The 57,671-nt window shown below is 30.2% G+C and carries 51 protein-coding genes and 1 tRNA gene (1 of these 52 running past the window's edge); 19 read left to right on the top strand and 33 right to left on the bottom strand.

All coding sequences use genetic code 11. The features are described 5' to 3' along the window. Together ABIN17_03280 and ABIN17_03275 are read left to right on the top strand one after the other, a co-directional pair. Positions 1-796, top strand: partial view of a citrate (Si)-synthase, eukaryotic gene (locus tag ABIN17_03280; GenBank protein MEO0284079.1) — the 3' portion only. The gene continues 503 nt to the left of window position 1, outside the view; 796 of the gene's 1,299 nt are visible here — the last part of the coding sequence; the start codon falls outside the window, past its left edge; the stop codon is at positions 794-796. Positions 797-805: 9 nt separating this feature from the next. Then, positions 806-881 (top strand) — tRNA-Arg (locus ABIN17_03275). 8 nt (positions 882-889) lie between these two features. Here ABIN17_03275 and ABIN17_03270 read toward each other — a convergent pair. Together ABIN17_03270 and ABIN17_03265 are read right to left on the bottom strand one after the other, a co-directional pair. Then, the gene (locus ABIN17_03270; protein MEO0284078.1) at positions 890-2,128 is read right to left on the bottom strand and encodes a pitrilysin family protein; all 1,239 of its coding nucleotides are present in this window, start codon (positions 2,126-2,128) and stop codon (positions 890-892) included. Position 2,129: 1 nt separating this feature from the next. Next, a complete protein-coding gene (locus ABIN17_03265; GenBank protein MEO0284077.1) occupies positions 2,130-3,410 on the bottom strand; it encodes a pitrilysin family protein in 1,281 nt (426 codons plus the stop codon). 111 nt (positions 3,411-3,521) lie between these two features. Here ABIN17_03265 and ABIN17_03260 point away from each other — a divergent pair, with 111 nt between their 5' ends. The 6 genes from ABIN17_03260 (at position 3,522) to rpe (ending at position 14,604) form a co-directional block, all read left to right on the top strand. Beyond that, the gene (locus tag ABIN17_03260) at positions 3,522-6,107 is read left to right on the top strand and encodes a S8 family serine peptidase (protein MEO0284076.1); all 2,586 of its coding nucleotides are present in this window, start codon (positions 3,522-3,524) and stop codon (positions 6,105-6,107) included. Positions 6,108-6,241: 134 nt separating this feature from the next. After that, the gene (locus ABIN17_03255; protein ID MEO0284075.1) at positions 6,242-8,794 is read left to right on the top strand and encodes a S8 family peptidase; all 2,553 of its coding nucleotides are present in this window, start codon (positions 6,242-6,244) and stop codon (positions 8,792-8,794) included. Positions 8,795-8,805: 11 nt separating this feature from the next. Further along, complete coding sequence (locus ABIN17_03250) at positions 8,806-11,409, top strand: hypothetical protein (GenBank protein MEO0284074.1); 2,604 nt, start codon at positions 8,806-8,808, stop codon at positions 11,407-11,409. A gap of 190 nt (positions 11,410-11,599) precedes the next feature. Further along, positions 11,600-12,568, top strand: coding sequence for a D-alanine--D-alanine ligase (locus ABIN17_03245; protein MEO0284073.1), 969 nt, complete (start codon positions 11,600-11,602; stop codon positions 12,566-12,568). A 3-nt stretch (positions 12,569-12,571) separates the two neighbouring features. Beyond that, entirely contained in the window at positions 12,572-13,957 is a 1,386-nt protein-coding gene (locus tag ABIN17_03240; protein ID MEO0284072.1) for an SLC13 family permease, read from the top strand. Then, a complete protein-coding gene (gene rpe / locus ABIN17_03235; protein MEO0284071.1) occupies positions 13,954-14,604 on the top strand; it encodes a ribulose-phosphate 3-epimerase in 651 nt (216 codons plus the stop codon). The genes ABIN17_03240 and rpe overlap by 4 nt, the downstream gene beginning before the upstream one ends. 25 nt (positions 14,605-14,629) lie before the next feature. Here rpe and ABIN17_03230 read toward each other — a convergent pair whose 3' ends face one another. The 4 genes from ABIN17_03230 to ABIN17_03215 form a co-directional block, all read right to left on the bottom strand. After that, positions 14,630-14,872 (bottom strand): hypothetical protein, encoded by a 243-nt coding sequence (locus ABIN17_03230; protein ID MEO0284070.1) that lies wholly within the window; start codon positions 14,870-14,872, stop codon positions 14,630-14,632. 21 nt (positions 14,873-14,893) lie between these two features. Next, positions 14,894-15,229 (bottom strand): DUF3782 domain-containing protein, encoded by a 336-nt coding sequence (locus ABIN17_03225; protein MEO0284069.1) that lies wholly within the window; start codon positions 15,227-15,229, stop codon positions 14,894-14,896. Positions 15,230-15,392: 163 nt separating this feature from the next. Then, the gene (locus tag ABIN17_03220; GenBank protein MEO0284068.1) at positions 15,393-15,800 is read right to left on the bottom strand and encodes a VOC family protein; all 408 of its coding nucleotides are present in this window, start codon (positions 15,798-15,800) and stop codon (positions 15,393-15,395) included. Then, positions 15,790-16,260 (bottom strand): hypothetical protein, encoded by a 471-nt coding sequence (locus tag ABIN17_03215; GenBank protein MEO0284067.1) that lies wholly within the window; start codon positions 16,258-16,260, stop codon positions 15,790-15,792. Before ABIN17_03215 ends, ABIN17_03220 begins: the two co-directional genes overlap by 11 nt. A 60-nt stretch (positions 16,261-16,320) precedes the next feature. Here ABIN17_03215 and ABIN17_03210 point away from each other — a divergent pair, with 60 nt between their 5' ends. From ABIN17_03210 to ABIN17_03200, 3 genes are read left to right on the top strand one after another with little or no spacing between them, the layout of a single operon-like run. After that, positions 16,321-17,565: a cysteine desulfurase gene (locus ABIN17_03210; protein MEO0284066.1), complete on the top strand. Its 1,245-nt coding sequence runs from the start codon at positions 16,321-16,323 to the stop codon at positions 17,563-17,565. Further along, complete coding sequence (locus ABIN17_03205; GenBank protein MEO0284065.1) at positions 17,562-18,227, top strand: zf-TFIIB domain-containing protein; 666 nt, start codon at positions 17,562-17,564, stop codon at positions 18,225-18,227. The genes ABIN17_03210 and ABIN17_03205 overlap by 4 nt, the downstream gene beginning before the upstream one ends. After that, the gene (locus tag ABIN17_03200) at positions 18,211-19,707 is read left to right on the top strand and encodes an FAD-binding oxidoreductase (protein MEO0284064.1); all 1,497 of its coding nucleotides are present in this window, start codon (positions 18,211-18,213) and stop codon (positions 19,705-19,707) included. Before ABIN17_03205 ends, ABIN17_03200 begins: the two co-directional genes overlap by 17 nt. On the opposite strand, the gene ABIN17_03195 is transcribed toward ABIN17_03200, so the two are convergent. From ABIN17_03195 to ABIN17_03155, 9 genes are all read right to left on the bottom strand, one after another. Then, positions 19,704-21,362 carry a long-chain fatty acid--CoA ligase gene (locus tag ABIN17_03195; GenBank protein MEO0284063.1) on the bottom strand — a complete coding sequence of 553 codons (1,659 nt, stop codon included), beginning with the start codon at positions 21,360-21,362 and terminating at the stop codon, positions 19,704-19,706. The two genes, ABIN17_03200 and ABIN17_03195, sit on opposite strands and share 4 nt — an antisense overlap. A gap of 24 nt (positions 21,363-21,386) precedes the next feature. Next, positions 21,387-24,374, bottom strand: coding sequence for a hypothetical protein (locus ABIN17_03190; protein MEO0284062.1), 2,988 nt, complete (start codon positions 24,372-24,374; stop codon positions 21,387-21,389). After that, complete coding sequence (locus tag ABIN17_03185) at positions 24,356-24,997, bottom strand: hypothetical protein (protein MEO0284061.1); 642 nt, start codon at positions 24,995-24,997, stop codon at positions 24,356-24,358. The genes ABIN17_03190 and ABIN17_03185 overlap by 19 nt, the downstream gene beginning before the upstream one ends. After that, positions 24,994-26,319, bottom strand: coding sequence for an NFACT RNA binding domain-containing protein (locus ABIN17_03180; GenBank protein MEO0284060.1), 1,326 nt, complete (start codon positions 26,317-26,319; stop codon positions 24,994-24,996). Before ABIN17_03180 ends, ABIN17_03185 begins: the two co-directional genes overlap by 4 nt. Beyond that, positions 26,319-26,714, bottom strand: coding sequence for a nucleoside-diphosphate kinase (ndk, locus tag ABIN17_03175; GenBank protein MEO0284059.1), 396 nt, complete (start codon positions 26,712-26,714; stop codon positions 26,319-26,321). Before ndk ends, ABIN17_03180 begins: the two co-directional genes overlap by 1 nt. 68 nt (positions 26,715-26,782) lie before the next feature. After that, positions 26,783-29,614, bottom strand: a complete 2,832-nt coding sequence (locus ABIN17_03170; GenBank protein MEO0284058.1) for a kelch repeat-containing protein — start codon at positions 29,612-29,614, stop codon at positions 26,783-26,785. Between the two features lie 68 nt (positions 29,615-29,682). Next, the gene (locus ABIN17_03165; protein ID MEO0284057.1) at positions 29,683-30,309 is read right to left on the bottom strand and encodes an endonuclease V; all 627 of its coding nucleotides are present in this window, start codon (positions 30,307-30,309) and stop codon (positions 29,683-29,685) included. A gap of 41 nt (positions 30,310-30,350) precedes the next feature. Continuing rightward, entirely contained in the window at positions 30,351-31,199 is an 849-nt protein-coding gene (locus ABIN17_03160; GenBank protein MEO0284056.1) for a 3-hydroxybutyryl-CoA dehydrogenase, read from the bottom strand. 34 nt (positions 31,200-31,233) lie between these two features. After that, positions 31,234-32,073, bottom strand: coding sequence for a hypothetical protein (locus ABIN17_03155; protein ID MEO0284055.1), 840 nt, complete (start codon positions 32,071-32,073; stop codon positions 31,234-31,236). A 57-nt stretch (positions 32,074-32,130) separates the two neighbouring features. Between ABIN17_03155 and hisS the strand changes: the two genes are divergently transcribed. After that, the gene (gene hisS, locus ABIN17_03150) at positions 32,131-33,390 is read left to right on the top strand and encodes a histidine--tRNA ligase (protein ID MEO0284054.1); all 1,260 of its coding nucleotides are present in this window, start codon (positions 32,131-32,133) and stop codon (positions 33,388-33,390) included. On the opposite strand, the gene ABIN17_03145 is transcribed toward hisS, so the two are convergent. Genes ABIN17_03145 through ABIN17_03125 form a run of 5 tightly spaced genes read right to left on the bottom strand, consistent with a single transcriptional unit; the run spans position 33,365 to position 40,172 of the window. Then, positions 33,365-34,321: an OmpH family outer membrane protein gene (locus ABIN17_03145; protein MEO0284053.1), complete on the bottom strand. Its 957-nt coding sequence runs from the start codon at positions 34,319-34,321 to the stop codon at positions 33,365-33,367. The genes hisS and ABIN17_03145 overlap by 26 nt on opposite strands. Continuing rightward, positions 34,315-36,588 carry an outer membrane protein assembly factor BamA gene (bamA, locus tag ABIN17_03140; GenBank protein ID MEO0284052.1) on the bottom strand — a complete coding sequence of 758 codons (2,274 nt, stop codon included), beginning with the start codon at positions 36,586-36,588 and terminating at the stop codon, positions 34,315-34,317. Before bamA ends, ABIN17_03145 begins: the two co-directional genes overlap by 7 nt. Positions 36,589-36,611: 23 nt before the next feature. Next, a complete protein-coding gene (locus ABIN17_03135) occupies positions 36,612-39,083 on the bottom strand; it encodes an ATP-dependent Clp protease ATP-binding subunit (protein MEO0284051.1) in 2,472 nt (823 codons plus the stop codon). Positions 39,084-39,096: 13 nt separating this feature from the next. Then, positions 39,097-39,474 carry a hypothetical protein gene (locus ABIN17_03130; protein MEO0284050.1) on the bottom strand — a complete coding sequence of 126 codons (378 nt, stop codon included), beginning with the start codon at positions 39,472-39,474 and terminating at the stop codon, positions 39,097-39,099. Between the two features lie 11 nt (positions 39,475-39,485). Beyond that, entirely contained in the window at positions 39,486-40,172 is a 687-nt protein-coding gene (locus tag ABIN17_03125) for a tetratricopeptide repeat protein (protein ID MEO0284049.1), read from the bottom strand. A gap of 57 nt (positions 40,173-40,229) precedes the next feature. Here ABIN17_03125 and acnA point away from each other — a divergent pair, with 57 nt between their 5' ends. Both acnA and ABIN17_03115 read left to right on the top strand, forming a co-directional pair. Continuing rightward, positions 40,230-42,971, top strand: coding sequence for an aconitate hydratase AcnA (acnA, locus tag ABIN17_03120; GenBank protein MEO0284048.1), 2,742 nt, complete (start codon positions 40,230-40,232; stop codon positions 42,969-42,971). A gap of 13 nt (positions 42,972-42,984) precedes the next feature. Then, positions 42,985-43,329, top strand: coding sequence for an NADH-quinone oxidoreductase subunit A (locus ABIN17_03115; protein MEO0284047.1), 345 nt, complete (start codon positions 42,985-42,987; stop codon positions 43,327-43,329). Between the two features lie 190 nt (positions 43,330-43,519). On the opposite strand, the gene ABIN17_03110 is transcribed toward ABIN17_03115, so the two are convergent. The 10 genes from ABIN17_03110 to ABIN17_03065 all read right to left on the bottom strand — a co-directional run bounded on the left by ABIN17_03110 (position 43,520) and on the right by ABIN17_03065 (position 52,582). Next, the gene (locus ABIN17_03110; GenBank protein MEO0284046.1) at positions 43,520-44,575 is read right to left on the bottom strand and encodes an Mrp/NBP35 family ATP-binding protein; all 1,056 of its coding nucleotides are present in this window, start codon (positions 44,573-44,575) and stop codon (positions 43,520-43,522) included. Between the two features lie 135 nt (positions 44,576-44,710). After that, on the bottom strand, positions 44,711-45,040 hold the full coding sequence (locus tag ABIN17_03105; protein MEO0284045.1) for a nucleotidyltransferase domain-containing protein: 330 nt from the start codon (positions 45,038-45,040) through the stop codon (positions 44,711-44,713). Further along, positions 45,024-45,437: a HEPN domain-containing protein gene (locus tag ABIN17_03100; protein ID MEO0284044.1), complete on the bottom strand. Its 414-nt coding sequence runs from the start codon at positions 45,435-45,437 to the stop codon at positions 45,024-45,026. The genes ABIN17_03105 and ABIN17_03100 overlap by 17 nt, the downstream gene beginning before the upstream one ends. Before the next feature lie 18 nt (positions 45,438-45,455). Next, positions 45,456-46,238: an arginase family protein gene (locus ABIN17_03095; GenBank protein MEO0284043.1), complete on the bottom strand. Its 783-nt coding sequence runs from the start codon at positions 46,236-46,238 to the stop codon at positions 45,456-45,458. Then, positions 46,235-46,534: an antibiotic biosynthesis monooxygenase gene (locus ABIN17_03090; protein MEO0284042.1), complete on the bottom strand. Its 300-nt coding sequence runs from the start codon at positions 46,532-46,534 to the stop codon at positions 46,235-46,237. Before ABIN17_03090 ends, ABIN17_03095 begins: the two co-directional genes overlap by 4 nt. Before the next feature lie 23 nt (positions 46,535-46,557). Continuing rightward, on the bottom strand, positions 46,558-47,022 hold the full coding sequence (locus ABIN17_03085) for a hypothetical protein (GenBank protein ID MEO0284041.1): 465 nt from the start codon (positions 47,020-47,022) through the stop codon (positions 46,558-46,560). Between the two features lie 132 nt (positions 47,023-47,154). Further along, the gene (locus ABIN17_03080; GenBank protein ID MEO0284040.1) at positions 47,155-48,831 is read right to left on the bottom strand and encodes a methylmalonyl-CoA mutase family protein; all 1,677 of its coding nucleotides are present in this window, start codon (positions 48,829-48,831) and stop codon (positions 47,155-47,157) included. Positions 48,832-48,847: 16 nt separating this feature from the next. Next, positions 48,848-49,771 carry a methylmalonyl Co-A mutase-associated GTPase MeaB gene (gene meaB / locus ABIN17_03075; GenBank protein MEO0284039.1) on the bottom strand — a complete coding sequence of 308 codons (924 nt, stop codon included), beginning with the start codon at positions 49,769-49,771 and terminating at the stop codon, positions 48,848-48,850. Continuing rightward, positions 49,768-50,730: a DUF4388 domain-containing protein gene (locus ABIN17_03070; GenBank protein MEO0284038.1), complete on the bottom strand. Its 963-nt coding sequence runs from the start codon at positions 50,728-50,730 to the stop codon at positions 49,768-49,770. Before ABIN17_03070 ends, meaB begins: the two co-directional genes overlap by 4 nt. Beyond that, a complete protein-coding gene (locus ABIN17_03065) occupies positions 50,717-52,582 on the bottom strand; it encodes a tetratricopeptide repeat protein (protein MEO0284037.1) in 1,866 nt (621 codons plus the stop codon). Before ABIN17_03065 ends, ABIN17_03070 begins: the two co-directional genes overlap by 14 nt. Before the next feature lie 65 nt (positions 52,583-52,647). Between ABIN17_03065 and ABIN17_03060 the strand changes: the two genes are divergently transcribed. Beyond that, positions 52,648-53,334, top strand: coding sequence for an HAD family hydrolase (locus tag ABIN17_03060; GenBank protein ID MEO0284036.1), 687 nt, complete (start codon positions 52,648-52,650; stop codon positions 53,332-53,334). Here ABIN17_03060 and panB read toward each other — a convergent pair. Together panB and ABIN17_03050 are read right to left on the bottom strand one after the other, a co-directional pair. Continuing rightward, entirely contained in the window at positions 53,331-54,122 is a 792-nt protein-coding gene (gene panB, locus ABIN17_03055; protein ID MEO0284035.1) for a 3-methyl-2-oxobutanoate hydroxymethyltransferase, read from the bottom strand. The genes ABIN17_03060 and panB overlap by 4 nt on opposite strands. 86 nt (positions 54,123-54,208) lie before the next feature. Further along, positions 54,209-54,832 (bottom strand): superoxide dismutase, encoded by a 624-nt coding sequence (locus tag ABIN17_03050; protein ID MEO0284034.1) that lies wholly within the window; start codon positions 54,830-54,832, stop codon positions 54,209-54,211. A 110-nt stretch (positions 54,833-54,942) separates the two neighbouring features. Here ABIN17_03050 and rsmA point away from each other — a divergent pair, with 110 nt between their 5' ends. Continuing rightward, positions 54,943-55,695, top strand: coding sequence for a 16S rRNA (adenine(1518)-N(6)/adenine(1519)-N(6))-dimethyltransferase RsmA (gene rsmA / locus ABIN17_03045; protein MEO0284033.1), 753 nt, complete (start codon positions 54,943-54,945; stop codon positions 55,693-55,695). Beyond that, entirely contained in the window at positions 55,692-56,453 is a 762-nt protein-coding gene (locus ABIN17_03040) for a tRNA (adenine-N1)-methyltransferase (GenBank protein ID MEO0284032.1), read from the top strand. The genes rsmA and ABIN17_03040 overlap by 4 nt, the downstream gene beginning before the upstream one ends. On the opposite strand, the gene ABIN17_03035 is transcribed toward ABIN17_03040, so the two are convergent. Continuing rightward, a complete protein-coding gene (locus tag ABIN17_03035) occupies positions 56,446-56,820 on the bottom strand; it encodes a hypothetical protein (protein MEO0284031.1) in 375 nt (124 codons plus the stop codon). The two genes, ABIN17_03040 and ABIN17_03035, sit on opposite strands and share 8 nt — an antisense overlap. 132 nt (positions 56,821-56,952) lie before the next feature. On the opposite strand from ABIN17_03035, the gene nikR reads away from it, so the two are divergent. Further along, positions 56,953-57,366, top strand: coding sequence for a nickel-responsive transcriptional regulator NikR (nikR, locus tag ABIN17_03030; GenBank protein ID MEO0284030.1), 414 nt, complete (start codon positions 56,953-56,955; stop codon positions 57,364-57,366). 113 nt (positions 57,367-57,479) lie between these two features. Next, positions 57,480-57,671: hypothetical protein (locus tag ABIN17_03025; GenBank protein ID MEO0284029.1), on the top strand; the 192-nt coding region annotated here is incomplete at its 3' end.

The following is a 57,671-nucleotide window of genomic DNA, read 5'->3' as shown; positions in this document are numbered from 1 at the left end:
TGAAGATACCCTTGATTTACTTGCAAGAATTCCGGTTCTTGCTGCTTATGTGTATAGATATTTGTATAAGAAAGGTAAATTTATTGAACCTGATTCCAAACTTGACTGGGCTGCTAATTTTGCTCATATGATGGGTTATGATAATCCTGAGGTATACGAACTAATGAGGCTTTATATGGTTTTACACTGCGACCATGAAGGTGGAAATGTTTCAGCCCATACAGGACATCTCGTTGCCTCTGCTCTATCTGATGTTTATTATTCAATATCAGCTGCCATAAATGGACTTGCAGGACCCTTACATGGACTTGCAAATCAGGAAGTGTTAAGATGGATTTTAAATCTTCAGGAAAAATTCAAGGGTCAAGAGATTACAAAGGAAATTCTTGAAAAATATTGCTGGGATACAATAAATTCAGGACAGGTAATCCCTGGATATGGACACGCTGTTTTAAGAAAAACTGATCCAAGATATATTGCTTTTAGAGAATTTGCATTGAAATATATGCCGGATGATCCGATTTTTAAAATAGTCTCAATGCTTTATGAGGTTGTTCCTCCGATTTTACAGCAGTTACAGAAAATAAAGGATCCTTGGCCTAATGTAGATGCCCACTCTGGTTGTGTTCTTTATCATTATGGAATTACAGAATTCCCCTTTTATACTGTTTTGTTTGGTGTTTCAAGGGCAATAGGTATTTCAGTTCAATTAATATGGGATAGAGCTCTTGGTCTTCCTATTGAAAGACCAAAGAGTGTGACTCTTGAATGGTTGAAAGAAAATATAAAAGAATAAAATATTTCTGCGCCCGTAGCTCAACTCCGGATAGAGCGTCTCCCTCCGGAGGAGAAGGTTGCGGGTTCAATTCCCGCCGGGCGCTAATATTATTTAAGGTCCAATTCTTATAGTTATAAAATTCTTAAAGTATAAATTAGCACATCTTTTAATATCTTCAGGTTTAACTTCATTTATTTTATTGAGCATTGAATCTAAGAATTCAGGATCTTCTGCAATTACAAAAGACCTAAAAAGAGAAATAAGAACACCATCGGTGGAGGCATTCTGTAAAAATCTATAAGTTTTAAAAAGATTGAGAGACTCTTTAATTTCCTTTTCTTTAACACCTTTTTCCTTTATTTCATTAACTTCTTTAATCATCAATTTCCAGGCTGAATCAGGGAAAGAGGAAGAAACATAAAAGTAACCATAATTCTTTTTTTTCATTGAAGCACCAGCCCAAACTGCATAGGAAATACCTGCTTTTGTTCTCACCTTTTCTTCAAATCTCTGGGATAAAATCTCTGATAAGGCTAAAATTGCAGGGTAATCTCTATCTTTTATATCAGGAAATGGAAATTTTGTTGCTATATAACTTGTCTCGTAATCATCTTTTTTGATATAAAAAAATGTATCTTTTTTTGAAAAATCAGGAATTTCGGGGGTTATATTTTCTCTTTTTTCAATTTTTCCGAATAGTTCATCAAAGAGATTTAAAAATTCTTCTTTTTCGAGGGGTCCAACAAAACCAAGAACAATACCTCCTGAATGAAAATTATTTTCAAGAAAATTTCTTATATCCTCTATTTTAAAGTTCTTAAGAGTTTCTATTTTTCCTTCAGGTTCTATTTTATAAGGATGATTTTTATAAAAAACTTCATTTAGCAAAATAAATAATTTCTGGTCTGGGTCCTCTTCTTTTCTTTTTGCTCTTAAAATTAAGTTATTTCTAACAACTTCAATCCTTTGAGGATTTAATTCAGGTTCATTCAGAATTTTAAATAAAATTTCAATTACCCTTTTATAATTTTTTGTAGGAGATTTTAAAATTAAAGCAGAATAATCATGGTCAGCTATGACTCTTGTGAGAATCCCTTCCTTAACAAAAATTTTTTGAAGCTCCGGGAAGGGGTATTCCCTTGTTCCTTCAAGAAGGGAGTTTAAAGCAAAAAACTCTATTCCATCCATCCCTTCTTTATATTTAGCTACACCTCCCTTAAATAAAACACCTGCACTTATTACATCAATCCCTTCAACTTTCCGGTATATAAGGGGAATTTCATTTTTTAAAAATAAAACTTCTGAAAATAAAAGATTAAAAAGAATAGAACTAATTATTAATTTTTTCATTTTAGTCCCCCTCAGGTTCAATTATTCCCATAACAAAATTTTTATTTTTTATGTATTTATTAAAGAAATTTTTAATATCTTCCTTATTTATTTTTTTGATTTCATTAATGTAATTTACAAAGTAATCAAGGTCTGCGGTTGTAACCCAGAAAGCAAGTTCATGGGCAAATCCTTCAGGATTTTCTGTTTTCAGAGAAAATTCATTTTCAATTGATATTTTAGCATCTTCAATTATTTCCTCGGGAAACCATCTTTCATCATCAATAGAATTTAAAAGTTCATCTATTTTCTTCTTCACTTCCTCAATTTTTTCCTTTTCAAGTTCAAAGGAAAAGTAAATTTCACCTGTTGCAGATTTTGTGTAATAGGATAGTGTGGCACTACTTGAAAGTCCTGTATTCACAAATTCTTTCTGAAATGGTGAATAGGGTAGAGAAAAAATTTTTGCTACAAGGTCTCCTATATATGTATCTTTTCTTTCATAAAGGGTTCCGGGTCCTCTAAAGATTATTTCAATTCTTGCAGACCTAACTTGGGATGATTTGATATTTAAAAGTTTTTTTGTTTTTAATTCAGGTAATTTTTCAGGTTTCTGATAAAAGACTTTTTTATTCCATCTTTCAAAAATCTTTCTTACAATTTTTTCAGTTTTTTCAAAATCAATATCTCCTGATATAATAAGAAAACAGTTTTCAGGACCATAAAATTTATCATACTGATTAAGCATTATTTTTTTATCTGCCTTTAAAATGTTATATTTTGGTCCGAGAAGGTCTGTTTTATAATATAGTTCTTCATAAAATAACCTTGAAATATCCATATAGAAATTTTCTAAAGGGTCAGAATAGTCCCTGTTATATTCATCAAGAACAACCGTTCTTTCCTTTTCCAGTTCTTTTTCATCAAAAAGTATCCCTGTTATAGCATTATAGGAGAATTCAAGAACTTTCTTTAAATTTTCCTTTGTAGATGTATAGTAATAAATCACATAGTTTAAAGATGTAGCACCATTGTATAAAATTCCCAGTTCCCTTATTTTTTCCATAAATTCTTCCTGGGTTTTATATTTTTTATTACCCTTAAAGAACATATGTTCAACAAGATGAAAGAGGCCGGCATCATGAGGAGACTGGTATTCCCCTCCTGCTCTGAAAGCAAGAAGGACAGTTACAATTGGTGAGATTTCATTTTTAACAAGATATACATTAAGTTTATTTTTTAACACAAAACTATTTATAGGTGGGTTAAAATTTCCAAAAATTAAAAAGATTAATATTTTCATATGTTAATTTTAAATAAAAATTTATTAAATTTACTACTTGATTTTAGAAAAATTAACTTTTAAAATTACATTATAGAGGTTCGAATCCTTAATAAAAAAATTTTAAAAAGTATGAGTTTAAAAATAGTATTATTTACTTTATTTTTGATTATAAATTTAAATGCAGATGAAAGCTTTTTTTCTGAGGATTTTAGAATAAATATTGGAAAATACAGCTTTGACCCATTAAAAGAAGACCCTCTACCCTTTTCTTTAAAGGTTGATGAAAAGGAAACCGAGTATTTTATAATTCAATTTAAGGGTCCTATAAAAAGAGAATGGATTGAATTCCTTAATAGTGAAGGAGTTTTAATTTATGATTATATCCCATATTATGCTTACATTGTTAAAATAAAAGAAAAAATTAAGGATAGATTCTTAAATAAAATAAAAGAAAATGAAAATGTTAGATCCATTTTACCTTTTCATCCGGGTTTTAAGATTTTAAAATTTTCAGAAGGTAATTTTGAAAGGGATATAAATCTTTTGCTTTTTGAAGATAGTGAACCTGATTATGTTGAAAAAATTGTTTCTTCCTTTTCCTTTAAAGTAATTGGTAAATCTTATGAATACACAAAAAAGGTAATAATAAGAGCCTCTCCTTCAGAAGTAGATAAACTCGCCTTTATTCCTGACATTCAGTATATTGAAGAAAGACCAAAGAATAAGCCTTTAAATGAAGTAATAAGATGGTCATTACAGACTGCCACAACAAATGATACCTTTATATGGGGAAAAGGTATAAGAGGGGAAAACCAGATAATAGGTTATATGGATACAGGTCTTGACTTTTATGATTGTTATTTCTGGGATCCTCAAGGAGATCCACCTGGGAATAATCACAGAAAGGTTTTAGCCTATGAAAATTATGGTGCAGGTGATAATCAGCCAAACGGTGGGGCTGACCATGGAACACATGTTGGAGGAACCCTTGCAGGTAAAATTGATCCAAGTGATAATACTCAGGATGCAAGTGATAAAAATTACAACGGTATTGCAAAAAATGCAAGACTTGTTATACAGGATGTGTATGATGGCACAAGTTTTGATTACGGGACAAATCTTACAAATCCTTTAAATAATGCGAGAAATCGTGGAGTAAGAATTCACTCTAACTCCTGGGGAGAATGTGGAGACCCAAATTGCAATACACCAAATAACGTTTATTCAAGTGCAGCACGGGAAGTAGATCAATTTATGTGGAATAATAGAGACTTTTTACTTGTATTTGCAGCAGGAAATGAAGGTCCTTCTAATAATACAGTTACCGCACCTTCTGTTGCAAAAAACTCTCTAAGTGTAGGAGCCTTACAGCATAATAATATAAATAATATTGCTAACTATTCAAGTAGAGGATGGGCTTTTGACGGTAGAATAAAACCGGATGTATGTGGAATTGGGGGAAGAGGGGCAGGAAATGATTATGTGCATTCTGCTTGGAATGATCAGCCAAATTATCCTCCCCATTCTTACTGTAACCAGTTAGGAATGGCTGGAACTTCTATGGCAACCCCTTCTGTTGCAGGAGCTCTTTCTTTAATAAGGCAATACTTTACAGAAGGATGGTATCCATCAGGAGCAAAAAATCCATCTGATGCCTTTATTCCATCAGGAGTTCTTTTAAAAGCAATGGCAATATCCTCAACAAATTTTTTAGCAACAAATGTTTATGACCAAGATTTTGGATGGGGAAGAGTTAATGTGAGAAACACCCTATATTTTTCAGGTGATGTAAAAGACTTAAGAATTTTTGAAAATGTAATAACAGGAACAGGTGATTCCCTGAGGTATCTTGTATCAGTTCTTTCAAACAGTGTCCCATTAAAAATTGTTCTTGTATGGTTTGATGCTCCTGCAGCTGTTAATGCAAATCCTGCTATAGTGAATAACCTTGATCTTAAAGTAATTGACCCAAATTCAAATTTATATAGAGGAAATGTTTTTTCAGGTGGTCAGAGTTCAACAGGTGGAAGTTTTGATAATATAAATACAGTTGAACTTGTCTATAGAACAACTCCTACACCTGGGACTTATTATATTGACATTATAGGGAGAAATATTCCAGTACCTGGTGCAAATGGTGTTCCTTTTGCTCTTGTTATCACAGGAGACCTTGGGAGCCAGATGGGAGAAGAAGAAAGTTACTTTGTGGCAATTCCTTTCAAGGATAGGATTCATCTAAAAGCTTTAGGAATTTTTAAAAATGGAACCTCTATACTTAAAAAAGATGGAAAAACTATTTACACTGAAATATCTTTGAGAGAAGAATTTGAGTATATAGATAGTGATATTCAAGATAATAAGGAATATAAATATGAACTCATTTCAATTAGTTCAGATGGAAGAAAAAAATATATGGGACCCCTTAAAGTGAGATTTATGGGATTTGATTTTGGACTTGAAATTAAAAATACAGTTTTATCAAAAAATAAAAATTTAAAATTTATCCTTTTTAATCCAGAGAAAGGAAAAATTGACCTTATACTTGTTAATACAGCTGGAAGAGAACATATAATTTTTACTGATAGATTAATTGAAAGAGGAATATTCTCCTTTGAAATTCCACTTAAAAATTACAATATAACTTCAGGGACCTACATTTTAATTTTGAAAAATAAAGGAAAAGAAATTAAAAACAAATTGATAGTTTTAGAATAAAATTATTTAACAAATCTTTAAAAATTGTAAAATCTTCCCTTCGATTTTTTTAAAAGAAATTTTGGATTTTAAAAAAAATTTGACAAGTATAAAAATTTATATTATAATGAAGTGTTTTAAAAGGAGGTTAATAAATGATAGAACTATTACTAATAGGCTTTTTAGGTATCGGTAAAGAAATAAAGGGGCAGGTAATAATATGGCTAAAACCGGAAGCAAGAAATCTTATAGTTTATGAAAAGGAAAAAAATGAAACAGGGATCCCAGATATTGATCTTGTTTTAAAAAAATTTTCTGTTTATGAGTTGGATAGATTAACAAAAGGAGTAATTCCTAAAGAAACCAAGCAATTTGATCTTGATCTCATTTTTCTTATTAAATTTCCTGAGGAAATAGAAAATAAAAAATTAATAGAAAATCTTAAAGGACTTGAAATTGTTAAAGATGCCTTTTCCAATATAGCTTACCCTATTGATGTAATTCCCAATGACCCTTATTTCAGTCAAATGTGGAATCTCACAAAAATGCAGGTTCCCGAAGCATGGGATATAGAAAGGGGTGATTCCTCAGTTGTTGTTGGAGCTGCTGATACAGGTCTATGGTGGGAACATGTTGATATAAGGGATAACTTATGGGTTAATCCTGGTGAAGATTTAAACGGAAATGGTAAATTTGATTATCCACAGGATTTAAATGGTATTGATGATGATGGTAATGGTTATGTGGATGATCTTATAGGATGGAATTTTACATGGGGAACATGGAATCCTTCTCCTCAGCCGAGTGTCGGATGGGATCATGGGACACATGTTACGGGAACAATGGCAGCAATTACAGATAATGGTATTGGTATTTCAGGTATTGGGTGGAAAATAAAGGCTGTAGGAATGAACTGTCAGTTAATTTATAATGATACTTCTTATATAAATTTTTACGGGACTGTTGAAGCCCATTATTATGCAGCAAATATGGGATTAAAGGTAATAAACAATTCATGGGGTGGTTATGGCTGGCCTTCTTCCTACAGAAATATGATGCAGGCAGCTATTGACTATGCAAGATTAAAAGGGGTAACTGTTCTTGCAGCAGCCGGGAATGAAAACACAAGTTCTTATCTTTATCCGGCAAGTTTAAGAGGTGTTATTTCTGTTGCTGCTTCTGATCAGTTGGATAGAAAAGCCTTCTTTTCTAACTATGGTGATTCAGTTGATGTTACAGCACCAGGGGTTGATATATGGAGCACTATTCCCAACAATGGATACGATTCCTGGATGGGGACAAGTATGGCTTGTCCAAATGCAGCCGGAGTATGTGCCCTTATAATTTCCCATTTCCCAAATTTAACACCAAAACAGGTTGAAGAGTATCTGGAAGGTGGAGCAGAAAATATTGATACTTTAAATCCTGGGTTTGAAGGTAAACTTGGAGCAGGGAGAGTAAATGCTTATAGGTCTTTGCTTTATCCTTTTACTTCAGGTGCTAAAATAATCGATTTCCAGATTGTAGAAATAATCGGAGATAATGACAGGTTTTATGAAGGTGGAGAACTGATTGGAATTTTAATCACTGTTCTGAATAAAGGTCCACAACCGGTTAATCACCTCAGGGTTACATTAAAACCTTCTTTTGGATACAGTATTGTTGATAGTATTGTTGAATATAATCAAGTTATTCCTAAAGGTGTCTCTGTCAACATTACCTCTGATACCTTTAAAATTTTACTAAATAATTTAAATGCAAGGGATACTCTTTTATTTGAAATTAATGCATCTCCTCAAACTTTTTATCCTCTTAACAAATTTACTTTCTTTATAGGTATCCCCCAGATTCTTGTTTATTATACAGACAATATAAATAAATTTTATACCTATTACGAGAAAGCAATTTTAAAAATGAATGAGATTTATGGACTTAATATTACTTACGATATCTGGAAATCAAGTGCAAGAGGAATTCCCACTCTTTCCACTTCAATGCCACCAATTGTTATATGGGCTACTGGGAATGACAGTTTAAATGTTCTAAGTTCCTCTGAAATTGACACAATGATAAATTACCTAACCTTAGGAGGAAAACTTGTTTTTACCTCCCAGTTTGCTGCTGAAAATATAAATACTACCCTTGACACCCTTTTCTTTAGGGACTATCTTGGAGTTGATAAGTTTTATGTTCCTCTTGGATCAGGAAAAAATTATGCAAAAGGTCTATCAGGTGATCCTCTCACCAGTGGATGGTTTTTATATCTTGGAAGCTCAAGTGGTGCTGATAATAATATCTCCCCTGATGAAATTTTAAATGATACATTAAATGGAACAATCTGTTTAAAATATGGGACAACTGGTCAATATAGAGGAGCAGGAGTAAGAACCTCAAATACAGTATTTTTTGCTTTTCCTCTTGAATCAGTTCCACTTACAGGTTCAAGTACACTTACCCTTTTGCACAAGGTAATATACGATATATTGAGATATTTTGGCATAGTAGAGGTGAAGGAGAATATCGCAGAATTTAAACAAAAAGAAAGAATTAAATTTTCTTTTATAACCAATTCTAACAGATTAAATAAAATTTTTGAATCTTATTCAAAGTATTCTGTAACAGGTCAAAAGGTTTCAAATCCTAAAAGAAATGGAATTTATCTTTTAAAGAAAGAAAACAAAAATGTTAAGGTTTTAATAATAAAATAAGGAGGTTTAAAATGAAGAGATTATTAATTTTATTTATTTTTCTCTCCTTATTGAGTGGGGGCGAAATACTTCTCATTGACCATGATGGAGGAGGGACTCTTAATAACGGAACCCCTTATGAACAGATTATTATTAATTCCTTTTCCAATCTTGGGTACATTTATAAAATTTGGGATTATTCAGTGAAGGGAATACCACCTCTTGATACCCTTTTGAGTTATAAAGTTGTTGTCTGGGATAACCCTGCTTGGACTTCAGGTCCTTTTTCAGCCTCAGATTCACAGGTTATGTATCAATATTTAAACCAGGGGGGTAAACTTTTCCTTTTGGGACCTGATGTTTTATTCAATTTTGAGTGGGGTCTTGGCTGGGGTACCTGGCCAAAATTCATTGGTGTTCAAGCATATCAGGAAACAGACCTTGCAAATGTCAGTGCAAGTGGTGTTTCTTCTGCACCTTATTTCAGTGGTTTTTCCTTTTCCTTTGACGATTTTTCAAACAATTCTAATGCTTATGGGTTTCAGGATCTTATTACCTTAACACAGGGAGCTATGAGGATTTTAATTGCTAACAAACATCCAAGTTATATACCTGATTCCTGTATAATGCTTTATAGAAAGTTCCCTTTAGTTAATGATACTGGTCGCCTTGTTTTCTTTTCTGCTTCTTTTGAAGACATTTCTTCTTCCTTTAAGAGAGATACCTTTATATCAAAAGTTATTGAGGGGCTTCTAAAATATCAAAAACCTCTTCTCCCCAATTTAGCAATTGATACCCTTTATCCCTATGAAATTGCCTTTGATAGCATATATCCAGTAAAAAATCCCTATGTTTTATATAATTATAGCATTGAAGTAAAAAATTTAGGTGCCACTAATTCTTCTCTTACACCGTGTATTCTTGAAATAAGGGAGAAAAATACATCAATAGTTCTTGTCTCTGATACTGAGTATGTAATTCCTCTTATGCCTTTTGAGAAAACAGTTATTACTTTTAATAAACCAGTTTATTATAATGTTCCGAAGAGATACATTTTTAAAGTTGAACTTTTACCTTCTTCTGATGCAAACTATATAGATAACATTTTTGCTGATACATTCAAAACTCTCTATGTTCCCTTATGGGATGATTTTGAAAATTCTCAAAGGACACTTTCCAATTTTGAACCCGGTTTTGAAAGAACTTCTGAAACCTCTTATAGAGGAAACTATTCCTTCTGTGAAAAGGCATTTCAGAATTATCCCAATATGGCTCGTATTTATTCAAAATCAAAACCCCTTGACTTAAGAGGTTTTGAAACAGTAAAACTCACTTTTTACACGATGTATCAGATAGAGACCGGTTTTGATTACTGTTATATTGATATATCCCGGAATGGTATTCATTTCAACAATATAGCAAAATATACTGGTTATCAGGGAACATGGATAAGTCAGAATCTTGACATATCAGGGCTTGCAGGAGAAGATTCCGCTTATATAAGATTAAGATTTGAATCAGACCCAGGTCTAAATATGTTCGGTATTTTCTTTGATAATCTCATGGTTGTGGGTGAAACAAAAGATAAAGGCAAACCTTTTATAATATATAATAAACCTCCGGATACTTCAAGTTTTTATTTTCAAAAGGTATTAAAAGCAAGGATAATTGATCCTACTCCTGTTACTGAAGCCTATCTTAAATATTTTGAAGAAACTTCAAACATTGATACTTTTACAATCCCTTTTGATAGCACAAGGGGAGAATTTTTCTATTTTACCCTCCCTTATTTAGGTGCTGGTAAAAGAATATATTACTTTTTTGAGGCAAAAGATGCCTTTTCTAATATTGGTAAAAGTTCAATTTATGAAAAAACCCTTGGGAAACTCTTCTATAATCATAATGAAATAACAAATCCGAACATTGTTTTGTTACCAAACTCTTACAGAGTTGCAACTGGTTTTACAGTGCCTTATGATTCTATAAAACTTAAAGGAGTTTTATATTTAACTTATAGTGATGATGGAACACCAATTGATTCTCTTTTTGTCCAAATTTTTAATTCCTCCGGTAGTATGCCTAATATAAATCCTATCCTTTCCTTTAAAGATTATCCTGAGAATAATCCTCAGAGAAGATATTCTCTCAATTTTGCTCCTTTACCTTCTCCAATAAAATTCTTATCAGGTGAAATGTTTTTTGTGGGTCTTGAAATAATTAATATAAATGGATATCCAGCAATATGCTGGGAAGATTATTCACCTTCTTCTAATCGTAGTTTTATTTATGATGGAACATCCTGGCAACCTCTTTTGGATATAAACAGCAACCATCCTGCAGACCCTGTAATTATGGCTGTTTGTGAAATCTATAACAGTGGTTTAACAGACCTAAAAGAAAAATTAATTAAAGATAGTGATATAAGGATTTTTTACTCAAAGGGAAAACCCTTCCTTTACTATAAAGGCTTAGATAAACCCTTTGAAATAAAGGTCTTTGATATACAGGGAAGAAATATTAAATCTTTTAAAATAAAAGGCGAGGGAAAAACAGAATTAAAACTCAAAGAAAGTGGAATATATTTCATAAACACCAGAATAAAAGGAGGAGGCAAAAAGATTATTTATATTAAATAGTTATAGTAAAATTTTTTTTTATTTTAAATTTCTTATAAGTTCTATTACTTTTCTATGTCTTTCCCCTGCATTCTTTTCCATAGTCCTTAAAGTCTCGTCCATTTTATAAAGCATCTCACTTATTAGAATAACTTAATTTTTAGAGGAATTTTTTGACTATTGATTGGGTTATTTTTTATTATTAAAATTTATGAAATTTAATAAGGAAGAAATATTAAAAGAATTTAAAGATAAAATTATACTTGTTATCTGTGGTGGAACCTCAGGTGAAAAAGAAGTCTCCATAAGATCTGGAAGAAAAGTGTTTGAAGCCCTTAAATACTGGAATTTAAATGTTAAAATTCTCGAAATTAAAAATGATTTTGTTAGAGAAATACTTGAAAGTAAACCCTTTGATATTATATTTAATATTCTGCATGGAAAACCAGGAGAGGATGGAACTGTACAAGGGTTTCTTGACCTGCTTGGAGTTCCGTATACAGGAAGTGGTGTCCTTGGATCTGCTCTTGGAATGAATAAAATAATTTCAAAAAAGATATTTATTAGTGAGGGAATTCCTACACCACCCTTTGTAACAATATACCACTACGAAAATTTTGAAGAAAAATTAAGGGAAGCAGAGGAAAAATTCGGATACCCTATGATGTTTAAACCAAAAGATGAGGGTTCAAGTCTTGGTGTTTCAATCTGTAAAAGTAGAGAAGATGTGATAAAAAATTTTGAGGAAAATAAAAATAAATTTAAAGACTTTTTCCTTGAAAAATATATTAAAGGGAAAATAATAACAACTGGAATTCTTGGAACAGGCAAAAAGGCTTTCCCATTACCTATCCTTGAATTAAGACCTTTAAAAAGAGAATTCTATGACTATACAGCAAAATACACAAAAGGAGAAACAGAATTTATTTTACCAGCAGAACTTTCTCCTGAATTGACTGAAGAGGTCCAGAGGATCTCTCTTAAAGCTCATTTGGCTCTTGAATGCAGAGGCTTTTCAAGAGTTGACGGAGTTGTATCTGAAGATGAAAAACCCTATATACTTGAGGTAAATACTCTGCCAGGTATGACCGATTTATCTGATTTACCAGCTGAAGCAAAAGCCTATGGACTAAGCTACGAAGAACTTGTCTTATTTATTTTAAATACAGTTTATGATTGAATTTTGATCACAAAAACAAATAGAAAATCATATTTAAAAATTTTCATATTATTTTTGATTTTATTTATTCCCTTAATTTTTCCATTTAAGTTTAATAAAATTTTTTCAATTACCCTTTTAATGGCCTACTCCTGGATATTTGAAATTGTTCCGATAGAAATAACAGGGCTCTTTCCGCTTTTTCTTTTTCCTCTTTTTGGTATTTTGAGTGTTAAAGATACTGCTCTATCCTATGGAAACCACCTTATTTTCTTATTCCTTGGATCTTTTTTTATAGCAAAGGCAATTGAAGTATCAGGACTTGCTAAAAAAATTTCTCTTTTTTTTATCTCAATTTTTCCAAAAAGTCCATTTTTTTCCTTTGCTGGAATTTCTCTTGCCACTTTTTTAATTTCAGGATGGATATCAAATACTGCTGCCACAATCATTTCATATACCATTGCTATCTCCCTTTTAAAAGGTATAAAGCTAAGGGAAAATTCAAATTTTAAAAAAATTCTATTAATTTCAACAGCCTATTCCTCCTCCATAGGAGGAATTTTAACACCTGTAGGTACTCCCCCTAACATTATTTATCTTGGAATAGTGGAGAAAATTTTTGGAAAGGAATATGTTTTTTCCTTTATTGAATGGATAAGATATGCTGCTCCCCTTGCCATATTAATCTTTATTTTTATGCTGCTTTTTTTTAAATTTTTCTTTATAAAAGGAGAAAGTTTTGAAATAAAAATTGAAGAGGAAAAGTTAAAATTGACAGAATATGAAAAGAGAGTTTTTTTAATTTTTATCTTAACAATAATTTTATGGTTTATAAGACCCTTTTTTTCTAAATTTCCCAATCTTAAATTTATAGAGGATTCAAGTATTGCAATTTTTTGCTCTTCTTTACTTTTTTTCATTAAAAGAGGAAAAGGGGAAAAAGAAACCCTTTTAAATTCAAAGGAAGCAAAAGAAATCCCCTGGGGAATTTTATATGTTTTTGGAGGTGGTCTTGCTCTTGCAGATGCCTATGAGAAAACAGGTTTTACAGTTTTTATTGGTAATTACATAAAAAATATATCTTCAATATTTTCCCCCTTTTTATTTCTTTTAATCCTTGTTACTTTTCTTGTTTTTTTTACAGAAGTTACATCAAACACTGCCTCTGCTTCCCTTCTATTACCCATAATTGGAGAATTTTCAAAGACTTTAAATTTATCTCCATATTTTCTAATGCTCCCCTCAACACTCTGTATTTCTTTTGCCTTTATGCTTCCCTCAGGAACCCCACCGAATGCAATAATTTTAAGTACTGGTGATGTTAGGGTTAAGGATTTAGCAAAAATTGGATTTTTTATGAATATTCTCACTATAATAACTACTACAATTTATTTTTATTTTATGAGATGAAAATAAAAATCGCTCCTTCCATAATTGCGGGAGATTTTTCAGATTTAAAAAAAACAATAAGAAAAATTGAAAAATCAGGTTCGGATTTAATCCATATTGATGTTATGGATGGAGTGTATGTTCCTAATATTACCTTTGGTCCAATGATAGTTGAAGCAATCAGAAAATTAACAAATTTACCCCTTGATATTCACCTAATGATTATTGACCCTTTAAGATATATAAGAAGATTTAAAAACTCCATACCTCATCTTATTTCCTTTCATGTAGAGGCAACAGATAAAGTTAAAGAAACAATTGAAGAAATACATCATTTTACAAGGGCAGGAATTGCAATAAACCCTGAAACACCTCTCGAAAGAGTTTTACCTTACTTAAAAGATGTTGAAAGAGTCCTTGTTATGACAGTAAATCCTGGTTTTTCAGGGCAAAAGTTTATTGAAAGTGCATCTTTTAAAATAAAGGAATTAAAGGAAATAAAGGAAAAAGATAATTTAAAATTTGAAATAGCAGTTGATGGGGGATTGAATAAGGAAAATATTTTTTATGTAATTAATCTTGGGGCAGAAGTTTTATGTATTGGATCCTTCTTTTTTAAGGAAAAGAAAATTAACAAGTTTATTAAAAAAATAAAAGGCGAAAAATAACTTCCTTTAATTTTTCAATTTCTTTTTAATCTCTTCTATAAAACTTTATTCCAAAAACTTTACACTTTTTCTTTGTCTCCTCCCTTATGTAAGGAGAAACTATAAAAAGTTCCGGCTTTACCCCTGTTTTCTTCTCATAAAACTCCCCAATTCTTTTAAATTTCAAAACATCACCATCTGATACACTGCTTTTTATCTCTATTAAATAATGTTTATCATCCTTTATAACAAGGTCTACTTCAATTGTTGAAGGATAACCAAAAACCATCCCCTCATTATCATGATCCTTTCACTTTTTAACATCATAAAAACCGAGTTCCTTCAAAATATCTTCCATACTCTCCCTGAAAGCCTCCTCTGCAAATATACCCCATCTTGCCCCTAATGCTGTTATAGCATCCCTCAAAACCCTAAAACCATCTGCTATCTCCTTTCTTTGAGCCTTTAATTCTTCCCTTTGAGCCTTTAATTCCTTAAGTATTTCTTTTATTTCCTCTCTTGTTACTGCCCTCTTATCCATTATCTCTTCAATCTTTAATCTGAAAAATGGTGATTTCTCAATAATCTCAGGAAGTCTTTTTTCAATTATTTTTATAATATCCTCTTCTCTTAAAATTTTTTTCATAGTAAATTGTAAACTAAAAAAATGCAAAAATAAACAGAATAGAGGATAAGGTCAAATTATCCTTTTCTATTACTCAATACTTAAATCCTGAATTTCTTATCCCCAAAAATCTATTTTTCCTTGCATTTAACTCACTTTCTTAATTTTCACCTTCCAAAATCTTTTAAACTTTTTCTTTCTTTTCAACCAATTCAATTAAAACCCTTCCTGTATCTTTTGGATCAAGAAAAATTACACTTTTACTTTTAATACCTTCTCTTGGACCTTCAACTATTTTAAATCCCTTTTCCTGTAAATCTTTAACAATACCTTCAACATTTTCAACCTCAAAGGCTATATGATGAATTCCATCTCCCCTTTTTTCAAGAAATTTTTTCACCTTTTCTTCACCTTCCATAGGTGATATAATTTCAAACATTAAGTTCTGTAAGTAAAATATTGCAATTTTCAATTTTCTTTCCTCAAAAAAATGAATTTCAGGCTCAAGGGAAAAAAGCTTCTTAAAGACTCCTACGCCTTTATCAAAATCACTAACCGCAAGTGAAATATGGTTAACCTTCTTAAAATTCAAAATTAAAATCCTTATCAATTCTACCTGTAAACTGCCACCTTCCTCTTCCTTTTGAAAAATCAGGGACATCATAAATTGCCTCAAAATAAATAGTGGCACCACTTTTATCAAAGAAGCTTGTTCCTCCTTTAAATCTATACCCGAGAGAATTATCAGAATAGGAGTCATAGGAATAAAAGTGGTAAGCAAGTCCAAGTCCTATATAAGGTGAAAAATATTTTCTCTTATAAATAAAATTAAATGTCAAAGGAAAAGCAAATTCCTTATAGGAACTTTTCATAATATATTCACCATTACCTTCAATAAAAAAATAGGAAAAAGGATAATAACCAAGAGATATCCCAATTAATGGATAGGCCTCACCATTTTCATAAACTATGGAGGACTTTATTCCAAATTTTAAATTTACCTTTGAAAATAAAAGAGTTTGAAAAAGAATAAAAAATATAAATTTCTTCATAATTAAGAGTATAATATAATTTTATTAGCAGGTTCAAATCCTTTAAATTAAAAAAATTTTATGAAAACAAAAGAGACTTTTTTAGATTTAACAAAAATTAGAGAAGATTTCCCCTGTTTAAAAAGAAAAATAAGGGGAAAAGACCTTATATATTTTGATAATGCTGCAACAACACAAAAACCCAAAAGGGTTATTGATGCAATTTTAGAATTCTATGAAAACTATAATGCAAATGTTCACAGAGGTGTCCATACTTTAAGTTACGAAGCATCCATTAAATACGAAGAAGCCCACAGAGAAGTAGCAGACTTTATTGGCTCAAATTCAATGGAAGAGATTATCTTTACAAGAAACGCAACTGAAGCCCTTAACCTTTGCGCCTATTCAATAGGAATACATCAACTTGAAGAAGGTGATGAAGTTATAACAACCTTAATGGAACACCATTCAAACATAGTCCCTTGGCAGATGCTAAGGAAAGTAAAAAAAATAAAATTAAACTATGTAAATGTTCTTTCAGACGGAACCCTTGACCTTGAACATCTTAAAAAACTCTTAAATAAAAAGACAAAGATAGTAACCTTTACACTTGCCTCAAATTTCCTTGGAACAATTAATCCAGCAGAAGAAATTATTAAAATTGTAAGAGAAAATAGTGATGCAATAGTAGTTTGCGATGGTGCTCAGGCTGTTCCACATACAAAAATAAATGTGAAAGAACTTGATATTGATTTTCTTGCTGTAAGTGGACATAAAATGCTTGGACCAACAGGAATTGGATTTTTATACGGAAAGAAAAAATTACTCTCTAAAATGGAACCTTTTTTATACGGTGGCGATATGATTTTTGAAGTAACAACTGAAGGGGCAACATGGAATGAACTGCCCTGGAAATATGAGGCAGGAACACCCAATATAGCAGGTGGAATAGGACTTTCTGCTGCTATCTCATACCTTAAAGAAATAGGAATGGAAAATATAGAAAAACATGAAAATGAATTAACAGAATATGCTCTCTCAAAAATGAAGGAAATTGAAGGGATTGAAATTTATGGACATAAGGGACAAAAAACCCTCGGAATCATTTCCTTTAACATAAAAGGAATTCACCCGCACGATATAGCAGGAATATGCGATGAGGAAGGAATTGCTATAAGAAGTGGACATCACTGCACACAACCCTTAATGAGACATTTTAAAATTGAAAACTCAGCAAGGGTAAGCTTCTATTTATATAACACAAAAGAGGAGGTTGATAAATTTGTTTCTGTTCTTGAGGAAATTAAGAAATACTTTTTTAAATGAATTGCCCTCTATGTAATATAAATTTAGAGGAAAGAAAATTTAAAAATATTTACGGTCAAATTGAAACTTCGTATCAATGCTTCCAGTGCGGGGGGATTTTTTTCTCTGAGCTTTCAGGTTTAAGAATAAAAGAAAAAGAAGCAGAAAAACTTGAGGAAATTAATTTACCCCTTTTAAAAACAAAATTACCCTTAGATATAAATAAAAACTTTAAGTGCCCTCAATGTAATAAAAAAATGGGAAAATATTTAAATCCAAAATATAAGGATTTACTTATCCTTTTCTGTGAAAACTGTAAAGGAATGTTTTTTAATCACGGTGAACTATTAAAATTTACAAGAAAAAAAGAAGAAGAAATTTCAAAATTAAAAAGAAAAAAAGAAGAGAGCTTAAAGGAAAAAGAACTATTTAAGAAAATTTATGAAACGCAAGGTAAAGAGGCTCTTATCAAAGCAATAATGGTTATTTATCCTGATGAAAAAGAATTAAAAGAAAAAATTAAAAGGGAATATGAAAAAGATTTATCCTATCTTTTTATTCAGGAATTTTTAGGATTTTTAATTCCCTTTTCAAAATTCCCTATAAATTTAACAATAAACATTCTTTTAACCCTTTTGCCCTTTCTAAAAGATACTCTCAAAAAGAATGAAGAAACTTTTTAGGGAATTAAAGAAAAAATTTCCTGAGGAATTTTTTATTGAGGAAGAAGTCCTCTATGCATACTCCTTTGACACATCTTTTTTTTATTCATTACCAAAGGCAGTTTTTATTCCAAAGGAAAAAAATAAACTTATTGATATTGTATCTTTACTCCTTGAAAATAAAATTCCAGTAACACCAAGGGGAAAAGCGACAGGAAGAAGCGGTGGATGTGTTCCTCACCCTGAAAGTGTTGTTGTTAGCACTGAAAGACTTAAAAATAAAATTGAATTCTTCATAGAGGATGAAATACTTTATTTAGAACCTGGTTTTACAATTGATGAGATAAATGAATTTTTAAAAAATTATGGATACTTTTATCCAGTTGACCCTGCTTCAAGTGATATAGCAAGCATAGGAGGAACTGTTGCAACAAATGCAGGAGGACCAAGGGCTTTAAGATATGGAGTAACCATTAACTATGTAAATGGACTTTCTGTTTTAATTTCAGATGGAACAGTTCTAAATACAAGGGGACTTTTAAAAAAGAATAAACTCTTTTATCCAGTTGAAAAAATCTTTGTAGGTTCAGAAGGAACATTAGGGCTTATAACAGAAATATATTTAAAGGTTATAAGAATTCCTGAGTATAAAAAAAGTATTTTAATTGAGTCAGAAAAAAAAGAAATTCTTAAAATTTCAAAAGAACTTATAAAAAAGGAAAATATAACCCTATGCGAAATTATGGAATGGGAAAATAAATTTTTATTATGGACTGAATATATCGGAAAAAAAGAAGATGTAATTCAAGAAATTGAAAAATTAAAAAAAACTATCAAAGGTAATTTAATTTTACCTTTTAATCAAGAAGAGGAAGAAAAAATTTTATCTCTAAGAAAAAAATATTCAAATTTAATGTGGAATTTAAAAGGAAGAAAAAAGTCCATAGATGTCACAGTTCCTGTTTCAAAAATAGATTCTCTTATTCTTTTCTATGAAAAACTTGAAAATAAATATAAAATTAAAATAATTCCATACGGACACTTCGGGGATGGAAACATTCATACAAGTATTATTTTTGAAAAAAGAGAAAATGGTAAGGCAGAAAAAATGAAGAGGGAAATATGCGAATATGTCCTTGATATAGGAGGAACTGTAACAGGGGAGCATGGTTTTGGAATAAAATACATTATGTATACAAAGAGATTTAAAGAATATGAGATAATGAAGAAAATTAAAAAAGCCCTTGACCCTTATGATCTTTTTAACCCATCAAAAATAGAAGGTGAATTTAAAGTTAATAAATATGAACCTGGAGAAAATAAAAAAATGTGTATTCTCTGCTCCCTATGTAATCTATATTCAGATAATTATAAAAAATTTTTAAGAGAAGATAAAGGAACAAGGGGTGAAATATTCTTAAGTAAAATAAAAGGCAACTTAAAAATAAGCAAAGAAAATAAAGAATCCCTTAAATATTGTCCCCTTGGATTTGAAATTTAACTTTTTTCCTTTAAAACCCTTCTTAAAGTTTTACCAACTGCTGTTCTTGGAATTTCCTTAACAAATTCAACCTCAACAGGAACTTCATACTTTGCAAGATTTTTCTTTGAAAATTCAATTACCTCCTCCTTTGTTAAACTGACTCCTTCCTTTGGCACTATAAATACTTTAACACCTTCTCCTGTTTTTTCATAGGGGATACCAACACAGGCAACATCCTTGATTTTTGGATGAGTTAAAAGAACCTCCTCAATATTTCTTGGATAAACATTAAATCCGCTCACAATTATTAAATCCTTCTTTCTATCAAGAATATAAAAGTAACCATCCTCATCCATCTTTGCTATGTCACCTGTATATAACCATCCATCCCTTATAACCTTTTTAGTCTCTTCTTCATTGTTCCAATAACCTTTCATTACCTGTGGACCTTTAAGGATTAATTCTCCTGGCTCACCAATGGGCATTTCTTTTTCACCTTTTTCAAGATCAACAATTTTTGCTAAGGTATTTGGAAAAGGAACACCTATACTTCCCCTTTTATTTTTACCGTAAAGGGGATTACAGTGGGTAACAGGTGAAGCTTCAGATAATCCATAACCCTCAACAAGTTTTGCACCTGTTAACTCTTCAAATTTATCCTTGACCTGAGGTGGTAAAGGTGCTGCTCCTGAAATACATGCTCTTATTGTACTTAATTTATATTTTTTAATATCCTTAAAGTTATTTATTGCCTGATACATCTGTGGAACACCAGGAAAAATTGTTACCTTATATTTTTCTATCTTTTCAAGAATTTCCTTGGTATGAAATTTAGGAACAATTATTAAAGTTGAACCAGAAGCTATTGAAAAATTTAAAGCCACTGACATTCCATAAACATGGAAAAAGGGTAAAACACCCATAACAACTTCTTCACCTTTTCTTAAATCAGGAACCCATTCCATCGTTTGCAAAGTATTTGCAACAAGATTGTAATGAGTGAGCATTGCACCCTTTGGAATCCCTGTTGTCCCACCTGTATATTGAAGGGAAGCTATATCTTCTTCTGGGTCTATTTTTTCAAAATTTTCTATTTCCTTATAATTTTCAATTTCTCTAAAAAAGAAATATTTTCTCTTTAAACCTTTCAACTTTCGATTTATTCCCTTCAAAATTTTAAAAAATTTGAAACCAATTCTTTTAAAAGGTGGAAAATATTCGTCAATCTGAGCAACAATTAAAAAATCAATATTTGAACTTTTAATGGAATTCAGAAATCTTGGCAGTAAAATATCAAGAATTACTAAGATTTTAGAACCTGAATTCTTTAAAAGAAGAGAAACTTCCCTATCAGAAAGTAAAGGGTTTAACTGAACAACAATCCCACCTACCATCATAGTTCCATAATAGGAAATAACAAAATGGGGAGTATTGGGCAAAAGAAAAGCTACCCTATCTTTCTTTTTTATTCCATTTTCTTTCAAAAAAGAAGCAAATTTTCTACATTTAAAAAGAAGTTCTTTGAATTTTGTTCTTTTGTCAAAAAATATATAAGCATCCTTTTCTGGAAAATTTTTTACAGTTTCAAGAAGAAAGTAAAAAAGAGGAACCTTTGGTATTTCTATATCACTTTTTACACCCTTATCATAAAACTTTAACCATATTCTCTCCATAACCGTATTATATAAAATAAAAAATTAAAAAAGCAACTTTGTTTCAAGATAAAAATTATAAAAAGACTTTGAGAAAGAACCCCTCCTTAAATCTGATTTCAAAATAACTATAGTATTACTTGTAATATTCCTTTCTACTTTAAAACTAAAATTATATCTCCAATTATCCCTTTCAAAACTGGAAGCAAAACTTCTTTTATAGGATTTTTTTATTATAAAATTAAAATCAAAAAAAATCTTTGTTTTAAATATAAAAATTGATGATAAATTAAAATTAAATTCCAAAAAAGGAATTCTTTCTCTATTAGATTCTGGTCTAAAATATTCAAGAATAACTAAACCCGGCGAAAGCTTTATTTTAGAATTAATATTACTTTCAGAGATAACAATAGAAAAAGGTAAAGCATAAGTTTTTTTTCTGTTAAAAATGAATAGTTCTTCAAAAATATCCCTTTTAAAATTTATTGAGATTTCTAAAATTTTTTTAAAATAAGTTTTTTTAATTCCAGTTAAAATTTCATAACTTTCATTTCTATTAAAACCTTCAAAAATTCTATTAAAATCCCTTATGTAAATAAAATTCAAAAAGGGACTCAAAAAAATATTAAAATTTAAATTCTTTATAAGTGAAAAATAGGTTCTTGGCTCAAAACTTTTATCCCTTCTATATGAAACACTTGTTATATAAAAAAACTTCTCTCCATTAAAATTAAAGGAAAAATCATTTTCAGATTTCAAAATTCCTTCATTCAATGGAATATCTCTTATTTTTCTTATATAGGAACCATCTGGATCAGGATAAAAAGTATTGCTGAGAGAATCATAACTATATGAACCTCTTCCCTCTGGAACTTTTACATATTCAAAAACCCTCCTTAAACCATTCATTCTTATTAAATTTGATACAAAATTTAAAGATAAATTGTTCCTGGGATAAAAATTTGCTTCTAAATAATAATTAAAATCCCTTTTTGAAATTATTGAATCTTTCAAATTTATTAAACTTGAACTTAACTTTAAATTTAGTTTATCAAAACTGTAAAGAATTCTGAAATTATTTTTTAACTCCCTTAAACTTTTTCTTCTAAAGGATATAATTTCATATAAAAAACTTTTATTTTTAAAATCTATTTTAAATCCAAAACTTTCGTTAATTTTTTTAATTTTGAGTGTATCTATTTCATAAAAATAGTTATAAAAAGGTGATAGTATCCATTTTTTTTCAAAATATAAATTAAATCTTTTCCAACTGTTTTTTCTATAACTAAAAAACTCTATATCAGTTTTATTTTTAAAAAAATAATTCAATTCGTATCCATAAGAATTTTTATCTATAAAAAAATTTTCACTTTTTAAATTTGAGTAAGTGTAATAGAGATTAAAAATTTCATTTAACTTTAAATAGGGTTTTATCCTTGTATCATAAAAATTCCCCTTTATATTTTTACCCCAGTAATAGAAATAATTTTCCTCAAAAATTCTAAAGGGTGATTTAAAATTTTTTTTACCTAAAAAATTAAAATCTATGCCAAATTTACCTTTTTCAACATTAAATCTAAAATCTCCATAAAAACCTGATATATTCTTGCGAATAAAGAGATTAGGATTAAAAAGAGAAAAACCAAAAGTATTATCAATTTTTAAAAAATTATTTTCTGATTTTAAACTAAAAATTAAATTCTGATTCCTTTTTGGAGTAATACCCCATTTTCCGGGTTTATAAGACCCCTTACCTTCACCTACATAAACAAAATAATTTTTTCCATCAACAAATTCATAATCACCTTCAAATGGACCAACAAAAACAAAATTTGGTAAAACATTACCCTTATTTTTTCCAACATAAATTAGAGTATCACTTTTCAAAATATAATCTCCCTTCCCTGAATCAACAAGGTTTATACCATTTAAAAGAACCCAAGAAGAATCCTCTACATTTTTTAAATTCTCTTTATCTTCTTCTTTCAAAAGAAATTTAGGCATTGAAGCTATATCACTTTCATTTATGTACATAAAATTTAAATTCATTAAGGCAAAGGTTCTTTGATACTCTGATGAAAAAATATAATTACTATAAGCATCTTCTACAATCTCAAAATCTAATCTTAACTTTGAATTAAGAGAATAACTTACATTTTGAGTTAAAGTGAGAGTTCCATTTGAATAATCAATGATATAATCAAATTCCCTTCCCCTTTTTAATAATCTTCCATCAAGATAAACTCTTTCAGAATTTGGAACAATTTTTTCCTTTAAAGGATCAATAAGTAAAAAGTTATTTAAATTACTTTTATCAAGTTCTATATATAAAGTTTTAAATTTTCCCTTTGGATAACCAAGGATTAAGGTAAAATTATTTTTATTACCATAGGCATTAAATTCAAGACCGAGAATTTCCTTGCTGAATTTTGGATAAAAATTTGATTTCATAGTAAATTCACCTATTTTAGCCTTCAAATTTTCTCCTTCAAAATTAAAACTTGCTTCCTCAAGTTCTGTTAAATTCCTTGTGAAATTTTCCTCTTCAGGAAATGATTCATCACTTATTTTCCCCCTCACTCTATAACCCTTTGAAAGTTCTCCATCAATTTCAAAATTTAACCTCTGATCTATCTTAAAACCGTAACCTGAATAGGAAGCAGAAAGGGTTTTCTCACCCTTTATTTCCACATTCATCTCCTCTTCCATACTTTTCTTTTTTTCTTCACTGTATTCTTCTTCCAATAAAAAACTTTTTATTTTTAAAACTGTTGTATCCTTTTTATAAAAAAAGGAAAGATATTCAACAAAAAAGGTATCTTTTTCCGTAAGAGGCAAAAGAGGAAATAAAGTGTCACTTTTTAATTTAAAAGGGATTTTAAAAGTATCCTTAAAAACTTTGAGGGAATTTAAAAGAGGAGATTCAAGTATAATAATTGGTCTTTCAAAGGTTATTATTTCCCTCTTATATTCAAAATTTTGAGAATTCAGTGTTATGAAAATAAACAAATTAATCAATTTTTTAAAAACCATTTGTTATCTTTATTAACTATCTCACCTTTATCTATTATAAACAAAAAATCATAACTTCCTTTATATTCTTTTTTTTCTCCCATGAGCAGAGAAAAAAGAGTATCTCCACTATATACATAAAAGGAATTTTTATATTTGAAATAATTTTTATAATTTTTTTTGAATATCTTGGTTAGTTTCCCATTTTTATAAACTGAAATTCTGTCTTTAAAAACAAAAATAAAAAAACTATCATCTATACAGAAAAAATCAAACAAATTTTTATCAATATCATAATAATAAACTGTAGTATCAAAGGGAGAAAACTTTATTTTTAAAATTTTTGATGTTCCCCCCTTTGAAATAAAAAAATAAAAATTACCCCTATCTGTAACATCAAAGTATAAAGCATATAAAAGGGAATTAATTTTAAATTCTGATTTGAGAGTTCCATTATAGGGATTGATGGATTTAACCTTTCCATCCCTTGTTAAAAAATAAATGAATAAACCGTCAGTTTTAACATCTACGAAATTAAAAGGTTTCTCAAAGTTTAAAGTATCAGGGGGAAAAACTTTTATATAATAGTTCTTTAAATTAAAAAAAATAAAAAGAGTGGAAGGAAAAAGCAAAAATTTTATCATACAAGTATAACCTTTTCTCTTTTTATTCTAACAAGTCCTTTTTCTCCTTTGATAGGTTTAACATATTTTCTCAAAGTATAAAGAACATAAACTTTTTCATCACCTTTTAGTTTGCTATGTTTTTTTGCTAATTCAGCAGCAAATTTTACATCTTCTTCCTTTAATTCTTTATTTTTTTCATATTTCAAGATAACATGTGCTCCTCTTATATCTTTAACATGGAAAAAATAATCGTTAGGTTTAGCAATTTTAAAGGTAACTTCATTGGCATATTCCTTACTTTTTGAAACTAAAACTTTAAAACCAGAAGGTGAAATATAAACTTTGTAACTTTGTATTTTTTCTTTTTCAATTTCAACTTTTTCTTTAATTAAATTAGCTCTTTTAAGTTTTTTATATCTTTCAAAATACCTTTCTGCTGCTTTTTGGGGTGTCTCAGAAAACTTTATTTCAACCTCAACTTCTCCATTTTCAGGGTGAGTTAGTTTAAATACCCCCCTTTTATCTAAAATCTGATTTAAATTAAGTAAAATTGTTTCCCCTTTAATTTTATATATTTCAGGGTCAAATTTTTCTTTTTTTAAAATTTTTTCTTTTTTTTCTTTTACCTTTGTTTTTTCAATTTCTGTTTTTTCAAGGTCCCTGTATATATAAAAAAGAGCTTCTCTTAATTTTTTAAATTCAAAAAAATTACCCTTCTTGATCAAATGCAATTTTTTCTCCTTATCAACATAAAAGGGGCCTTTAAAATATTTATAAAGAATTTCTTTAAAATCTGAAATTTCTTTTTCTCTTTCTATAACCTCATATAAAAAGGGTAAGAATTTTTGAGTGTACTCTTTTATCTTTTCTAAATTATTTTCTTTAAAAATATTAATTTTATCAGGAAATTCTATTTTAAATTCTTTTAATCCTGAAAAGGAATATATAACCTTTTCATCTTTCAATATCAAAAGTTCTTTTTTTCTTCTCGTAAAATCAATTATTAATTTTCTTTTTTCAATTTCTCCAAGAGGGTTTTTCTTAACAAAATTTGCTATAAAAATTCTTTCCCCTTCTATTATTTTTGAATTTTTATAAACAAAATCCTTTAAATATGGAAGCTCTTTAAATTCTAAAAAGTTTTTATTTTCTGTAAGGGGAGAAATACAAGGCAAAAAGTAATAATTCTGTGACTCAAGTGATATTTTTAAAACATTTTTATCATCAAAAATGACAAAAAATTTTTTATCGCTAAATAAGAATTTTTTAACCCTCTTCCCCTTAAATATTTCATCTATTTCTTTTTTTAAAACTGGGAAAAAAAATTCAGAAAAATGCATTAAAAGAAGTGCTTTACTTCATATTCAAAACTTTCCTTTGAATCAGAGGCATGAACAGAATTTTCTGTTATACTTATCCCGAAAAGATGCCTTATTGTGCCTTTTTTTGCTTTTTTTGGATCAGTTGCCCCAACAAGTTCTCTTAAAGTTTCAATTGCTTTTTCCTTTTCAAGTAAAATAGCAACAACATAGTCGGAGGTGATATAATTAACAAGATTTTCAAAAAAATCCTTTCCCTTATGAACCTTATAAAAACTTTCTGCTTTTTTCCTTGTTAATTTTTCCATTTTTATATTCAATACCTTAAATCCATTTTCCTCACACATTGAAATTATTTTACCAATCAAATTTCTTCTAACAGCATCTGGTTTTATTATTAAAAGAGTTTTTTCCATATTATTATTATAAAATAAAAAGGGGAGGCTTTGAACCTCCCCTTAGAAATTAAAAGATTTAAACTTTTTTACTTTATCTTTACAATCCTCTGAACAGGAATCCTATCTCCTGTTTCCATTTTGATAAAGTATATTCCAGATTTCAGGTCTTTTTTATTAAAGTTTATTGTATACTCACCCTTTGATTTTGTTCCCTTGAAAATTGTTGCCACCCTTTGACCAAGGATATTATAAAGACCTATATCAACATCCTTATCTTCTGTAAGGAGAAAATTAATAACAAAGCTTCCATTTGAAAGATTACTCTTAACAAAAAGATAAGGCTTATTCACTTTCTCTCCCTTTTCAGATACAGAAATTGCAGCAGGTCTTTCAAGGTAATAGTAATAATTGTTGGGTGGATCCCAGTCTCCATATGCATCACCTGCAACAACGTAAATTCTATCTCCTGTTCCACCTCTTGCTTTTCTTCCTACTGCAAAATGATTTCTTACAACAGGGACAACATAATTAGGTATAGGTCCCCATGTTCCTGATTGAATTTTGTATTCCCATACAGAATCTGTAACTGTTGCTGCATTTACAAAACCTCCTATCATTATAATTGAACCCGGTAAACTAACAGCAGCATTATTCATATTAGGATAGGGAAGAGGACCAAGATCCTGCCATGTAATCAGATCCGGATTATTCTGATCAATTATTCCCCTATACAGATTTGTCCAGGCTCCTGTTCCTGTATAACCTCCAACTATGTATATAGTATCCTTAATATGAGTTACACCACCCATAAAGAAGTTTAAAGGAAGACTTGTAGCGGAAGTCCATGCATTATTTGATATATCATACCTTAAAACAGTGTTTGTTGCATTAAAACTTGCATCAAGTCCCCCAAGAATATAAACACTACCGTTCCATGCAACAGCTCCATAAGCTAATCTTGGGGATGGTAAAGCAGGAAGATTTACCCATGCATTATTCTGTATATCATAAGCTTCAAAAACAGAAAGGGCAGTTTGAGAGTTAGAATACCCACCTGCCACATATATAAAGCCATTATAATAAACACCCTGTATCCAACCCCTCGGTGTTGGCATGGGTGCAAGGTTAGTTTCCCATGTATTATTTAAAGGATCAAACCTGTAATTATATGAAACATTTGAACCTGCTTGTCCATTTGGTGTCCCACCTATCATATAAATCCTATCGTTATCATAATCGTAAACTGTTGCGTGAGTTAACCTGTCATAATTTACACTCGGAGAAGGATAAATTGTCCAGGAACCCCATGGAGAAGCATATATTTGACCGATAACAGTATCATTTGTAGCATCCTCATCAAAATTACTTGTTGTATAAGCCTTTATAGTATATATTCCCTCCAAGGAAAGTATAACACTTCCTGCCCAAATTGTATCCTTTGCAAGAGGCTGAAATCCCGTAATAATACTATCTTTTGTTAAAATAACATTATTTAATGGATCTCTAACTTCTACATGAACAGCAAAGTTCTCAGGGAAAAGAGTTCCAAAATTGTTAAATGTAGCCGATATCTGAACTGTATCACCAATTTGCATTAAACCTGTTGGATAAACTGAGCTTACTCCCACATCCCTTTTGGGCAAAATATAACCAAAAAACCTTAAAACTCTCCTTGCAAATTCATGTCTATCATAAGGATCTGCTATATTCTCAAAAGCAAAGGTATTGAAGAAAAGTTTGTATGTTCCTGAGTATGAAAGTGAATTTATATAATTATCCTGATTTACAACCTCAGGATAGGCTGATGGATCAGGATTAATAGCATCTGCAAAATCAGTCATAGCATTCCCATTTGTAGCAAAACTGAATCCCTGCATAACAGGACCCAAACCTGTTGCATATTGACAGCCTATATCATTTGTAAAACCTGTTATGTGCATCCAGGAGACACTTGTCCCGAGATTATAGAGCACATCTTGTGAAGATAACCATAATCTACCTCCAGCATTTAAGTATTTTTTGATTTCAACTGTATCCTGTGCTGTAAGTGTATAGGTCCAATCATCACCTGTATTCCATATAACAATATCATAATTTGACATATAGAGAGAATCAGGACCATTATTTGCACCTGCAGGAACCACAAAAGTATCATGGTCAACATTTAAAAAAGAAAGAGAATTAACAAAATAACTTTCATATGTTAATCCTTGGTCATCATCAACAAAAAGGACATTAATTTGCAAAATTCCTTCAAGAAGGAAATTATCAAGATAAAATCCCCAGGCCCACTCACCAGAAGGGTCTCTATATATAAATCTAAGCTGAACAGAATCTGCTGGTAAAAAGGATGTTAGATCAAGGGTATCCCATTTTGGACCTGTATCTTGGTAATACTGAACAAGCATGTTCCATGGAGACCATGTTCCTCCTGAAAAGAACCTCGCATGGATTTCTCCATATTCATAAGGTTGTCCTAAGTATTCCTCAAAATCATAGGCATATATAAACCTCAAGTTAGCAATTTTCCGTATATAATAAGAGCTTGTTGTGAGAATTTCATCACCAGGTGGTGCAGAAGAACCCGCATCATCATCTGAATAGTATAAATAATTTGTTCCATAATTCGGCGGATAGAAGGGATCATTTGAAACACCAACAGTCCAACTATATCCATCATTATTTCCATCAGTAACAGTCCATCCAGTGGGCATTGTTCCAGATTCAAAATCTTCTGAAAATATTGTAGTCCATGTCTGGAGAATTTGGTAATTTGAAGAACCTTTTACCCTTTTATTATAAATTGGTTTTGCCCTAAGGGGTATATCAAGACCCTTTTTATCAGAGGGACGGAAAAGGGATAGGGGAGAAGCTACCAGATAGGCAAAACCTATCACCAGTACTAATAACTTCTTCATAAAACCTCCTTAATTTTTAAGGGATTTGAACCCTATAATTTTAAAATAAAGTTAATTATAACATCCATTTAAAATTTTTTCAAGTGATTTAAATCACATTTTTTACTCAATATATCTGCTCTTTTCATTAAGAAATGATACCCATCTTTTATGAATTTTAAAGTAAAATGAAGGGCTTCTCTTGGGGTAATCAGGTTTCCTGGAGATATCCATAAATATTTTTTTCCCTTTGATAGCTTTAAACAAAAGCCCGATATTTTTCCATCCATATATACTGGTTCTGCTTTCATTAATTTCTCTGGCATTTTTTTAATTTCTCCTTCCAGTTTGTTTTTAGCAATACCTATTGTAATAATATTATAAAGCACTCCAAAATGAGAAGCAAGTCCAAGTTTAAAAGGATGTAGTATGCCCTGACCATCAATAAATAAAACATCAGGCTTAATAGGTGATTTTTTATAAAGCTCCTCTAAAACAGGAATCTCTCTAAAAGATAAGAAAGTTGGAACATAGGGGAAGCTGATTTTTTTTTCAACTACTTTCTCATAAATTATCTTTTCCTCCTTTAAATCATATAAAACTATTGCTCCTCTTGCGAATTTCTCTTTATAAGAAACATCACAGGCTCCCACATACCTTATTTTCTTTAAATTAATCTTTTTAAATTTTAATTTCTTTGCAAGATTTCTTTGTATCTCTCTTAATTTCTCAAAATCAATTTTTTTATTAATTAAATTTACCCCTTTGTATAATCATAAAAACCCTTTAAAGTTTTTCTTCCAAGTAAATTTGCTTCTACCATTTTTCTTAAAAGGGGACAGGGTCTATACTTAGGGTCTCCTAAATCCCTGTATAAAACCTCCAATATATTTAGACAAACATCAAGCCCTATAAAATCTGCAAGTTCAAGGGGTCCCATTGGATGATTCATACCAAGTTTCATAACTTTATCTATTTCCTCCTTTGAAGCAACACCTTCCATTAAAGCATAAATTGCCTCATTTATCATAGGCATTAAAATCCTATTTGAAACAAATCCAGGATAATCATTCACAATAACAGGTTCTTTTCCAATTTTTTTCGCAAGTTCAAAAACAAAATTTATTGTATCATTACTTGTTCTTATTCCCTTAACTATTTCAACAAGTTTCATAACTGGGACAGGATTAAAAAAATGCATACCTAAAAATCTCTCCTGTCTTTCAGTTTGAGAGGCAAGAAGAGTTATTGATATTGATGAAGTGTTAGAAGTAAAAATTGCATCTTTTTTAACAATTTTATCTAATTTCCTGAAAAGTTCTTTTTTAACTTCTACATCCTCAAAAACTGCTTCAACTATAAGGTCACAATCAGAAAGATCATCAAGGGAAACTGTTTTTTTTATCCTTGAAAGAGCTTCCTTCTTTTTTCTCTCATCAATTATACCCTTTTTAATTTGCCTATCCATATTGGATGAAATTGTATTTACTGCCCTATCAACAATCTCCATTGAAATATCCTGTAAAATAACATCAAACCCTTCTAAAGCAAAAACATGGGCTATACCATTTCCCATTGTTCCTGCACCACAGATTCCAACTTTCATAAATTTTTTGTTAATTTTTATAAAGGAATTGAACCTATTTTGTACCCCCTCTTGTATAAATTTCAACAGGGAAAGTTTTCTTCAGCTCCTCTCGCAAAGAATCTTTAACCTTTATAATTTTTGTTAACTGGATATACTGCCTTATATCGCTCAAAATATCGTTTTTTGAAAGTTTAGTGGGCGAAGTGCTCAATATTTTAACAATAGCAAACCCAGGTGGATTCTGAACAGAAATAACATCAGAAACTTGTCCTTTCGGGAGGTTTAAAAGAGCCTGTGCTATTTCTTTTGGAAAAGGAAGAGCTGTTTCAAGATGTAAATATCCTGCATTTACACTGGTAATATCACCAATTGCATTATATTTTGCTGTAATTTCTTCAATCAGTTTAGGAGTTAAAACACCCTGCATTAATATGTTCCTTATATTCTCAGCATCTCTCAATGTATTCACAAAGAAATAAACAAACTCTATTTCCTTTAAAAAGTCATTTTCAAAACTTTTGTAAAAGGAATCAACTTTTGACTCCCTAATAATTATATTTTGAGTTTTTCTCCTGAAATACTCATCTGATAAAACCATTCTTCTTGCCCACAACAATCTTTCTTTCATCAAAGGCTCTTTATCTATCCCATCCTTTTCAGCTGCAAGAGAAAAAATAACAAGGTCAATAACATAATTAAAAAATTCTTTTCTCTGTTCCTCTCCCATTAACTGGTAAGCAAATTGAGGCAAACCCTTTTCAAGATCATCCTGAGTAATATAAACATTACCGACCTTTGCTATCGGGGTTCCAGTCAACTTTTTTTCCTCTTTCTTTTTACAGGACAAAATAAAAGGAAGAGCCATTATTAATAATATAAAATAATTTTTCACAGGTTCTCCTTTTAAAATAGAAAGGGCTTGAACCTTTATTATAAAATTTTAATTTAAATGGAAAAAAAATATCAAAGAATTCGTGGAACAAGAGATATATATGGAGAAGAATTTGATAAATTCATCTTTATCTTTGAAAAATCAAAGAAAGTTTGTGAACTTTACGGATATAACTTCATAATAACGCCAACTTTTGAAGTTAAAGAACTCTTTGAAAAATCAACAGGTGAAACAACTGATATTGTAGAAAAAGAAATGTATGTTTTTGAAGATTTAAAAGGAAGAAAACTTGCCTTAAGACCTGAGGGAACACCTCCTGTTTTAAGAGCAATTGTTGAAGAAAATATAGAACTCCCTTCAAAATTTTCTTACTTTCTAAATATGTTCAGATACGAAAAGCCCCAAAAGGGAAGATACAGGGAATTTTATCAACTGGGTGCTGAAGCTGTAGGTTATAAAGAACCTTACATTGACCTTGAAATTTTAATTCTTGCTGAAGATATTTTAAAGGAAATAAATATTAAGGATTATGTATTTGAAATAAATTCTGTTGGCTGTCTGGAAGATAGAAAAAAATATTCAGAATATTTAAAAGAAGAATTAAAAGAAAAAATAAAGAATTTCTGTTCAAACTGTCAGCAAAGATATGAGAGAAATCCTTTTAGAATATTAGATTGTAAAATAGATAGGGAAAAAATAAAATTTTTAAAGCCTTTAAAAAAATTTTTATGCAATGAATGTTTAAATCACCATGAAAAACTTTTAAATTTACTTTTAAAAGAAAATTTCAATTTCATAGAAAATCCATTTATTGTTAGAGGTCTTGACTACTATACAAAAACAGCTTTTGAAATTATTTCTAAAAAATTAGGAGCCCAGGATGCTCTTGGAGGTGGGGGAAGATATGATTATTTAATGAAAATAATAGGAGGAATAGATACACCTGGTATTGGTTTTGCTTTTGGTGTTGAAAGATTAATGATTGCAATGGAAAATTATGAAAAAAAAGAAAAAAATCTTATTTATGTTATTTATGTTTCTGAAAAGGAAAAAGAAGAAGCAATAAAATGGGTTAGAAAATTAAGGGAAAAGGGAATTTATTCTGATATGGAATGGGATACAAAGAGTTTAAAATCCCAGTTAAGAAAAGCAGATAAGAAAAAGGCAAAGTGGGTACTTATTATTGGAGAAGAGGAATTAAGAAAAAATACCTATCGTTTAAAAAATATGATAAAAGGGGAAGAAATTCTATCACAAAATCCTTTTGAAATCCTTGAAAAGGAAATAAACTCTACTTACCTTCAGAAAAATAATTAATAACACTCTGTGCTACTGAGTAAGCTCCTTCTTTAATTTTTTCCTCAGTTTCCTTGAAAGTTAATGTATTTTCAAAAACCTTTTCTCCCTTAATGTTATAAATGTAAAAATTAACTTCAATTACATCACCTCCCTTTTTCTTCAATTCTCCATATAAAGCATAATCAACTCCAAGTTGTGTTATTACAAAAGGAATCTGTGCTTCAGGTAAAGTGTTTCTATCGTAACCTACGGACTTTATACTATTCTCAGAAACATCACTTCCTGTAACATCAAATTTAGGTGATTTTCTAATACCCTTTTCAAGTTCATTCATAAAAATATTTGGATAAATAGAACCTACCAGTTCTCCAGAAAGTTTAAAGGGGAAAATAGAAAGTCTCAATCTCCTTATTATCCCTGTTTCTGCTATCTCTTTACCCTTATATTCCATATTTAACCTTTCAAGAACCCTATCTGTTAAATCTATAACATCCTTTGCGTAGAGAATATCATCCTTTGAAGAATCAAAAATAATATCAACATTTTCCTCTTGTGCTATTTCTTTAATAACCTTTCTAATTTTTTCTGTTATGGGCTGTATTCTTTCTTTTGTCTTCTGCTCTAATCTTCCATCTTTTCCCCAGATTTCCTTTATAAAATTCTGATATTCTCTTTTTAAATTTTCTAAATCCTTTTCTCTTTTTAACCTTGCTTCAGGAGAAAGTCCTGGTTTTTCGCCTTCATATAGCCTCTGCAAAGAATCTATTTTTGCTCTTTTTTTATTCAATTCACCTTCCCATTCCTTTACAAGTCTTTCAATATCACCTTTTGCTTCCTTCATTCCTTCGTAGTTTTCAGTTATTCTTTTTAAATCAACTATGCCTATTTTTGTTTCAAGAGCAAAAAGAAAAACAGGGAAAAAAACAAATAAAAAAAAATTTTTTACCATAAGGGGAAGCCAAGAATAAAATGAGGTATAAAACCCTTCTCTAATTTATCAAGTCCATAACCAAGGTCAACACCCACTATTCCCAGCATGGGAATTTCCATTCTAACTCCAACTCCAAATCCCCTTTTTAATCTCACTGATTTTCCCTCTAAAAATCTCTTAAATTCCTTTTCCATATAATAAGGAGTAATCCATCCATTCCCCATATCAAAAAACAGATTAAGATAAAGCTGTTCTGTAATAACAAATCTCAGTTCAAAATTAAAGGCATAAGCAGCCTGGCCCCCAATTACAACACCTTGAGATCTATAACCAACAGACCTTTCATCATAACCCCTTATAACAAAATCCGTAAAGGCAACGCCTCCTGGTCTAAAATACTCATAAACTGGAATTGGCTTTGATTTAGTATATGGATACATTACACCTAATTTAAGATTAAAGGTAGGAACAAATTTTTCTTTAAAAAAAGGTTTATAATAGGAAATGTTCACGATATGCCTGTGAAAGTGTTCATCTCCAAGGAATATTCCACCGGATAAAGTTAATCTGTATTCTGACCTTAAACCTTTCCTTGTATTAAACTTTCTATCCCTTGAATCATAATAAATTGCATTTATTGTTCTTGAAACAATTTTTGGCCATTTTTCTTTCCTTAAATCAAAAATTCCCTGAGGATTGTAATTAGTATAAAAATCAAATACCTTAGTTCTATCAAACTCATACCTTGAACTTGCCCATATATATTCATTTAAATCATAGGGTCTTGCAAATGATAATGAAAAACCTGTTCTCTGAATAGAATACTCATAAGGGAAAACATCAATGTAGTGGTGAATATCAAAACCAAATAGGTAATGTCTTTGAAACATCCATGGCTCTGTAAAATCAAATCTTATATTTTGTCTATAAGGTCCAAGTTCAAGGGATAATGAAACCTGCTGTCCTCTTCCAAAGAGGTTATTTTCAGAAACTGATAAAAGTAAGGAACCCTTCTGAGTTTGTGACCAGGAACCACCTGCCTGAAGTGTTCCTGTTGGTTTATCCTTTACTTTAAAAATTAAATCCACATGCTGAGAATCCTCAAGAATTTTAAAGGAGAAATCAACCTTTTCAAAAAAATTCAAAAAATAAAGATCCCTTAAACTTTTTATTACCTTTTGTCTGTTGAATTTATCACCTGGGAAAATATCAAGTTCCCTTCTTATAACATATTCCCTTGTTCTCTCATTCCCTTCAATTTCTATTTTTCTAACAAAACAAGGAGGTCCTTCTTTTATATGAAAAATAACATCTATGGTATCCTTTTCTTCACTTTTTCTCTTCTCCTCTGGAACTACTTTAATGAGTAAAAAGCCTGAATCTGCGTATATGCCCTGAATTTCCTGAATAGATTCCATAAATTTTTTAAAGGAAAAAACACTTCCCCTTTTTAATTTAAGTTTTTTTGAAAGAGTTTTATCATCAAAGAATTTATTACCTTCAAAACTGTGTTTTCCAAAATAATATTTTTTACCCTCTGTAACAAAAATTTTTATGAAAAGCCATAAACCCTCAGGATTAATTTTATAGGAGTCAACCTTTGCATCAAGAAATCCTTTATTTTTGTAAAATTCCTCTATTTTGGAAAGGTCTTCTTCAAAGTATTCTTCCCTGAATACAGCCTTCCTATACCAAGTCTTTTCCCTGTTTCTTAAAAGAATCTCAAGTTTTTTATCATCAAAACTCTTATTACCCACAATATCAATTTCCTTTATCCTTGCTTTTTCTCCTTCATGTATTTTAAATAAAACATCAACAAAAAGTGGTCTTTCAGTTTCTATAATTTCTGTTTCCACTCTTGTTCCTGAAAATCCCTTTTCCCTGTATAATGAAATTATCTTATTTTCATACTCCTTAAGGTCACTACCTGTTAAAGGTGTATTCTTCGTAAGTCCTATCTTTTCTACTATCTCACTTTCCTTAACCTTTCTTGTTCCTTCAATTTTAATACCCGAAACCCTCGGATTTTCCTCAACTTTTATTAAAACTTCTATCTCCTTTTCTTTTTCTCCCTTTAAAAGTTCAATAAAAACCTTTTTAAAATTCTTTGTATTATAAAGATTTTTTATAGCACTTTTAATATCCTCTTCTTTTAAAAGGTTACCCTTTTTAAGCCCTGAGGAACTAATTATAAATTCTGAGGAAACATTTACATTACCTTCAACTTTAATATCAGAAATAACTTCTTCTCGTGTTATAAGTAACAAAAAAAGAAAAAATTTCATATAAATTTAATTAATATTTAATTTTAACTTTTTTCTACATGCGCTCCTTCAAGTTTTCTAAAAACTATCTTTTCATCCTTAACATCAACTTCTACTTCATCTCCCTCTTCAAAAACTCCCTTTAAAATTTCTTCTGAAAGTGGATCTTCAATATGAGTTCTTATGACTCTTTTTAAGGGTCTTGCACCAAAATCAGGATCGAAACCCTTCTCTGTTATGAATTGAATGGCTTTTTCTGTAAACACAACTTTTATCTTTCTATCAGAAAACACTCTTTGAGCAAGTTCATTTAACAAAATTTCAGAAATTTTAATTGACTCTTCTTTTGTAAGAGGTTTGAAAACTATTATTTCATCAATTCTGTTCAAAAATTCAGGTGGTAAGAGTTCTTTTACTTCTGCCATCAAAAAGTTCTTCATTGCTTCAAAATCATATTCGCCTTCTTCGCCCTTGTGGAAACCGAGCCCATGATGGGATTTTAAAAATTTTGTACCTATATTACTTGTTAAAATTATAACCGTGTTTTTAAAATTAACCTTTCTACCAAAACTATCTGTAAGAACACCATCTTCAAGTATCTGTAAAAGAATATTGAAAACATCTGGATGAGCCTTTTCAAATTCGTCAAAAAGAACAACAGAGTAAGGCTTCCTTCTAACTCTTTCGGTTAGCTGACCACCCTCTTCATAACCCACATAACCAGGTGGAGCCCCTATGAGTTTTGAAACATTAAATTTTTCCATATACTCTGACATATCAATTCTTATTAAGGCATTTTCATCACCAAATAAAAACTCAGCCAGAATTTTTGCAAGATGTGTTTTACCAACTCCTGTAGGACCAAGGAAAATGAAGGAACCAATAGGTCTCCTTGGATCTTTAATACCTGCTCTTGATCTTCTAATTGCTCTTGAAATAAGCTCAATTGCTGCATCCTGACCGATTACTTTCTTTCTAAGTTCTTCCTCCATCCTTAAAAGCCTCATTTGTTCTTCCTCTTCTATCCTTGTAAGTGGTATACCAGTCCACCTTGAAACAACATAAGCTATGTCATCTTCTGTTACTTTGGGTCTTTCTCTTTTTAACTTGAGTTCCTCTTTTCTGCTTTCAATAAGTTGGGTTAATCTCATTATTTCATCCCTTATTCTTGCAGCTCTTTCATACATCTGTTCCATAACAGCTCTATTTTTCTCCTCCTTTAATTTTTCTATTTCTTTCTTATACCTTTCAATAACTTCGTCTTGAAATCCTGACATAAGTTTAACCCTTGCTCCTGCTTCATCGATAACATCAATAGCCTTATCCGGCAAATATCTGTCAGATATGTACCTATCAGCATACCTTGCAGCTGCATCAATTGCTTCATCGGTATATATAACTCCGTGATAGTTTTCATACTTTTCCTTCAGCCCCTTCAAAATTTCTATAGTTTCATCAACAGTTGGCGGATCAACTATAATTGGCTGAAATCTTCTTTCAAGTGCTCCATCTTTTTCTATATATTTCCTGTATTCTTCCATTGTGGTAGCACCGATACACTGAATTTCACCTCTTGCAAGAGCTGGTTTTAAAATATTTGATGCATCAATAGCACCTTCAGCTGCTCCTGCACCAACAAGGGTGTGAAGCTCATCTATAAATAAAATTATGTTTTTACTCATAATTACTTCACTCAAAATAGCCTTTAATCTCTCTTCAAATTGTCCTCTGTATTTAGTTCCAGCAACAATTGCAGCAAGATCAAGAGCCAAAATTCTTTTATCCTTTAAAGAATCAGGCACTTCACCTTTAACTATCTTCTGTGCAAGACCTTCAACAATAGCTGTTTTACCAACACCTGGTTCTCCTATAAGAACAGGATTATTTTTCTTTCTTCGTGAAAGTATCTGCATAACCCTTTCTATCTCCACTTCCCTTCCGATAACAGGGTCAAGTTTATTCTGTTTTGCAAGTAAAGTAAGATCAGTGGCAAATTGTTCAATAAGTTTTGTTTTCTTAAATCCCATAGATTGGCTCATTTTCTGTTCAGGTTGCGGTTCTTCAAGACTGGATAAAAGCCTTAAAGTCTCTTCAACAACAAGATCAAAATCAAGACCAAATTGGGAAAGTATTTTCGCCCCCAAACCTCTTTTTTCTCTCATTATACCTATAAGTAAATGTTCTGAACCAATATGGGTGTGTCCAAGTTTTCTTGCTTCTTCAGCTGCGTATTGAATAACTCTTCTCAAACTTGCACTCATAGGTAGATCCTGCATTGGAGTCACATAATTTCCAGGAGGATGTGCTGTTTCAATTCTTTCTCTCAAAAGGTCAAAATCAACACCAAGGTTTGAAAGAACCATGGCTGCTACTGAATCTGTCATACGGGTCAGGGCAAGTAATAAATGTTCTGTTCCTACTTCAGAATGGGATAATCTTATAGCTTCATCCTTTGCAATCTGGAAAGCTTTTTTTGCCCTCTGTGTAAACTTATCAAAATAAGATTCTCCTAACAAAATTTACCTCCTTTTAAAGGTTTAATTTATTTACAAATTCTCCTATAAAGGGAATTTGAAGTTTTTTTCCGGTTAAAGCACCATAAATTCCTATAATGATCAAAACAGCTACACAAAGTATATAAAAGGCAAAAAAGAAATTGATAAAAATATAACGAACTACAGGAATTGAGCCAACAAGAAGATAAAGGGCAAAAAAGAATAAAAGCCCTATAAATTCAATAACAAAAATTAAAAACCCTTGCTTTGCGTGAAAATGAACAAAATCACCTGCCTCACTATCAAAAAGTGGAATAAAATTTAAAAATGGTATATAAGAAAAGGAAGCATAAATATGTCTTTCATTTCCGATATTTTTTTTCATTTCCTTTAATTCTGTATTTTCATTCATGGCATCCTAAATTACAATTCTAGAACACCTTTAAGAAAACTTTCAAATCTAACAAAGTCAGCTTTAAATTCTTGAGAAATTTCATCCTTATATTCATTAAGAATTTCATAGGCTTCCTTATATAATTCCTTATTAATAAGCAATTTAACAAATCTATAAGCAAAGTAACTCTTAAAGGTTTTATAAGGGGTTTTTCTTATAGCCTCTTTTAATCTTTTTTTACCTCCTTCAATATTACCCATATTAAAATCTATAATACTAAGAGCCTCATTTGCTGATGCCTCAAGAAGTGGATCACTTTGTTTTTTTGAAAGATAACTTTCATATCTTGCTTTTGCAGTTATATAATCACCCTGTAAAAAGGCAAAATTAGCAAGATAAAAGATCGCCTTTTTACCTTCAGGTGAATCAGGAAATCTTATTGAAATATCCTGAAAAACCTGAATTGCTTCATTAATTCTTTGTGCTTGCATAAGGGATACTGCCTGAAACCACATCTGCCTTGCCATTGGAAAATCCCCTACCTCTCCTGTTCTTAATATAAAAATTAAAAAGATTACTGCTATTATTAACAAAATAGAACCAATATACTCCCTCGGCTTTTCTTTAAGCTTTTCATAAATATTATTAACAAATTCTATAAAGGGGTCCTTTTTTAATTCCTTTTTTGTCAGTTTTTTCTTCTTTTTTATTTTCATGTTCTTAATTATAACTCTTACTTTTAAATTATTCAAGTGTTATCATAAAATAAAATTATGAAAGGTATAAAAGAAATTTTAAAGGAAATAAATATAAATTCTAAAAAATATTACATTTTTTCTCTTAAAAAAGCATCAAAAAAATTTGGAATAGATATCCAGAAACTCCCATTTTCTATCAGAATACTCCTTGAAAACATACTTAGAAATTATGAAAAAGATAACAATTTAGATAAATTATTAGAGATTTTCAAAAACTGGGACGGGAAAATAAGGGAAAAAATAGAAATACCTTTTTATCCTGCAAGAGTTATTTTACAGGATTTCACAGGGGTTCCAGCAATAGTTGATCTTGCCTCAATGAGAAATGCAATGAAAAAACTGGGAGGGGATCCGAAAAAAGTAAATCCTAAAATTCCTTCACACCTTGTAATTGATCACTCAGTTCAAGTTGATTATTTCGGAACAAAATTTGCTCTTAATTTAAATATAGAAAAAGAATTTGAAAGAAACAAAGAGAGATATAAACTTTTAAAATGGGCTCAGAACTCTTTTGAAAATTTAAAAGTTATTCCTCCTGGAAAGGGAATTATTCACCAGGTTAACCTGGAATACCTTTCAGAAGTTGTAAGTGTAAGAAAATATAAGAACAAAAAAATTCTTATTCCTGATACCTTAATCGGAACAGATTCCCATACAACAATGATAAATGGAATTGGTGTTCTTGGTTGGGGTGTTGGAGGAATTGAAGCTGAGGCTTGTATGCTGGGTGAACCTATATATATGGTTTTCCCTGAAGTGATAGGAGTTAGGTTAAAGGGAAAACTTAAGGAAGGAGTAACTCCAACAGATCTTGTTCTATATATAACCCAAAAACTCAGGGAAAAGAAAGTTGTTGATAAATTTGTTGAATATTTTGGAGAAGCGCTAAAAACTTTAACAGTTCAGGATAGAGCAACAATTTCAAATATGAGTCCTGAATATGGTGCCACAATAGGATTTTTCCCTGTTGATGAAAAAACCTTCATCTATCTATATGAAACAGGAAGAGATGAAAAAATTATTGAAAGAGTTAAAAAATACACCAAAGAGAATCTTCTATTTTATACATATAAAGAAGAACCAATTTATACGGATGTAATTGAAATAAATTTAGAAGATGTTCTTCCTTCAGTATCAGGACCTAAAAGACCCCAGGATAGAATAAACCTTTTTGAATTAAAAAATAAAGTAAAAGAATACCTTGAAAAAGATTATAAAGTAAAACTTCCTGAAGAATGTGTCTCTAGACTTGAATCAGAAGGAGGACCTCATCCACAGGTAAGAGGTGAAGAATTAAGAGTTTATGAAATTAAAAAGGAAAATATACATTTTGAACTCAAGGATGGTTCAATTGTAATTGCAGCAATAACAAGTTGCACAAATACAAGTAACCCCTTTGTTTTATTTTCAGCAGGAATTCTTGCTAAAAAGGCAGTTGAAAGGGGTCTTAAAGTTAAACCATATGTTAAAACTTCCTTTGCACCAGGTTCCTTAGTAGTAAAAGAATACCTTGAAAAGGGGGGACTTTTAACTTATCTTGAAGCCCTCGGTTTCTTTATAGTAGGCTACGGTTGCACTACATGTATAGGAAATTCAGGTCCCCTTGTTCCTGGTGTTGAAAGGATAATAAAAGAGAAAAATCTTGTTGTTACCTCAGTATTATCAGGGAACAGAAACTTTGAGGCAAGAGTTCATCCTCTTGTTAAAATGAATTTTTTAGCAAGTCCCCCTCTTGTTGTTGCTTTTGCTATAAAGGGTGATATCCTTTTCAATCCTTACAAAGAGCCATTAGGACTTGATCCAAATGATAACCCTGTATATTTGAAAGATATATGGCCTTCAGAGGAAGAGGTATTTGATTATATGAAAAAGTTCCTTTCAAGAGAATACTATAAAAAAGTTTATTCTGAAATTTATAAGGGGAATGAATTGTGGGAGAAACTGGAATCACCCAAAGGAACCCTTTTTGAATTTGAAGAAGATTCAACCTATATAAGGGAAGCACCATTTTTTGAAGATTTTAAACCCACTCCTTCTCCAATTAAAGATATTAAAAATGCGAGAGTTTTATTACTGCTTGGTGATTCAATAACAACAGACCATATTTCCCCTGCTGGTAAGATTCCAGAGGATTCCCCTGCTGGTAAATATTTGATTTCGAAGGGTGTAAAAAGAGAGGAATTTAATACCTTTGGAGCAAGGAGAGGTAATCATGAAGTTATGATAAGGGGAACCTTTGGAAATGTTAGGTTAAAAAATAAACTGATTCCAGATAGAGAAGGATTTTGGACTATAAAATTCCCTGAAAAAGAAGTTTTAACTATTTACGATGCTGCAATGAAATATATGGAAGAAGGGGTGCCTCTTATTGTGATTGCAGGAAAGGAATATGGAAGTGGTTCTTCAAGAGACTGGGCAGCAAAGGGAACAAAGCTTCTTTCCATTAAGGCAATAATAGCAGAAAGTTTTGAAAGGATTCATCGGCAGAATCTAATTCAGATGGGAGTTATTCCCATACAGTTTGAAGAAGGACAAAATGCTTCTACCTTGAACTTAACAGGTGAAGAAATCTACTTTATAGAAGGTCTTGAAGAGGATTTGAAACCAAACAAAAAGGTAAAAATAAAAGCAAAAAAGGATGACAGGGAAATAGTTTTTAATGGAATTCTGAGAATTGATACATGGAAGGAAATTGAATATTTAAAATATGGTGGAATACTCCCTTATGTTTTGAAAAATTTTCTTAAAGGTGAATGAATATATAAGCTTTTTGATCTTCTTATTCCTTGTATTTTTTATATTTTTTATTACAGAGCTTTTCTCCTCAACAATTAAGAATAAAATTTTAGGGTATAGAGAAGCATCAAGAGAAAAACTTGAACCTTATGAATCAGGAATGCTGTATAAAGATACACCTTATAAAAGGTATGGTATAAGAGTTTTCCCCTTTTTACTTTTATTTTTACTTTTTGATATAGAGGCAGTTCTTTTATTTCCTTTTATATTTGAAGCAAAAAAATTTAGAATTTTTGCCACAATAGAATTAATTTTGTTTCTCTTTATTCTTTTTATGGGATATTTTTATATACTTAGAAAAAGGGGGCTCGATTTATAAGTAAGGGCTGGGAGACAAAGCATTCTATCACCGCCACATGACCAGAGTAAATGGGACAAAGTGAATAACACAATTCTGTCCATAATATTCCATCACCACCACATGGGGGACTCCAAGGTTTTCACTTATAAGCAAAGGTAACTATATGTGGGCATTCTGTCACCCGCATATGGGTCTCCAAAGGGCTGATTTATAAGAAAGAGCTATGAGTTAAAATGCTTATTTTTGAGGCAACTTTTTCAGCAAGTTTTTTAAAGGCATCCTTTGAGGGAGAATCAGGAGCTAAATCATAATAGGGCTCACCTTTTTCAGAGTATTCAGAAATTAAAGGATCAAATGGAATTTTTATATAATCTTCAAGACCAAATTCACTTGAAAGAATCTCTCCTCCCTTTCCACTGAAAAGTTTTGTGATTTTACCGCAATGAAGGCATATAAACTCACTCATATTTTCAACGATTGCAATTATAGGAACATTCATTTTTTTAAGAAAATTACCTGCTCTTCGGACATCAGAAACAGAGACATCCTGGGGTGTCGTGACAAGAATAGCACCTGAAAGTTCAACAAGTTGAGTTATTGAAATTAAAGGATCTCCGGTTCCAGGTGGTAAATCCACTATTAAATAATCAAGTTCACCCCATTCAAGGTCAAAGAGCATCTGTCTGTAAGCAGTGTGAACAATAGGTCCTCTCCAGACAACAGCTTGATCCGGATTTGTCATAAAACCTATTGAAATTATTGGAATTCCATGATAAAGTGGAGGAACAATTTTATCTTCTTCATTTACAAGGGGAGGAGCTTTTGTTTTTCCCATAATTGAAAGGGTAGGACCATAAACATCTCCATCAAGTAAACCGGTTCTTGCACCTAAACTTTTAAGAGCAAGAGCAAGGTTAATTGAAACAGTAGATTTTCCAACACCACCTTTTCCACTTACGATACTTACAATATGTTTTATACCTTTAACTTTTCTATCAGTTTGAATTTTTTTAGAAACAACATTTGCATCCATAGTAACAATCACATTTTCAACCCAAGGAAGTTTTCGAACAGCTTCTTCAGCTTCTTTTTTTAATTTATCTTTTATAGGACAGGCTGGTGTTGTGAGGGTGAATTTAAAAGAAACAGTACTATCACATACCTTAATATCACTTATCATATTTAAAGAAACAATATCCCTACCCAATTCTGGGTCAATAACCTCTTTTAAAGCTTCTAAAATTTCCTTAATTTTCTCTTCCATTTTTTCCTCCTTGTAAAAAATAATTTAATTTAAAAGGTAAATAAAAATCAAATTTTTATAATAACATAACACTATAAATAAACTAAAACTTTAAAAAAATCTTTTTTCTACCAATTTTTCAAAAAAATTAACAAATTAAACCTCAATAAAATCTTCCCTGATAAATCTTTTAAACCAGTTTTCGTATTGCGATTCGGTAATTAGATGAAGTTGAAAAGGAGTGAAAAGACTAATACGAGACTTTATTTTTGATCTTATTAAACGGTTATCCTCCCAATTTTCCGATAAATTTTCTGAAATAATTAAAACATCAATATCACTGGCTGGTGTCCATTTACCTTTTACAACCGAACAAAAACGTTCTTCACTGATTTTTTTAATTTTTTTACAGTATTCTAAATAATTTTCAAAATATTTTCTTTTTTCTTCCCATATTTCTTTATCAATATCAACCAATGTTTTCATAAGTCAAAAAACTTTTCTTTGTTATCTTTTCAGTTAATTTGATAAATTTTTCACATTCCTTTATCAATTTTTCTGTTAAACTTTTACTAAATCTTTTAGGGTAATAACGGGAAACAAAATAAGCATCACTTAAATCATCAAGAAATAATTCATTTTCTTTTAAATACTCAAGAATTTCTGAACTATCATAAGTTTTTGAAAGTTCTTTAATTAATTCCACTAAATAATGAATCTGTGGCCGGTTCCCCAATCTCTTACCAATTAAATACTTTAACCATAATTTAAAGGATTGCTCTAATCTAAAAGCACATAGATTGTATCTTTCTTTTTGAAATAAATCCAAAGCATTCTCCCAGAACTCTTTCGCTCTTTCCTTCAAAAAATCAATTTTTCCCATTCAAAAGTATTATAAAATTTAAAAGGAATTTAAAACAATAAACTCACGAATTAATGTTGCAAAAATAGTTCCTGAAATAAGTGGATCTCCTCTCAAAGGATTAAATTCTACAAAATCAGCAGAAACTATGTAATTTTTTATTCTATTTAAAATTTCCATAACTTCCTCAAAACTCAAACCACCTGGAACAGGATTTGTAACAGAAGAGAAAAATTCAGGTTTAAAAACATCTAAATCGAAGGAAAGATAAAAGTTTCCTTTAAGTTCTAAAAGTTCCTCCTTTTTTAAAATCTTAAAGGGGGTTTCAGGAAAATTTTCCCTTATTCCATATAAAAATACTTCATCTTCCCTAATAAAATTTTCCTCATAAAGCCTTTTTAACCAGGTAGCATGATTCAGTTTAGAATCCATAAATAAATCCCTGAAATCAGTATGAGCATCAAAAATGAGTAACTTAACATCAGGATATAAATTTTTAACTGACTTAAAGATAGGATAACTGATAGTATGATCACCACCTATAAATAAAACCATTTTCCCACTTTCTAATATTTCACGGGATTCTCTTTCTATCAAATCAATCGCCTCAACAAATTCAATTCCAAAACAGGAAATATCCCCCTTATCTTCAAAATCTTCACATTCCTTATTAAAATAAAAACTTTTTGTTTCTATATGCTCTGAACAGTATCTTAAAAAATAAGGTGAAAGAGCACATCCACCTGAAGGTGATATAAATTCAAAGGGAACACCCTTAATTAAAATTTTAGCATTCTTTTTATCCTTACCAAAAAATTTCATCCACTTTCATATAATAATTCATAGGTACTAAATTCATTCTGTTTTAAAAAAAATTCTGAAGGTGGCGAATCTTTATGAGCCTCATTAAAATCCTCTGAATTAACCCAGTTTAAAAAATCTTCTTTTGTTTCCCAGTATGTAACTACAAGATAATCATTCCCTTCAAGAGGTTTTAAAACTTCCATTTTTCTAAAACCCTTCTTTCTCTCCACAAGTCTCTTTCTTTTCTTAAACCTTTCTTCCCATTCCTTCTTGAATTCATCCTTAACAAAAATTCTATTTATAGCTATAAACATAAAAAACCTCCTTTTTAAATCTATTAATGAGCACAAATTCCTCCGTATAAACCTGTTATCATTACAAGTATTACAACTATAATCCCCAAAAGTATCTTTATTATTTTTGGTATTTTTAAAAAGGAAAGAAAAAGAAATATCCATATAGAAAGTATCGTAAATATCCCAAACTGCTCATGTAATTCCACAAGATACTCTTTCTCCTTTCCTTCAAAAAACTCACTTTGTGCCTCCCCTGTGAAATAAACAGGAATTGTAAAGGCTGCTGCTAATATAAGCAAAAATCGCGCCTCTTTCTCACTACCAGGAATTAGAAAAAAGAGGAAAGCCAAAAGGGAGAGGACTATTGGAAAATGAATCAATTTGTTATGCAGATGGGAAAATAGAATATCCTTTAAAGGCGGTAAAACAAACTTTTCTTCGATTTTTCCTTCACCTTTATGACCTTCTTCAAGAGGTAAAACATTCTCCTCTTTTTCGACTTCCAATTTTTCATGCTTCTCATGTGAAAAAAGCGGAGTTGAAGTTAAAAATAAAATAAAGAGAAAAATTAAAAATTTTTTCATAAGGATAATATAATATTAATCTTGAATTAATTTCAAATTTTTAATAAATAAAAATCAAACAACAACCTTTTCTTTAAATACTCCATATCTTACTTTCAGAGTATCAATTATTTCTCCCTCAGTAGCATATCTTTTAACACATTCAATAATATAAGGCATTAAATTGAGACCTCTATCAGCTGCTTTTCCAAGTTCATTAAGGGCATTTTGAGTGGCAATATTATCCCTTTCAGATTTTACTTTATGCAAAAATTCAATCTGCTTTTTCTCAAGTTCAGGATCCACTTTAAAAGGTGGAACTTCTATTTTTTCTTCAGGATCAACATACTTATTAACTCCAACAATAATATATTCTTCACTTTCAACTCTCTTTTGAAATTCATAAGCAGCATTTGCTATTTCCCTTTTGAAAAATCCTTCCTCTATACCTTTTAAAACACCATCAAGGAAAGAACCATTACCCATTTTTAAAATCTCATCAAAATACTTATAAGCCTCCTCCTCCATTTTATTAGTAAGAGATTCCACAAAATAACTTCCAGCTAAGGGGTCAATCGTATTTATAACACCACTTTCATAAGCTATAACCTGCTGGGTTCTTACTGCAATAACAGCAGGTAATTCTGCCGGTAACTGTAAGGCTTCATCATAAGAATTTGTGTGGAGACTCTGAGTCCCTCCTAAAACTGCTGAGAGAGCCTCAATTGTTGTCCTAATTATATTAACAAGAGGTTGCTGAGCCTGTAAGGAACATCCTGCGGTCTGGGTATGAAATCTTAACATCATTGATCTTGGGTCTTTTGCCTTGTATCTTTCTTTCATTTCCCTTGCCCATATTCTCCTTGCTGCTCTATATTTTGCAATTTCTTCAAAGAAATCCATGTGGGCATTAAAGAAAAAGGATAACCTGCTTGCAAAATCATCAACATTTAAACCTCTCCTTATTCCTGCCTCTACATAGGCAAAACCATCTGCAAGGGTAAAAGCAAGTTCCTGAACTGCTGTTGAACCAGCCTCTCTTATGTGATAACCTGATATGGAAATTGTATTAAACTTTGGAAGATGATCCTTTGCAAATTCAAAAATATCAGTAATTATCTTTATGGAAGGTTCAGGTGGAAAAATCCACTCGTTCTGAGCGTGATATTCCTTCAATATATCATTCTGAATTGTTCCTCTTAATTTATGGGAAGGCACACCCTGTTTTTCCCCGACAGCAATATACATTGCAAGAATAATTGCTGCTGGTGAATTGATTGTAAAGGAAGTGGAAACCTTATCAAGGGGAATACCATCAAAAAGAATTTCAAAATCTTTAAGAGTATCAACAGCAACACCCTCTCTTCCCACTTCACCCTGTGCCATTGGATTGTCTGAATCATAACCCATAAGAGTTGGCATATCAAAGGCTGTTGAAAGTCCTGTTTGACCGTGTTTTAAAAGAAACTTAAACCTTTCATTTGTATCCTTTGCAGTTCCAAAGCCTGAAAATTGTCTGATTGTCCATAACTTACCTCTATACATATTTCCATAAACTCCTCTTGTGAATGGATATTGACCCGGAAAACCAAGGTCTCTCAAATAATCAAGATCTTCCACATCAAGAGGGGTATAAATATCCTTTATTTCAATTCCTGATATAGTTTGATATTTTTCTTTTTCATCCTTGTAATTTTTTCTTACACACTCTTCCCATTTCTTCTTTTCCTCTAAAATTTTTTCCTTTTCCATATCTTTTTAAAAAAGTTTAAGGGGATTTTAACCCCTTTTTAAAAAATTCAAAAAATTCTTTTTTTATCTCTCCAAAAGGTTTTCCCATTTCTATATCTTTTAAAAATTTTTCAATTAGACCATTCTTTTCAAGAAAGAACTCAATTTCATCCCATATCTCATCTCTTAAAAATTCCATTAAAAATCTTCTTCTTCTTTCTCTAATCATTTTATCCTTTAATTTTGTTCCTTCTAAAAATTTTTTATGATTAATTATAAAATTTTTCAACTCTTCTATACCCTCGCCCTTTAACCCACTTGAAAGAATCACTCTTACTTTCCACTCAGAATTTGATGGTAAAAGTAAAAGTGCAGATTCAACTTCATTTTTTATTTCCTTTGCACCAGGTCTATCTGACTTATTTATAACATAAATATCACCAATCTCCATTAAACCTGCCTTCATAGCTTGAACATAATCACCGGATTCAGGAGTTAAAACAACAATAGTTGTATCAGCAATATACCTTATTTCAAAATCTGATTGACCTACTCCCACTGTTTCAATGATGATATAATCCATTCCAAAAGATTCCATTGAAAGAGATGAAAGGTAAGTTCTCCTTGATAAACCTCCAATACCTCCTCTTGATCCCAAACTTCTAATAAAAACACCCTTTTTTGAAGCTTCTTCCATTCTTATTCTATCCCCAAGAATTGCTCCACCAGTAAAAGGACTTGTAGGATCAACTGCGATAATTCCAACCTTATTTTTTTCCTCTGCTAAAAGTGAAGCTATTCTATCACTCAAAGTGCTTTTTCCTGCACCTGGAGGACCTGTAAAACCTATCCTGTGTGCTTTACCCTCCTTCTCAAAAATTCTCTTTAAAACATCTGAATCAAGCTCATCAAAATTCTCAATTTTTGTTATAAGTTTTGAAAGTTCCCTAATTGAATTCATGGTGAGATTTTGAATAAATTTTCATCAACACTAAAGACCTTTTGTTCAGGAACAATTTTTTCAATATAAGGAAAAATTCCTCTTTTATAAACTTTCAAAATAAAAAAAAGAGAAACAAAAAGAAAAATAAAAATTAAACGAAGTGTAAGGTTAGGTAAAATCAAAGTTTTTTCTCTTTCTCTTTTAACTCTATCCTTAACAACTTCCTCTACCAATTCTTCTTTTTCAGTAAGTTTTTCTACAGTTTCTATTCTTCCCATTTCATATAACCTGTATAAAGCAAAATAGGTCTTAAATTTTCCAAGACCACTTAAATTTACAATTTCCTGAACTGTTCTTCTTCCATTTACCAGCTTCAAAACTTTTTTCTCATCCTTTTCCAGTTCAAGTTCAATCTGTGGTTTTTTTGATGAAATTTTAAAAACCATATCAGAACTTTTGATTTTCTCCTTTATTCTTGGCCACTCATCCTGATGCCATGCTGCTTCCATTAAAAGGGAATCAAGAGGAAGACTTATCTTAATCTTTGAGAACTTATAAATCTCCTTATCAGGCTCAAATTTATATATTCCTTCTCTCCAGGTTATAATTTCATCTATAACTTCCTGAATCTTAAAGGAAATTATCTCAATCAAATTCTCAGAAGTTATTACACCCTCCTTTACAAGAATTTCCTCAATTGGCTCTCCTGTATCTTCCCGGATTTCCTTTGCTGTTTTATAATCCTGTTCTGATACAAGACCTGATTTTACTAAAAAATTTTCAAGAGATTCAAACTCTCCTTCTCTTATAATATAGGCAGCAACAACTTTTCCATCTTCAAAACCAACTGCTGCTTCTGTTTTACCTTTATAAAAATAAACAACACCTTTTTTTCTTTGCTGGGAAATTAGTTGTAATACATCAGGTGCAGAAAATATCTTCAAACTTCCACTCATTCCCTCACTAAATTGCTTCATCAATTTTACCTCCTATTAAATAATAAAAAAGGAAAATTAAAAAACTAAATATATAAAGTAAAATACCGAAAAGTTTAAAGGAAGTAAAGTATATAATAATAAGACCAAGGGAAAAGATAGATGAACTTATCAAAAATAGTATCATAGAATTATTTATAACAAAAGAAAGCCCAGGTAATAAAAGATTAACAAATAAAAGAATATTTTTAATTTTCTGCAACCTTTTCATTTTTAATCTCATTGCAATTCTCTGTCTTAATTTTAAGGATTCTGTAGCAAGAATTTCATCTCTACATTTTTCGCAAACCTCACCAAGGGGTGGAATATTTTCTACTTCTCCTAAAATAACTTTTTTACATGCTTTACACCTTTTAATACTTTGTTTGCCTTTAAGGAAAAACATGAGGAATAGAATTATAAAAGAAAGAGGCATAAATAAGGGTGGGAAAATAAACTTGTTAACAAAAAGAAAAACTTTTTCACTTTTGAATTTATATTTTTTAAAATTTTCTGGGTAGGCATGTAAAAATGGGGTAAGTTTGAATTCCTTTATAACTTTTATGTATCTTTCGGTTTTTTTGGCATCTATGTGATTAAGAATATCTATTTCTTTTTGAAATAAATCAAGGTCAACCATCTGAAAGGCAACCTGAGATAGATTAAAATGTGCTTCAAATTTTTCTGGATAAAAATTAATTGCTTCTCTATAAAAAATACTCGCTGAATCATACTTTCCCTTTAAAAAATATATATTCCCCATCTCAACTAAATAATTGTAAGAAGATTTATTAAATTTATCTCTTAAAAGTTTTTCTGCTTCTTTTATTTCCCCTTTTTTCATATAAATGATACTTTTCATTAAATTTTTCTCCTCAATATTCAGAGAATCCCATTTCTTTAAAAGTTCCTCATCATAAGGTGAATTCATTGTTAAAAACTTAAGATAATAGGGATTGAGGGGGTCTTGAACAAAGGAAAGGGAATAGGGTTCCTTCTGAATGGTAAATAAAGAAACTAAAAAAATCAAAATAAGGAAAACTGAAAGGAAAATTTTTTCTTTAAGTTCTAAAAAGAAAATTGTAGGTATTATTAAAAGAAGATAAAAAGGAAGAGGCGCTCTTAAAAATAAGAAAATTAAAAATAAAATAATAGGTAAAAATTCGGATTCAGGAAATTGAGAAAGAGTTTTTAAATTAATAAAATAAATTGAATACCTTTTTCTTAATAAAACTCCAAGAAGGAATATAAAAAAGAGAGAATAGAAAAAAATAATTATAACTCTTAAAAAGGCAAGATTAAAAATTTCTTTAAAAAGGGGATTACCTCTCTTAAAAGGGGAAAAACTGAAAAAGGTTTTTAAAAAATCTAAAAATTTAAAATTTATATAATAAAGTTCGAGTTTTTTAAACCATGCTTTAATGTATGTCGGAGAAATAGCTAATGCTTTATCAAGTTCCTCAATTTTTAATGTAAAGAGGGGTTCCCATTCAGATTTTTTATAAAAGTATTCTGAAATTTCATAAATATCCTCTACTCCCTTTTTTTCCTTTGATTTTAATAAAAGTAGAAAAAGTTCATCTTTAAACTCTTTCAAATTTTTTTTATCAGAAATTATAAACATCAAAAATAGATTTGCTGGCTCAAGATTTGAGAAAAACTTAGCTTTTTCAAAATCATTCCTTGCCTCTTCAAATTTTCCCATTTTTTCCTCTTTTATTGCTTTAATAAAATAAACAAAGGGATTTTCTGTATTTTCTTTCCCTTTTAAAGCGCTTTCATATAAAAATTTAGCACTTTCAAAATCTTTCTGAAACCAAGAAGAAGTGATAATAATAAAAAGTATTATTTCCATATGAATTTTTATAAAGTATAAATATTTTTGAGAAAATTTATCAAATCTCTTTTATAATAAAAAATATGGATAAAATCATGCTACTTTTTGATATTGACGGAACACTTATTTATTCAGGTGGAGCAGGAACAAGGTCTATTGATAAAGCTTTTTTTAAAAAATATGGACTAAAAGAAGCTATGAAAGGTATCTCTCCTGACGGAAAAACAGATCCCCTAATTATTGAGGAAGTATTTTTAAAAAAATTAAATAAAAAACCTGATAGAAAGGAAATTGAAGAAATTCTTGAAATTTATCTTATAAATCTTGAAAAGGAAATAGATAATCCAGACTATAAAATTTTTGAGGGAGTTCCGGAACTTCTCGAATGGGCACAAAAAAAAGAAAAATTTTTATTAGGACTCGCTACAGGAAATCTTGAGAAAGGTGCTGAAATAAAATTAAGACCTTCTTATCTTTTAAAATATTTTAAGTTTGGCGGTTATGCCTCTGATTCTTGGGAAAGAAGTGAAATTTTAAGAAAAGCATATGAAAAGGGAAAAAAAATTGCAGAAAGAGAAAATTTTAGAATTTTAGATGTTTATGTAATTGGAGATACACCAAGAGATATTGAGGCTGCAAAAAGGGTAAGTTTTAAATCCATAGGAATGGCTATTTTTAGATTTTCAAAGGAGGAACTTTTAAAAGCAGGTGCTAATTTTGTTTTTGATAATTTCTGGGACTTAAAAAAATTTTTTGAAAAATTGATTTAATAGATTTCTTTTTCAGAAGGGTAATTTCCTTTAATAACATCCTCTTTAAATCTTAAAAGGGCATTTTTTATTCTTTCCCTCAAATCTTCGTAGGTTCTTACAAACTTAGGATAGGGTTTTTCTGTATAACCTAATATATCCCATACAACAAGAATCTGACCATCACAGTATCTTCCAGCTCCAATTCCTATTGTTGGAATTTTTAAACTCTCTGTGATTTCTTTTGCCACATCTTCTTTTACACCTTCAAGAACAATGGAGAAAACTCCTGCCTTTTCTAAAAGTTCAGCATCTCTTTTTAATTTTTTTATACTTTCTTCAGTTTTTCCCTGAACTTTATAACCTCCCATTTTTAAAATCCACTGTGGAGTCAAACCTATATGACCCATTACAGGAATACCGTTTTTAACAAGGTATTCAATAACTTCAAGGGACTCTTCTCCTCCTTCAATTTTAACAGCATCACATCCTGCTCTTATAAATTCACCAGCATTTCTTATTGCTTCTTCTTTTGAAATCTGAAAGGATAAAAAGGGCATATCACCGACAAGAAGGGAATATTTTACACCCCTTGCAACTGCCTTTGTAAAAACGAGCATTTCATCCATTCCTATTCTTAAAGTGTTGTCGTATCCGAGTAAAACATTGGCTACACTATCACCTACTAAAATAATATCAATTCCTATTTCATCTTCAATTTTAGCCATTTGATAATCATAACTTGTAAGGGCTACAATTTTTTCTTTTGCCTTCTTTGCAATTATATCGTGAATTGTTAATTTTTTCATATAAAAATTTTAAAATAAGTTATTTTTAATAAAAAAATAGATCTTTAAGAATTTAAAAAAATTAAAAATTTTCTTTCTTGATCTCTCTATCTAATCTTTTTTAAAGCCTCCTTATAATTCTCTGACACTTTATCCCAGTTTATCACATTAAACCAGTTATCCACATATTCTGCTCTTCTATTTTGATACTTTAAGTAATAAGCATGCTCCCATACATCAAGTCCAAGAATTGGAATATAACCTATCATTAATGGATTATCCTGATTAGGAGTTGAAAAAACATAAAGTTTTCCAAATCTTGATAGAGAAAGCCAAGCCCATCCTGAACCAAAATGATTTTTTGCAGCATTTGCAAATTTTTCTTTAAAAGAAGAAAAGGAACCAAAATCCCTTTCTATTGCCTTTAAAAGCTCTCCTTTAGGCTCTCCTCCACCATCTTTTTTCATAACTTCCCAGAAAAGTGAGTGATTAAAATGCCCTCCACCGTTATTACGCACTGTAATCCTTATATCCTCTGGAATAGAATCAAGATTTCTTAAAATTTCCTCAAGAGAATATTTTTCAAGTTCAGGATATTTTGAAAGAGCATTGTTCAGATTGTTTACATAGGCAGCATGATGCTTTGTGTGATGGATCTCCATTGTTTTTGCATCTATATAAGGCTCCAAAGCATCATAAGAATAAGGTAATTCAGGTAATTTAAAAGCCATTTTTAACCTCCTTTTTATTTTAATTTAGTTTTAATTTTAAAATGAATATAAATATATCATTTGTTTATTAAAAATGCAAGTTCCGTATGAGGATAATTTATAATTAGTAAGTGAAAAAAAGATTTTCGCAGGTTTTTCTTGTGAATAAGAAAGTGGCAAGAGAAATGATAGAAAAAATGAATTTAAAAAAGGGGGAATATGTTCTTGAAATAGGTCCTGGTAAAGGAATATTAACAAAGATACTTCTTGAAAAAAAAGTCAAGGTAATCGCAATTGAAATTGATAGAAATTTATGTAGATATCTAAGGGAAAATATTCTTGACCTTGATTTTTCTCTCATTGAAGGTGATTTTCTTAAAATAAACATAAAGGAAATTTTAGATAAATTTAATCTAAAAAAAGTAAAACTTCTTTCCAATGTTCCCTATAATATTACAACACCACTTCTTATTAAATTGATAAGGGAAAGGGAAAACTTCTCAGAAATCTATTTAACCCTTCAAAAAGAGGTAGTTGAAAGAATTAATGCAAAACCAGGAACAAAAGAGTTTTCATCCCTAACAATATTCATAAACTTTTATATGGATATAAAAGTTTTAATGCCAATCCCAGCACATTTTTTTTACCCAAAACCAAAAGTTAATTCCCTCTTTTTCAGAATGATACCAAAGGAAAAATTACAAATTGAAAAAGAAAAGGAAGAAATTTTTTTTAAATTAGTAAGAAGAGCCTTCCAGGAGAGAAGGAAAAAAATAGGTAAAATATTAAAGGAATTAGGTCTTTATGAAAAAGTTCCAGAAGAAATTAGAGAAAAAAGACCTGATCAAATTTCTATTGAGGAGTATATTAAAATAATTTTATGAAAGTTAAAAAGGGTGAAAAAATTTTAATTTTAAGTGAGGATAATAAATTTGAAAAAATTATTGAAAAGGAACCCTTAAAAGAAATCCATACACACCTTGGAAAAATTGTTATTCCTGAGAATTTAAAATATGGCGATAAACTTTTGAGTTCAAAAAATAAAAAATTTTTTGTTTTAAAACCATCAACAAGTGATCTGATGTTGAAAATAAAAAGAAAAACAACAATAATTTATCCAAAAGATGCAGGATTTATAATCCTTGAACTTGGAATAAGAGCAGGCTCAAAAGTTTGTGAAGTTGGAACAGGAAGTGGTTCTTTTTTAACTCTCATATCAAGTATAGTCGGGAAAAAAGGAAAAATTTATACCTTTGAAAGAAGAAAGGAATTTTATGAACTTGCAAAAGAAAATATTTTAAAGTATAAACTTTTTGATAACATAGAGTTTCACCTAAGAGATGTGGAAAAAGAAGGATTTCCTGATATAAAAGTAGATGCAGTATTTATAGATATTCCTGAACCATGGAATGTTATAAGACATACCATAAAAATTTTGAAAAAAGGACATCCTCTTGGCTCTCTATCCCCAAATATAGAACAGATTCAGAAAACTAAAAAGGAAATGGAAAATAATGGATTTGTAAGAATAAAAGTATATGAGATTTTATTGAGAGAAATTATGCTAAGAGATTTTGGCACAAGACCAAAGGAGTTTGGAATTACTCACACAGGATATTTGATTTTTGGAAACCTTACTTAAAATTTTCTAAAAAGTTAACTGCCTTTAACTTTTTCCTTAACTCTTCAAATTTACCCTCATATTTTTTATCACCTGAAATCTCTAAAAGATAATAGAATATTAATTTTTCCTCGTTTGAAAGAAATTTTTCCTTTTGCTTTATTTCTTCTAATGAATCAAACATTTTTTCTTGGTTTTTACTTTTATAAAAACCTATTGCTTTTACTAAATTAACAGAATTTTGCTCAATTTTAGAAGAAGGTTTATAATATTCTAAGGATTTATCAAGGTAATAAAATCCCTTACCAACATCACCCTTAAAGAAATAACATTTAGCCATATAAAGAGAAATATTAAAAATAGTGAGAGGTCTTTTTGATATTTTCAAAATTTCTTCAAAAGATGAAATTACCTCGTTAAATTCTCTTTAAAAAAAAGGATACTCTAAAATCATTTTAAAAAAATTATTGAAATATTATAAAATAAAATATTAAAAATGTCTAATAAGGAGGTAATTTAATTGACAAAATTAAAAAGATTCAGTGTTTCACTTGATAGAGATCTCGTATCAAAATTTGATAAAGAGATTAAAAAGAAAAATTATCCAACAAGGTCAAAAGCTATAGGAGATCTAATAAGAGAATATCTTGTCAAAAAAGAATGGATAGAAGGTAAAGAGGTTATAGGCGCAATAATACTTATTTACAATCACCATAAAAGGGAACTTGTAAATAAATTACTAAATATTGAGCACCATTTTCATAAAATCATAATATCTTCACAACATGTTCATCTTGATGAGAATAATTGCCTTGAAATAGTTATTACAAGGGGAAAACCAAAAGATATAGAAAAACTCTCAAATAAGTTAAAATCTACAAAGGGTGTAAAATATAGCTCATTAAATATCGCAACAACAGGAAAGGAAATTTAAATAAATTAAAAACTTGAATTTCTTCTCTTATTAATGTATAATTAAACAGTAACACATTTTTTAAAAATGTAACACAAATAAAGGTTCAAATCCTTCAAAAAAGGAGGGGTAAAATGAAAAAAATATTTGTAATAATAAGTGTACTTTTATTTATGAATATAACTTTTTCAAAGATTTATGCTCATCATGCAATGGAATATATAGAAATGGAATCCTATTCAACTGCACCAAAAAATCAAAAAGTATTTCACCTTCATTATGATTATTTTGTTGAAGAGAAGGATAATCCTGATTTTGACCACTGG

The sequence above is a fragment of the candidate division WOR-3 bacterium genome (assembly GCA_039803925.1).
Classification (GTDB): domain Bacteria; phylum Hydrothermota; class Hydrothermia; order Hydrothermales; family JAJRUZ01; genus JBCNVI01.
This window is presented reverse-complemented; position numbering and strand designations above follow the sequence as displayed.

What these genes read in the sequence shown, in the direction of transcription:
- ABIN17_03270 (MEO0284078.1), bottom strand. Translation starts at nt 2,128, where the DNA reads ATGAAAAAATTAATAATTAGTTCTATTCTTTTTAATCTTTTATTTTCA.
- ABIN17_03265 (MEO0284077.1), bottom strand. Translation starts at nt 3,410, where the DNA reads ATGAAAATATTAATCTTTTTAATTTTTGGAAATTTTAACCCACCTATA.
- ABIN17_03260 (MEO0284076.1), top strand. Translation starts at nt 3,522, where the DNA reads ATGAGTTTAAAAATAGTATTATTTACTTTATTTTTGATTATAAATTTA.
- ABIN17_03255 (MEO0284075.1), top strand. Translation starts at nt 6,242, where the DNA reads ATGATAGAACTATTACTAATAGGCTTTTTAGGTATCGGTAAAGAAATA.
- ABIN17_03250 (MEO0284074.1), top strand. Translation starts at nt 8,806, where the DNA reads ATGAAGAGATTATTAATTTTATTTATTTTTCTCTCCTTATTGAGTGGG.
- ABIN17_03245 (MEO0284073.1), top strand. Translation starts at nt 11,600, where the DNA reads ATGAAATTTAATAAGGAAGAAATATTAAAAGAATTTAAAGATAAAATT.
- rpe (MEO0284071.1), top strand. Translation starts at nt 13,954, where the DNA reads ATGAAAATAAAAATCGCTCCTTCCATAATTGCGGGAGATTTTTCAGAT.
- ABIN17_03230 (MEO0284070.1), bottom strand. Translation starts at nt 14,872, where the DNA reads ATGGTTTTTGGTTATCCTTCAACAATTGAAGTAGACCTTGTTATAAAG.
- ABIN17_03225 (MEO0284069.1), bottom strand. Translation starts at nt 15,229, where the DNA reads ATGAAAAAAATTTTAAGAGAAGAGGATATTATAAAAATAATTGAAAAA.
- ABIN17_03215 (MEO0284067.1), bottom strand. Translation starts at nt 16,260, where the DNA reads ATGAAGAAATTTATATTTTTTATTCTTTTTCAAACTCTTTTATTTTCA.
- ABIN17_03210 (MEO0284066.1), top strand. Translation starts at nt 16,321, where the DNA reads ATGAAAACAAAAGAGACTTTTTTAGATTTAACAAAAATTAGAGAAGAT.
- ABIN17_03205 (MEO0284065.1), top strand. Translation starts at nt 17,562, where the DNA reads ATGAATTGCCCTCTATGTAATATAAATTTAGAGGAAAGAAAATTTAAA.
- ABIN17_03200 (MEO0284064.1), top strand. Translation starts at nt 18,211, where the DNA reads ATGAAGAAACTTTTTAGGGAATTAAAGAAAAAATTTCCTGAGGAATTT.
- ABIN17_03195 (MEO0284063.1), bottom strand. Translation starts at nt 21,362, where the DNA reads ATGGAGAGAATATGGTTAAAGTTTTATGATAAGGGTGTAAAAAGTGAT.
- ABIN17_03190 (MEO0284062.1), bottom strand. Translation starts at nt 24,374, where the DNA reads ATGGTTTTTAAAAAATTGATTAATTTGTTTATTTTCATAACACTGAAT.
- ABIN17_03185 (MEO0284061.1), bottom strand. Translation starts at nt 24,997, where the DNA reads ATGATAAAATTTTTGCTTTTTCCTTCCACTCTTTTTATTTTTTTTAAT.
- ABIN17_03180 (MEO0284060.1), bottom strand. Translation starts at nt 26,319, where the DNA reads ATGCATTTTTCTGAATTTTTTTTCCCAGTTTTAAAAAAAGAAATAGAT.
- ndk (MEO0284059.1), bottom strand. Translation starts at nt 26,714, where the DNA reads ATGGAAAAAACTCTTTTAATAATAAAACCAGATGCTGTTAGAAGAAAT.
- ABIN17_03170 (MEO0284058.1), bottom strand. Translation starts at nt 29,614, where the DNA reads ATGAAGAAGTTATTAGTACTGGTGATAGGTTTTGCCTATCTGGTAGCT.
- ABIN17_03160 (MEO0284056.1), bottom strand. Translation starts at nt 31,199, where the DNA reads ATGAAAGTTGGAATCTGTGGTGCAGGAACAATGGGAAATGGTATAGCC.
- hisS (MEO0284054.1), top strand. Translation starts at nt 32,131, where the DNA reads ATGGAAAAAAAATATCAAAGAATTCGTGGAACAAGAGATATATATGGA.
- ABIN17_03145 (MEO0284053.1), bottom strand. Translation starts at nt 34,321, where the DNA reads ATGGTAAAAAATTTTTTTTTATTTGTTTTTTTCCCTGTTTTTCTTTTT.
- bamA (MEO0284052.1), bottom strand. Translation starts at nt 36,588, where the DNA reads ATGAAATTTTTTCTTTTTTTGTTACTTATAACACGAGAAGAAGTTATT.
- ABIN17_03130 (MEO0284050.1), bottom strand. Translation starts at nt 39,474, where the DNA reads ATGAATGAAAATACAGAATTAAAGGAAATGAAAAAAAATATCGGAAAT.
- ABIN17_03125 (MEO0284049.1), bottom strand. Translation starts at nt 40,172, where the DNA reads ATGAAAATAAAAAAGAAGAAAAAACTGACAAAAAAGGAATTAAAAAAG.
- acnA (MEO0284048.1), top strand. Translation starts at nt 40,230, where the DNA reads ATGAAAGGTATAAAAGAAATTTTAAAGGAAATAAATATAAATTCTAAA.
- ABIN17_03110 (MEO0284046.1), bottom strand. Translation starts at nt 44,575, where the DNA reads ATGGAAGAGAAAATTAAGGAAATTTTAGAAGCTTTAAAAGAGGTTATT.
- ABIN17_03105 (MEO0284045.1), bottom strand. Translation starts at nt 45,040, where the DNA reads ATGAAAACATTGGTTGATATTGATAAAGAAATATGGGAAGAAAAAAGA.
- ABIN17_03100 (MEO0284044.1), bottom strand. Translation starts at nt 45,437, where the DNA reads ATGGGAAAAATTGATTTTTTGAAGGAAAGAGCGAAAGAGTTCTGGGAG.
- ABIN17_03095 (MEO0284043.1), bottom strand. Translation starts at nt 46,238, where the DNA reads ATGAAATTTTTTGGTAAGGATAAAAAGAATGCTAAAATTTTAATTAAG.
- ABIN17_03090 (MEO0284042.1), bottom strand. Translation starts at nt 46,534, where the DNA reads ATGTTTATAGCTATAAATAGAATTTTTGTTAAGGATGAATTCAAGAAG.
- ABIN17_03080 (MEO0284040.1), bottom strand. Translation starts at nt 48,831, where the DNA reads ATGGAAAAGGAAAAAATTTTAGAGGAAAAGAAGAAATGGGAAGAGTGT.
- meaB (MEO0284039.1), bottom strand. Translation starts at nt 49,771, where the DNA reads ATGAATTCAATTAGGGAACTTTCAAAACTTATAACAAAAATTGAGAAT.
- ABIN17_03070 (MEO0284038.1), bottom strand. Translation starts at nt 50,730, where the DNA reads ATGAAGCAATTTAGTGAGGGAATGAGTGGAAGTTTGAAGATATTTTCT.
- ABIN17_03065 (MEO0284037.1), bottom strand. Translation starts at nt 52,582, where the DNA reads ATGGAAATAATACTTTTTATTATTATCACTTCTTCTTGGTTTCAGAAA.
- ABIN17_03060 (MEO0284036.1), top strand. Translation starts at nt 52,648, where the DNA reads ATGGATAAAATCATGCTACTTTTTGATATTGACGGAACACTTATTTAT.
- panB (MEO0284035.1), bottom strand. Translation starts at nt 54,122, where the DNA reads ATGAAAAAATTAACAATTCACGATATAATTGCAAAGAAGGCAAAAGAA.
- ABIN17_03050 (MEO0284034.1), bottom strand. Translation starts at nt 54,832, where the DNA reads ATGGCTTTTAAATTACCTGAATTACCTTATTCTTATGATGCTTTGGAG.
- ABIN17_03040 (MEO0284032.1), top strand. Translation starts at nt 55,692, where the DNA reads ATGAAAGTTAAAAAGGGTGAAAAAATTTTAATTTTAAGTGAGGATAAT.